This window comes from Nostoc sp. (genome assembly GCF_036919675.1).
GTDB lineage: Bacteria > Cyanobacteriota > Cyanobacteriia > Cyanobacteriales > Nostocaceae > Nostoc.
The window spans coordinates 1-43126 of record NZ_JBALCP010000044.1 but is presented as its reverse complement, the minus strand read 5'-3'; the positions used below and the strand labels follow the sequence as shown (position 1 = coordinate 43126).

28 protein-coding genes and 2 pseudogenes are annotated in these 43126 nt (G+C 40.8%); 13 read left to right on the top strand and 17 right to left on the bottom strand.

Translation table 11 applies throughout. The features are described 5' to 3' along the window. Positions 1-350, bottom strand: a pseudogene (locus V7K49_RS08750) (tyrosine-type recombinase/integrase); the annotation flags it as partial. 258 nt (positions 351-608) lie between these two features. On the opposite strand from V7K49_RS08750, the gene V7K49_RS08745 reads away from it, so the two are divergent. Continuing rightward, entirely contained in the window at positions 609-1082 is a 474-nt protein-coding gene (locus V7K49_RS08745) for a hypothetical protein (protein ID WP_335205243.1), read from the top strand. Positions 1083-1278: 196 nt separating this feature from the next. On the opposite strand, the gene V7K49_RS08740 is transcribed toward V7K49_RS08745, so the two are convergent. After that, a complete protein-coding gene (locus V7K49_RS08740; RefSeq protein ID WP_335205242.1) occupies positions 1279-2484 on the bottom strand; it encodes an AIPR family protein in 1206 nt (401 codons plus the stop codon). 85 nt (positions 2485-2569) lie between these two features. On the opposite strand from V7K49_RS08740, the gene V7K49_RS08735 reads away from it, so the two are divergent. Next, entirely contained in the window at positions 2570-2695 is a 126-nt protein-coding gene (locus V7K49_RS08735; protein WP_335205241.1) for a hypothetical protein, read from the top strand. Here V7K49_RS08735 and V7K49_RS08730 read toward each other — a convergent pair. The 3 genes from V7K49_RS08730 to V7K49_RS08720 are packed head-to-tail and all read right to left on the bottom strand — an operon-like array spanning position 2692 to position 12774. Further along, the gene (locus V7K49_RS08730; RefSeq protein ID WP_335205240.1) at positions 2692-9066 is read right to left on the bottom strand and encodes a DEAD/DEAH box helicase; all 6375 of its coding nucleotides are present in this window, start codon (positions 9064-9066) and stop codon (positions 2692-2694) included. The two genes, V7K49_RS08735 and V7K49_RS08730, sit on opposite strands and share 4 nt — an antisense overlap. After that, the gene (locus tag V7K49_RS08725; RefSeq protein ID WP_335205239.1) at positions 9063-9986 is read right to left on the bottom strand and encodes a hypothetical protein; all 924 of its coding nucleotides are present in this window, start codon (positions 9984-9986) and stop codon (positions 9063-9065) included. Before V7K49_RS08725 ends, V7K49_RS08730 begins: the two co-directional genes overlap by 4 nt. Before the next feature lie 4 nt (positions 9987-9990). Beyond that, a complete protein-coding gene (locus tag V7K49_RS08720; RefSeq protein WP_335205238.1) occupies positions 9991-12774 on the bottom strand; it encodes a hypothetical protein in 2784 nt (927 codons plus the stop codon). Between the two features lie 8 nt (positions 12775-12782). Between V7K49_RS08720 and V7K49_RS08715 the strand changes: the two genes are divergently transcribed. Continuing rightward, positions 12783-13007 (top strand): hypothetical protein, encoded by a 225-nt coding sequence (locus tag V7K49_RS08715; protein ID WP_335205237.1) that lies wholly within the window; start codon positions 12783-12785, stop codon positions 13005-13007. Here V7K49_RS08715 and V7K49_RS08710 read toward each other — a convergent pair. The 8 genes from V7K49_RS08710 to V7K49_RS08675 form a co-directional block, all read right to left on the bottom strand. Further along, a complete protein-coding gene (locus V7K49_RS08710; RefSeq protein WP_335205236.1) occupies positions 13004-13960 on the bottom strand; it encodes a S1/P1 nuclease in 957 nt (318 codons plus the stop codon). The two genes, V7K49_RS08715 and V7K49_RS08710, sit on opposite strands and share 4 nt — an antisense overlap. A 322-nt stretch (positions 13961-14282) precedes the next feature. After that, entirely contained in the window at positions 14283-15071 is a 789-nt protein-coding gene (locus V7K49_RS08705; protein WP_335205235.1) for a hypothetical protein, read from the bottom strand. A 199-nt stretch (positions 15072-15270) separates the two neighbouring features. Next, positions 15271-17529, bottom strand: a complete 2259-nt coding sequence (locus tag V7K49_RS08700) for a ThiF family adenylyltransferase (RefSeq protein ID WP_335205234.1) — start codon at positions 17527-17529, stop codon at positions 15271-15273. After that, complete coding sequence (locus tag V7K49_RS08695; RefSeq protein WP_335205233.1) at positions 17530-18663, bottom strand: hypothetical protein; 1134 nt, start codon at positions 18661-18663, stop codon at positions 17530-17532. 121 nt (positions 18664-18784) lie between these two features. After that, a complete protein-coding gene (locus V7K49_RS08690; protein WP_335205232.1) occupies positions 18785-19198 on the bottom strand; it encodes a hypothetical protein in 414 nt (137 codons plus the stop codon). A gap of 62 nt (positions 19199-19260) precedes the next feature. Then, a complete protein-coding gene (locus V7K49_RS08685; protein ID WP_335205231.1) occupies positions 19261-20253 on the bottom strand; it encodes a DNA cytosine methyltransferase in 993 nt (330 codons plus the stop codon). A gap of 55 nt (positions 20254-20308) precedes the next feature. Next, positions 20309-21538: a hypothetical protein gene (locus V7K49_RS08680; RefSeq protein ID WP_335205230.1), complete on the bottom strand. Its 1230-nt coding sequence runs from the start codon at positions 21536-21538 to the stop codon at positions 20309-20311. Between the two features lie 62 nt (positions 21539-21600). Continuing rightward, positions 21601-22191, bottom strand: coding sequence for a hypothetical protein (locus V7K49_RS08675; RefSeq protein ID WP_335205229.1), 591 nt, complete (start codon positions 22189-22191; stop codon positions 21601-21603). Between the two features lie 305 nt (positions 22192-22496). On the opposite strand from V7K49_RS08675, the gene V7K49_RS08670 reads away from it, so the two are divergent. From V7K49_RS08670 to V7K49_RS08660, 3 genes are read left to right on the top strand one after another with little or no spacing between them, the layout of a single operon-like run. After that, the gene (locus V7K49_RS08670; RefSeq protein ID WP_335205228.1) at positions 22497-23492 is read left to right on the top strand and encodes a hypothetical protein; all 996 of its coding nucleotides are present in this window, start codon (positions 22497-22499) and stop codon (positions 23490-23492) included. 20 nt (positions 23493-23512) lie between these two features. Beyond that, positions 23513-24313, top strand: coding sequence for a hypothetical protein (locus tag V7K49_RS08665; protein ID WP_335205227.1), 801 nt, complete (start codon positions 23513-23515; stop codon positions 24311-24313). Positions 24314-24327: 14 nt separating this feature from the next. Beyond that, complete coding sequence (locus tag V7K49_RS08660) at positions 24328-25179, top strand: hypothetical protein (RefSeq protein WP_335205226.1); 852 nt, start codon at positions 24328-24330, stop codon at positions 25177-25179. A 217-nt stretch (positions 25180-25396) separates the two neighbouring features. On the opposite strand, the gene V7K49_RS08655 is transcribed toward V7K49_RS08660, so the two are convergent. Further along, positions 25397-26848 carry a hypothetical protein gene (locus V7K49_RS08655; protein ID WP_335205225.1) on the bottom strand — a complete coding sequence of 484 codons (1452 nt, stop codon included), beginning with the start codon at positions 26846-26848 and terminating at the stop codon, positions 25397-25399. Continuing rightward, on the bottom strand, positions 26845-29160 hold the full coding sequence (locus V7K49_RS08650; protein ID WP_335205224.1) for an argonaute/piwi family protein: 2316 nt from the start codon (positions 29158-29160) through the stop codon (positions 26845-26847). Before V7K49_RS08650 ends, V7K49_RS08655 begins: the two co-directional genes overlap by 4 nt. Before the next feature lie 626 nt (positions 29161-29786). Between V7K49_RS08650 and drmD the strand changes: the two genes are divergently transcribed. The 5 genes from drmD to V7K49_RS08625 all read left to right on the top strand — a co-directional run bounded on the left by drmD (position 29787) and on the right by V7K49_RS08625 (position 38377). Beyond that, the gene (drmD, locus tag V7K49_RS08645) at positions 29787-32957 is read left to right on the top strand and encodes a DISARM system SNF2-like helicase DrmD (RefSeq protein ID WP_335205223.1); all 3171 of its coding nucleotides are present in this window, start codon (positions 29787-29789) and stop codon (positions 32955-32957) included. A gap of 41 nt (positions 32958-32998) precedes the next feature. Continuing rightward, positions 32999-33481 (top strand): hypothetical protein, encoded by a 483-nt coding sequence (locus tag V7K49_RS08640; protein ID WP_335205222.1) that lies wholly within the window; start codon positions 32999-33001, stop codon positions 33479-33481. A 77-nt stretch (positions 33482-33558) separates the two neighbouring features. Further along, positions 33559-34098 (top strand): hypothetical protein, encoded by a 540-nt coding sequence (locus V7K49_RS08635; protein ID WP_335205221.1) that lies wholly within the window; start codon positions 33559-33561, stop codon positions 34096-34098. Positions 34099-34165: 67 nt separating this feature from the next. Beyond that, a complete protein-coding gene (locus V7K49_RS08630; RefSeq protein ID WP_335205220.1) occupies positions 34166-34603 on the top strand; it encodes a hypothetical protein in 438 nt (145 codons plus the stop codon). A 57-nt stretch (positions 34604-34660) separates the two neighbouring features. Then, a complete protein-coding gene (locus V7K49_RS08625; protein WP_335205219.1) occupies positions 34661-38377 on the top strand; it encodes an Eco57I restriction-modification methylase domain-containing protein in 3717 nt (1238 codons plus the stop codon). A 90-nt stretch (positions 38378-38467) separates the two neighbouring features. Here V7K49_RS08625 and V7K49_RS08620 read toward each other — a convergent pair whose 3' ends face one another. Further along, complete coding sequence (locus tag V7K49_RS08620; RefSeq protein WP_335205218.1) at positions 38468-38746, bottom strand: DUF4351 domain-containing protein; 279 nt, start codon at positions 38744-38746, stop codon at positions 38468-38470. Between the two features lie 177 nt (positions 38747-38923). Then, positions 38924-39748, bottom strand: coding sequence for an Rpn family recombination-promoting nuclease/putative transposase (locus tag V7K49_RS08615; protein WP_335205217.1), 825 nt, complete (start codon positions 39746-39748; stop codon positions 38924-38926). A gap of 285 nt (positions 39749-40033) precedes the next feature. On the opposite strand from V7K49_RS08615, the gene V7K49_RS08610 reads away from it, so the two are divergent. Continuing rightward, positions 40034-42148, top strand: coding sequence for a UvrD-helicase domain-containing protein (locus V7K49_RS08610; protein ID WP_335205216.1), 2115 nt, complete (start codon positions 40034-40036; stop codon positions 42146-42148). A gap of 164 nt (positions 42149-42312) precedes the next feature. Further along, positions 42313-43126: pseudogene (locus tag V7K49_RS08605) on the top strand (DISARM system helicase DrmA); the annotation flags it as partial.

The window sequence follows — 43126 nt, the reverse complement described above, 5'->3', positions numbered from 1 at the left end:
TTTTTACTAAGCCCATAAGTATTTTTCTGTCCCCGTACTGGCTTTTCATCTTTCAGCCAAGCAAGATTTGCGTGTAGATGGAATAACGTTACCATTCTCAAATCAGATATCCCAAACCGCGACTGCATATAATCAACAAGCTCATAACCAATTTGCCGATATGCCCGTCGCGTTTGGTCGCTTTTAATAGTGACAGAATGTACCCATAGCTCAATTAGCTGCTCCGTCGAATTAATTCTCTGGCGGTTGGGAAAATAATAATCCACAAGCGCAACCCGGGCTTCATCAAGCGGTAGAGTCACCATTTCCACTGCAAGTGATTCCACGCTTAATACAGGTAAATTTTCCATAATGAAATTCTATAAACTCCACTGATGATTATGATGCCGAGAACTATAATTCCCGGTATCTTTATGATAGTTGTTTCCCAGACACGATCAAATTACCCATCTAGAATCATCTATATCGTATATACGCGGATATCCCGTATGCGATGATGGTAGTGGGAGATAAAGAGGTAGGGGGAGTAAGTAAATATTAGAACTCAAAGCAAATGGTTAAAGAACTGGTTAGAAATCACTTCTCCACAACAAAAGCGCGAGGGATTGGTGGAATATCCGCAGATAAATATAAAACTTCTGTCAGAAGAAGACCGGGAGTTGGTGAAGCAGGCCAAGCAGCGTGCTGAGGATTTGCGCTTAACTTTTAAAGAGTTTGTGCTCTCTTGTATTAGAAATGCACTCTCTGAAGAGAGTCCTGATAGTGCAACTGCTGCCGAAATTGAAGCTTTGAAAGCTCAAATCGCCGCGTTGTCAGAGAAGGTGAGTATCCCTTCTGCGACCAAAACGGAAGTGCATACCCTCCAGGAAAGGGTAAATCAATTGCGGGTGGGGATTTCAAATGAAATTAAGAAGGATAGGGAGCAACTTGCTTCTTTGACGTTGGCGCTCTCCCGGCTTGAAAGCCAAATTGAACAGTTGGTGCCTTCCTTAAATCTTCAAGTGGATGGCGAGGTAAATTCAAACAGTGATGGCGATTGGCTTTTTGGGGAAGACTCCGGTGCTGAACTACCGTTAACTTAAGCATGGGAATTGAAGAATGGGGACGGCGTAAAGCCTGCGGCATAGCTACGCTTAACGCGCAGCGTCTCGTAGAGAATAAATTCGCCTGCGCCTTTCTTCCATGCTTTCAAGCACCGGGTGTCCCCGCCGCAGAACACTTGGTGTAGTTCACCTGACTTGAAATCTGCTGGCTGTAATTATTTATTTAGTGGAGATTTTAGCCTTGTGTGAGCGTTAATTCTTCACGCTTGGCGGAATTGACAATTTTCACCAAATGCTGATTGAGATAACTTTGGGCCGAAATGTACAGACTTTCCCAAATTTCTGAGTTGCGACAAATTTTAGTCCCCACTGTATTTCCTGCTGTTTTCTCCGATATCAAGTATTTACGGTAATAGTTAACCCACAGGTGTTGGAGAAAGTTTTCGGCGAATTCGTCAAACATGATAATCCAGTTATAGTCTTGGTCTAGGAATACCCGATAGGATGCAATTATGGGTAGTGCGAGGTCAGTTGGCGCACCAAACCCAAACGAGTACTTGCTGTCGGGGAGAAGGGTACTTTTGCGTGTATCGATTGATGCTAAATCGTTGACACCCTTTCTTCTGGGGTTGCTGATATGTTCTTGGATGATTTCGTACAGTCTTTGCTCTATCCACAGAGCTTTGGGAAGTAGAGGCAATAAAAGAGTTAATCTTTCTCTCTCAGTGTCTGTGATTTGACTAGGGGTGTTCGTACCTGTAGGGTGCTTGCTTCGTTTATTGCCGTCGGGATTGTATCTATTTCTGTCGAGGCAGTTTAGAAGCTTGAACAAGTGGTTAACATTACACTGAGCATTTCTAGGAGCGCCGCTTTGGTTTTGGTAATAGGCTATTCTAAATTTTCTATCTTCTGCTCTTTCTAACTGGGCTAAATACTGCTTGATAAATTTGTAATCTCCCCTGGCGTTCACTTTGGAGCGAGAATCTACTGGCGATGTGGTATTTGAAGCGAGGGCTATATCTTTAGCCTCCTCTTCCTGGAGGCCAATGTGGATGGTAACTTTGACTCTGGCTTGGGTTAGGTCATATTTGTAATTTTTAGCACTTTCAAAAGCTAAAACTGTGTGACCTCCATTGATAATGCCATCGCTACCCCCCTCGTTAGCTTCTAAAACTTCTAGTTCCAGTTCGGTTTTGTTTTTGCTAGGCTTAACTTTATTGGCTGACAGAACGATTCCACTGTGACGAGAGAAGAATTTTACAGGTTCGGTCGTCACAGAGTCAAAGATTTGTCGGTATGTCGCACTTTTGCGGTTAGGTTCTCGGATGTTGGGTTCTAGGGGTAGGTCTGTCGGGAAGCCGTCCACATGGGCGGTGGCGATGATGCAATTGGGGTTTGCATGGAAATAGTTGTCTACTTTAATAATCCAGTTTTTCGGCATGGGTGGTTTCTGCATCTTAGCGATACATTCTCAATTATTCTTCTGGTGAGAAGAAGCGAACGCTTAAAGATTATATTTTTAATTGATGTCTAAAGTTGTTGCAGTTGACTGGCAACGTCTAAACAACTTGCGGCAGTTACTACTCGAACCCGAAGTAGAGGTTGATGGCGAAGGAAATTCCGACACATTCTTCACCATCCTCAAATTTTAAATGGTTTTCTCAACTACTACATAAGTAGTAAATTTAACACGATATTTTCCGCGCTCTCTTGCTAAAAAGGTCATCCCGATGTCAAAAATCACTTGATAATGCAGTCCGTCTTGTCGGTAGATTTCCAGAACGCGACCGTGAGGAATAAGGTGACTCCATTGTTTGAAATCAACTGAGCGTTTAACTCGAACCAACAAATTATTTTCATTCGGTTGGAGTTGAACAAATATTTTTTTAAGCTCTTTCTCTATGGTAAAAGCGTTCTTAGCATTCTTAACATCCTTATCTTCAGTTGTGAGAATTTCGACATGAGATTGAGTATCAAATCTACCCCATTTTAATAATTCAACTAAAATGGAAGCCCCTTCTTCCCTCAGATAGCGATCGCGGTAGATAATCTTCGTCACCTCGCTTCCAGATAAAGCAGCCTCTAATCTCAGTTTATTTCTAAGTTCTGACATGCTGAAGTCGCCGCGCCATTCCTTCTCAGAAGGGTTTAAGAAGATTACGGTAGTGTTTATATCTTCTAACTCAGATGCTTGAACAAGTCTTGCTTCCTGGCGTAATTTTTCTAACCGACTAAAAACTGTTTTAACACCTTCTAGGCTTCGGGTTTGAAACCATGTTGGTGGTTCATTATTTGAGAATTGCTGCAATGACAGTACAATACGATTACTTTGGTTGCTATTGAAACAGAGAGTTGGGACATCCTGATGTAAATTTTCAGGAAAATGTTCAGCACAAGTCTGATAAAGTTTTACTAAACCTTGGTCTATCAACTGTTGTAAGCGTTTTCGCCAAACCTTAAGGTGATTTCGTTGGTCTAAAGAAGCATCTGAAAGTGCATTGGGGTCTGGCAAATGGTTTACTATTAATTCAACTGGTTTATTAATCGCTCTCATAGAGTAAACTGCATCTGTAAGCAGATTTAACCAAGGCAAATTTGAACCTTTATTTAAACCAAACTCATCAGTTAGTTTGGGCAAATAAATTAAAGTATCTGGTGCAGCTGCTCGGCAAATTGCTGGTAAGATATCTGCGATGAGAGACAAACTTATTCTGTTAGAGTTGGGAGCAAATTTTTGTAATTCTTCATCTGGACTCACTTGCTCAACTATCGGTCTAAGAAAATCTGCCACTAAATGACGGTTAAATTGGTTGTGAAATGGCTGATTTGAGTAAGTTTGCAAACAGTCATAACAACTAGTTGCACAGTTGCATGATGAAACTATTTTTAATGCTGTCTTTAAAACTTCATCAAAGCGTTCGGCAACGCGACGGCTGTATCCTGCCCCTCCAGGCACATTGTCATAAATAATAATGTTAGCGCGTTTGTCCGAACGAGGCGTAAACAGCCCATCTAATTCTGTACGCGGTACGTCAATTACTTGGGCTGCTGCTGCTAACAATGCATAGGTGAGAGAACGCCAAAATTCTAAACCTCGGTTGCGATTTTTTGTATTGGTAAAAATTTCGCCGTCATCTTCGCGTTCTCCGTCTTCGCCGAACAGGGGTGTGGGTTCAGTTTTGGAGTCAAAGACAATTTTTAGTAAATCGCTACAAAATTCATGTCCCAAATGCATCAATGTATAGCGGCCAGAACATGGTTTTCCTGTTCTGGGATGAGTATGAGAAATTTGCGATGATTGTTGGCTAGTTGCAGAGTTTTTATTGGCTCCTTTTTTACCTCGGCTTTTTTTCGGTTCTCCTTTGGGTAATAAATCGCTCAAATCGCGTCCACAGGTAGTACAAATTGCAAATCCTTTTCTATCAAACCCTTTGTCTTTACCATAGGAACCTTGATTAGCTAAAAAGAAATTTCCACCTTTGCTAACAGTAAGAGTATACAAACCCAATTGTGGTGGTAAGGTTTCTGATAAATCCCCATCATTTATTAAGAAAATCTGAGATACTGGTTGACGCTGCGGTTTGATATAGGGGGTGACTTCTGGAAGCTTTTCCCAATCAGTTGTAAATGCTTTGGGAACCTTGTAAAGTTTCATTTTTTTAGCAGCAGGTGAAGATGGCTCATCGCCACAGACGGGACAGGATTCTACTAGTTCATCTCCCGTATTAGCATCTAAAAAATGATTACAATTTTGACAAACCCAATAAAATTTTTGTTCTAATTCTGTTGGTTTGAGAATGCCAACACTTTTGTACATTCGGTCATCTACTATTATTTCTTGGTCTGGAGCATATTCACCAAGAGCAAGTCGGCGATCGCGTTCTAGTCGATGTTTTCCTTGTGCCGAATTATACTCATTGCTTTCCCCGGTCAAAAGGCGAACTACGTCAATAGGAAAACCATAAATTGGTAGGATACTGGCTTGCGCTAGTTCGTTGTGTAGGCGACGAGAGCCAATTTTATCAAGTTCGCGCTTTGTCCCAGCAATAAGTCTGGCTATTTTCTCTAAATTTTTTGTTTCAGATGGGTCGGTAATGCGGTTTCGTAGTTCAAGCATATCTTCCGCTAAACTATTCCAATCTTGAAGTTGCTGCTCTTGAAAATCTTCAATCCCATCTTTAAAGCCTTTCAGAACTATAGCTGCTTGACTTTCAAAGCTACCTAACCGAGTTAGCCACTGCACAGCTAGCTGTGCTGCTTCATCGCTATTTAGCCATTGTTGTAACTTACAAATCTTGGCTTCAGCAGCAGGAGTGAAATTTTCAGAGGAAGCAGGATTTTCTAGTGGTAAATCCAAAAACTCTGCTATTTTTATTTCTTCTGCACTGAGATTCCAGTTTTCTCGTAAAAATGCAGCTAGTAACTCAGCATGAATGTGACGCTGCTGTATTTGGAAGTTAGCAGAATCAAGCTTGGGAATTTGATTGCTACCAGCAATTAACTCTTTTGGTTGCTCAAAATAAAAGCGGTCGTGGGGACGGCGTTGACCGTACATTAAAGTAATAGCTACACCATCTGTGCGTCGTCCAGCGCGTCCGGCTCGTTGCTGGTAGTTGCTAACATGGGGAGGAAAATTGCGAAGAACCACCGCTTGCAACTCACCAATATCTACACCCATTTCTAAGGTTGTCGAACAACTGAGCATATTGATGCGACCTTGGCGAAAACGGTTTTCCCGTTTTTCTAGTTCAGCAACACCTAGCTGTGCTGTATGTTCTTGCGATCGCAGTGGCAAGGGTAAGCGTTGTTTAATTAAATACTGCTGGTAATGTTCGGCAGAGGTTTGTTCAATTTTTTCAGGTGTGTAAGACTCAAGAGTACCACCACATTTATAAGCCGAACATCTTTGAACGCTAAGTTTTCCAAGAGTGATTTTTGATAAACTTGGAACATGAAAAATCTGCTGGCAGCAATTACATTTATACCAATCTAGCCGCGTTTCAAAAATATTTAACAGTCCCCAGTTGAGTTGAAATCCTTTTTTAGCTGAAACAAGTAAGCCAAAGTCTTGAAGTTGCCGGAAAAGCCATATAAAATCTTCTTTACTAGGAAGTTCCTCTTCGCCAAATATTTGTAAGAAGTACCAACCCAAACGATTTGGTGGTTTTCTCACCTTTCCTTGTTTCCAAGGCATAAAAGAGGGAGAGTCTTTATATTTTTTCGTTTCATCATCTGACTTTTCTAAAAATAGGTAATTTTTAGACTTACCCTGAGCATCTATCATTTCAGGACGGCGACCATCGCCTCCGGTTTCTTGAAAGTAGCTGGATGAGCCTTCAATGCTAACAATTCCTGTGCGACGGATGATGTCAGTAATAACTGTCAACAAAATCTGCGCCTCATCATTGCTGATTTCAAATTTACCAGCAACTGACTCTATTAAATGGTTCTCCAACTCTATATGACAAGTTAACAATGCAAATGCTTCTAAGGTTAAACGACGGTTAAAATAAAGAGCAAATTCCTTAACTAATATTTCCTTAGCTCGTTTCTGAGCTAAATCTTCCGCATCTATTTTATTTTTTCTATCTTTAGGTTCCTCTTCTGGATCGTTAGGACGGTAGCTTTTATAATTTACATCAGATTTTCGGTCAGGGTGAGGAATATAAAATTCTAAAAATTCTGCTTTCAGTTGGTTAATTAATTGATTAACAGATGTAATACCTTCAGCATTTTTTATCTGATTAAATGCTTGCCAAAGCATCTGTCGGTATAGCATTTCGGTATGAGTACGTTGATAGTCAGAGGCAAAAAAGGCTGCATCTTGACGACCATCTGAAAAGGTAAGTATTTTCCGCTTTGAAGAGTTTTTATCAGTCTTTTCTGTTTCTGGTAGTAGTTCAAAGAGACTATCAAGCATCGCCTCTAATGGGCCATCTGTATAAGTCACAAATCGATTAATTGCTAGAGTAGTGCGCCCAGTTCCAGCACCACAAGCAGCACATCTGCTTAAATAACAACCGCCTTCATCTCCGTCATTTTTTTTGCGATGCCATGCTAAAAGAAATTCATTTTCTGGTGTTACTTTGTTTGTAAACGCTTCATCTGAAAGTTTACCAATCCAGCCATGCTTCTGAAGTTCAAATTTAAAAGTTTTTAGTATTGTTGATTCTTGTTCCTCTTCATCTTCACCCATTTCCTCTTCTTCTGTTACACTGTCTAAATTGCCAGAAGTCAAAGTGTAAATCTTGGTATTCTCCTTTAATGCTTGAATTGATCTGGGTAGAGATTCTAGTTCTCCCGAATCTTGACGTTGAGTAAATACATAACCCTGACCGCATTGAGAACAACTACCCAATTCTAATACAGGGGAACCACAGCATTCACAGGTTTTTTTCTCATTCAAATAAAGTTGCCCATACCGTACTTCACGGTCTGAATAAATTGGGTCGTGCGCTGCTCCCGAACATTTGGGATTAATACAGGCATAAAGTCCCTCTAAACTGCGAAATAAAAGATGCAATCTCACAGGAAGTAAAGGTAAATCATCTGGATTTGCACGAGCGAGAGTACCTATTTGCAGCAAATGAGCTAGTGCAACTTCTGCATCTGTATCATCAACGCTACCATCTAATTTAATTGGCAGATTTACACCCCATAATTCTGTAGAGCGAACTATTTCTTCCCAAGGTTTAGGTTCCCGACAAAGTATGTTAATCAGTCTATGTATTAAGGGATGTCCCTTAAGAGCAAACCAGAGGAATTTGTGGATATCGCTATCAGCTTGCGACTCAGCTAAATTTAGTTGTTGTTCGGGTACAATAGCGCTCAGTGGGTCAAACCAAGAACTAATTGGAGAACCTTGTTGTGGTAATTCAATAATACTTAAATATTGTATAATTTCTTCATTAGTAAGTGCAGCAGGTAGGGTATAAGGTTTGCCTAATCGGTCTTTGGCATTGAGACGCTGACCGCGAATTACTTGACTAAAAGTTTCACCAAAAAACTCTCCTGCAAATGCGATAACTTTATCATCAACCGAAGCATCTCCTAAGCTGGCACTGGTAGCAATGCAGCGAATTTTACCTTTTTGTTCCACACCTACGGAAGCTTTAAAACGCTCCAACAGCATGGAAACTTCACTACCCTTAGCACCATCATAGGTGTGAGCTTCATCTACTACTAACATTTTGAAAGTATTTACTGAAGCCTCAAAAATTTTTTCTCGCTCCTTGGGTCGAATCAACATATGCTCCAGCATGGAGTAGTTGGTAATTAAAATATGGGGTGGTGCTTCCCACATTTCTTCTCTTGAGAGTAATTGCACTTGGCTAGTTTTTTCAATAGCTTTATCAATTAATTCCTCATCTTTTATAGATTCTATTTCAGCCGAGGTAAATAATTGCCGCAGTTCTTCTGGATCGTAAGCTGCAAATTCTTCTCTTAATGACTCTATTGCTTTACCTCTGTCCTTTTCGGTGCGACTGGTGTAGAATCCAAATTTAGTTTTGGTTGTCGTCTTTTGGCGACATAATAATTGCCGCAGACGTTTAACTTGGTCATTTACCAGAGCGTTCATCGGGTATAAAATTAGCACCCGCACTCCAGCGATCGATAAATTATCTCCTTCTTTCAGCAGCATATCGAGCATGGGTGTCAGGAAACACTCAGTTTTTCCCGAACCTGTACCAGTCGCAACGACTATATTTTGCTGTTGTTCCACAACTGCGCGGATAGCTTTTTCTTGATGTTCGTACAACCGACGGCTACTAGGTATAAATAGTGTTGCCATATCAGGGTGTAAAACCCCTTGTTCGACCAAATCATTGATACTAAGACTTGATTTATACGGCTGGGAACCTTCGAGGTAAGGATGTTGCCAAAGGTTTCCAGGTTGCTCTAATAATTGCTTAAAACCGTAGCGGAGATGGGGGTCACATAGGGGGTAAGCTGTAAGTAAATAGCGAATAAAGTCTGCACGGGGTTGTTCAACTGCTGCGATTGGATCTAGATATTTAGTCATACTAATTTAGCTCCTAAACGTTTAAATGCTTCTTTTACAAGTGGCCAGTTTTTTGATTGAAAATTTCGAGTTCTGTATTCTTCTCCAGGCTCAGAAATATGCCATAACCACCGTGCATAGGTACTGGGAAGATAGACACCTTGCAAATTTAACTTTCCTGGAGGTTCATCCCAAATTATTTTTAAAGGACATCCCATTTGTTTGTCCTGGTAGAACATGGCTAAAATAGCTAAATCTGGCTCTAATTCATAAAAATTTTGGTCTTCAAACCAGAGATATTCACCTGTGGGTAAGTGCAATATATCTTCGTTTTTGATACTTTCGCGGCTCGGATTGCGCCAACGTTCTTTCTGCGCTTCATTACAGGGTACGTATCGCTGAATATAGCTTCCATTTTGCCAATTTTTGATAGAAAAAGGGTCTTCTGTCCAAGTTGAACGCAACTCCGATTTCAAAGGTTTTCTTGGGATTGGGAAATTTTCAATGCTATCTGAAATAGCTAGCAAACGAATACCAACTTGATGAAGACGGTTTTTAATCCTATGAAATTGATTACTTTTAGGTCGTAACACTAAAGGATTTGGAGGGTTTTGTTGACTTTCTAGGACTTGATGAGCCAGAGTCAAATAAGCGCGATCGCCCCGAAATAGCAAACTTGTTAAATCTTCTTTATTCTGGGCTAAAACCATCGGAGGAGCAATGCAGTAATGGTTTCGGGTTCCTGCTAATATTTCACCTTCTGCTTGCAATTCATTTAGAGTATTTTGAATTGTATCTGTTAGGTTTTCTTGAGATTCGTTGGGAGAAAGACTTGAAACTAGCAGCGAAATAATCTGATGCTTTGTTAAAGGCTGTGGGATTGTTCGATTATCGGAATTACGGTGATTACTGAGTAGTCGAGTAATTTTTTCGGCAAACATGATTTTATGATATTAATATTTTTTGAGCCTCGTTGGAGGTTAAAGGCTGAGTTTGTTGAATGTATTCTAGAGGTATATAGCTGTTAATATTATTTATATTCTTGTATTTCAATACTAGAATATCATTGTAAACAGGTTGTTTAGGAAGATGAATACTTAAATTTCCTTTCTGCCGATGATTCTTTTCAATGTTTATTTCTATTTGTTTAAAAACAAAATTACGTTTTTTAGGGTTTGTTAAACTTATTAATAACCAATTTTCTTGAATAGCTGCTACATGAACAGTATCCGCTCCTTTTGATATTGTTACTTTTTGCGTACTTGCCGGACTTTTCAACTTGACTTTTAGATTTTCAACAATAGCTTGGAGTTTCTCTGTAAGAGAATTAATCTGCAACCATTCTGGAAGATAGCAGGGTAAATTTTTCAGGCTATCAATAGCTGTTTGTAATAAATAGGGGTCATAGTCATATTTATTGGCAGATTTCACAAAATCACTAACAGATTCATTATCTAGAATGGTGTAGCAGTAATCTGCCAAATCTTCATTTTCTAAAGTTTCATCCGGTAAATCATTTTGATTACTACCACACCACCAACCAAGGTTATGTCGTAGTTTACGTGAGCCTAATATCTGAATATTATAAATTCCAGGTTGCAATTTTAACGGAACATTAATTTTATCTTCATTTGACGAAACTGGGAAAATTTTAATTTCTACTGGCGAATTTTCAGGTAAGAGTAAATTCCAGCATGAAAGAGAATAAAGTTCGTTAGGGAATAAACCAGATATTTGAACTGCTTGATTATCCCAAGTGCAGCTAATTACCAGGGAAGCAACTTCCATTTCTATTAAACGTTGTGTTTCCCCACCTATCCTCTGGAAATCTAAAGCATACCAATTAGAATCAGGAGATAATAAATTATAGAAAGATGCCAAGTTTATGTATAAATTACCCAATAAATCTGCTTGACACTGAGAAGATACAGTTTCCTGCCTATCATATAAAGATAAACTGATAATTTCTAGAGGTAAAAGACCTTTTATTTTAATTTCTTCTGCCCAAAAAGTATCAGCATAACTACTATGAATAGGTAAGTTTTCTACCTGTCGTTGCGAACTGCTACTAATTAGTAAATTTTTAATCTCTGGCTTGCTAGCCATCTGATAGTTTGACTGAGTTTCAAACTTATATGACCAGCGATGAAATTGATTCCAAAAGCGGGCTTCATATTTCCCTGGTTCAATAATCCATTTATCGAGAGGAATTGCTTGCCATTTATCGCTTGGTTGTATTATTTCAGTTGTAGTAATAATTGTTGTTTGATGGGTGATATTTTCGATAGAAACATTTAAGAATATTTGTCCCTCAATAGGCGGATACCAGAACGTGGGAATTTCTAGATAAACAGATTTTTTACCCTTGAGCTTCAGTCCTCTTAAGCTTGGTTGTTCCTCAGAAGAAACTTTCCAGCTAATCGTTGGGAATGTATTAATCTCTTCATCGGAGAAAGCTATGAAGACAATTGATGATTCTTTCGTTGTCAGTGTCAGCTGTTTACCTTGCCAGCCTCTAATACTAGATGGTACACAAGTATCTACAATTTCAATACCATTACCAAAGTCTAGACAAATGCCTTTAGGAGTAAAGAAAATAATTTCTTTGGCTCCCATAATGCTAGGATTAGCAGAGTCTAAATTTAAGTGTTCGCCTGTCCCAGCATCGAATATTAGACAAGGCAGATTTCTGGCTACACCCTCAAGCTTCCACTCATTTAAGCAATTTTTTCGATGATCTAAGAGTTGCCATTCCCATAGTTCAGCCCCACTTTTGATATTTACAACTTGTTCGGGAATCATTAATCCTGGATTATTGGGAATAGTACCTTCCCAATGTGCTGCTGGAATTTGGCAGAAAGTACCACTTAAGCCTTCCCAACCTTTCTTCCAAAGGCTTTGTTCTGGCAGCACTAGCTGCATATTCAATGATTCAGTAACATCTAAAACCAGTGATAGAGGCTTTTGGCGACGACTAATTATTTTACGGCTATTACCAAAACGACGCTGTTTAGGAGTTAAAACCTGAATTAAACTGTTCCAGTCCCTCAAGAAAAAATTGTTTGGTAAGTAATAGTTTCTCAACAGCTTTTCGCGCTCATTGTCATCTTTCAGCGTTTCAGGTAATGTTCCTTGACGTTCAAGTTCAACAGCAATAATAGCAATACCTTTAAGTAACTGCCCGGATATTGGTTCAACTTCCTCGTTTTCTTTCTGCGGGCAACTAGATTTAAGAAAATGAATTAGAGTAGTCCATTGAGGATGCTTTTCTTGACAAAAATCAAACAGTTCTTCAGAAATATCTTCACATGAGCTATGGGCAATTTCCCACCATCCATATTCATTTGAGAATTCCTGAACTAAGTGGGCAAAATGATTGAGGTTTTGTTGAGGAATACCACTTTGCAGCCATAAGGTTGATACATAGGGATACCCTCCTTTAGCTTTGACAAGACCAAGTAGGTCAAACCCTTCACCAACGATCCGACGTAGTGTCTTCTCTAAACTTTGATTACACGAAAGTTTTAACCTTTGACAAAAACCATACCAAAATTTTTCTTCAACGCTTGAATAATAATATGCATACTCCGATAGAGCAAAAGTTAGAATTTTCAGCCAGTTCTGCTCAGGTTCATCGAATCTTTCATATAACTTATTATAAGTAACTCTACCTAGCTTGCTCCGCCTCAGGTCAGTACAAATCTCTGCAATCTCACGCTTGCTAGGCATATCTGTCTTTGAACCAAATTCGACTTCTGGCTTGGAAAACTAGTCTTCATCAGAATCCATCTCTTCATCTATCTCCTTTGTCACCCTTTCAGCCAAATAAGTTTGATTTCACGGGTATTGAAGAGCCAGCAACACCAAGCAACAATCAGATGCGATCGCGCTTAGGCAGCTTCCTTCATCACACTTCCAACAAATCGCCAGGGGTGTTTTCTAGCAGTTGGAATCAGCTTTAATGTTCTGCGAATAACTTATTAAGCAAATCAGCTAAACGATAGCCCGCTAGACTCATCCGACGTTCTGCAATTGATTTGCTACTCACAGCATAATTTACTGGTAAAAGCTTTCCCTCACTTTTGTCAATGCTACCAGACAGTCTTCCATTTAGATATGCTTGTTGCTTAGCTAGATTAAAACTTTCTACTTTTGCCCAATTATCAAATTGAGTTTCCCTTAATTCTGGCATTCTACGACGTTGATAAGAATTTCTTAGCCTTATTGCAGTGTTACGAACTGTTTGAAAGTTTTCCGAGCCAAGAACTAGATCATCCCAAAACTTGTGTAAACTTATTGTTTGGCTGTCTTGATTGACTAGAATGTAGAAAAGGTTTCCACCACTGTCACCTTCAGGATATTGACTAGTTATTAATTTAGTAGTATGCAATGGTTGATGCACATCTCCTACTAGATGAAATAGCCAGCATATTGCAACTGCTTTTTGACTATTACTGGTATTATTTTGAACAATACTAATATTTTTTTTAAAAGCATAAAGAATATTTTCTTCGCCTGCTTCCTCAGTTGGAATTGAATTTGAAGAACTGCCAGGGTCGTAAGGAAAGTTGATGTAGTGCCACGTTTGATGATTAAATTTTTGATTATCACGAGCATCATCAGGCCATCGTGCAGCCCACATAAATAAATACAAATTTTCATTTTGAGAAGGAATACTAGATTTTTTTAGAGAATTCCACTGCTGTTCAAACTTAGAAAATTCAGGATGTTCTCTCAAAATGGCAACAATTCTATCAATCGTCTGCTGATTGCTTTGCTTGAGTTCACTGTAGGCGATCGCTCCTGAAACCATATGTCCAGCCTTATTCCAAGCATAAGCTGGTTGTTGGCACAGAAACATTGCCGATAACATCGTAACGAAAGATAATTTAAGTAAAAAATTTAACTTATGCATGGAGTTTTTTTATAAAAGTACAGATAGAGTATAATTTATAACCAGCAGCTTCTAAAAATTTGACTTGACGTTGCTAACAGTACAAGATTAACCAATTCTCACTTTCACGATTTACGCATCAAGTCGAATAATTAAGGGGAAAGTACATAATTTTTAAACATTTTAATACAGTAAAATCACAGTGTTGTTTGAGTTTTAAGTAGGTAGGCGTAATTAAACATAAGATCAAACCTCACCCTCAATCCCTATTTTTAGTAAAGAGAGGGAAGTTGGAGGCAGGGTGAGGTTTGATATTTAATTTGACCCACTTACTTAGGAGAGATTAGGGTAGATTCTCACAAGATTCAAATAGTCTAGCAGCGTATACATCAGCTGCACTCTTTACCCAATTAGAATTTATCCATAAAAGCCAAGCAATAAGTAAAATTATATCTATTGCTAGGTAAGTGAGTGTAGTAGAAGGGCTATTGGATAAATGGAAGCTTTTCTGTATTAAGATTTGTTTATCTGTTTGAAATTCTACAAAAATACTAAATAATCCCATACTAAAGGCGCACTGAACTCCAAGCAAAAGCGCACCCAAGGATGAAGTAATTATTCCAATGATTTTTATTCCTAATAAATTTCGTCGAAAACCATAATTGCAGTTTTCTTCATATAACAAGGAAAACTTGCTGTGATCGCGTGTCTTAGCTATCAAAAACCGAACACAGGTATCATAAACTTGATCTGCTAGTTCCGGCTCTGCTAATTCTTCACTTTGGCTTGGCAAAGTTTGCCCTGTTAAATTATGCAGTTTGCTATGCAAACGAGCTAACTCTACTTTGTTTTGAACATTGCGATGTCGTAGCAAACATGTTGTAGGCTTACCACCCCAAGTATTATACAATTCCTCTTCTTTAGCTTTGCCCATATCACGGGCAAATTGTGCTAATAACCTTAGCACCCCAAACCAAGTTAGCAAACTAATTACTCCTCCCCAAGACCAAACTTGATCTGGAAATACTGCAAGAGCAACTAATGCAATTGGTAATCCCGCAAGCAATGCAGGCGTTAACCGAGCTTTGCGATTATAATCATCAAAATTTTTTTCTATAAAATCTAATACCATGTATTTGTTCCTACGTTATTTTACTCTTGAAACCCAAATATTTTGCTCCACAAACCTAATTTCTTAAAGTAACTTGCTTAATCTTTATTAAAATTATGAGGCATTAACACTGTTGCTATTTGACTCGACAGGTTCCTAGAAAAAGCAATATTCAATTAATTAGGATATAGGAGAAACTAGCATATTTAGTTTGAATGGTTCAGCAATTATACTCCTTTCCTATTGACCAAGTTTCTTGGTTGTCACCAACAATGAGCATGAGCGCTGGAAGTCCTTCATGTTTGAGTATCTCAACAAGATAGACTAAAAGTTTGATGTCGTCACTGCTTGGCTTTGTCGAAATTTCTGGTGGGTGCGAATGCCATTCACCAATATAAGACACAATATTGGCTGTCCTTGTCTGTGCAGAGTTAATTTGTTCTTCTAATTTTTGAACTCCGCGTGTAAATCCACTTGGATCGGCTATGCTGTCTGTGGGAGCAGGAAGGACATCGACAACAAAAATTGTTTGTAACTTTTGATCCACGTAGCCAAGCAGAACACCACCAGTCTCGTTTGGGAGATTAGCTGACCGAAACTGCCTAACCTTCTCCCGTAAATTAACGTTCCAAATTATTTTCCAGTAATCAACTGAAATAGCTAAAGGTGCTGCAACAGATACTTTGTCGGCACTGATAACTCCTAGTTGTGGCTCAACGTGCCATACCAGAATTACAGCATCAGATTGCCCCTGTCTAAGCCTGATTTGTCTTGCGAGGGTTGCAGCGTGAACCTGAAGTAAATCTGTCGGTATTACTTTCGATACATCACGACATCCTGCACCAACCCAGAGGTGTCCTTGATGCCCATTAAGATGTTGCTCACCCCAAGTATTATTCAATATTGCTCCGTAATATTGGGCTTCTAGTACATCTACTCGGATATCGCGTTGTGAATCTTCAAGAAGTAAGACAGATCCATATCCGGAAGGAGTTAGGAAAACTGATGCAGCTCGTTTGAGTTGAGCGATCGCCAATTCGCGCGGTACTGCAAGTGTCGTTGTTGCATCGACCACTATGTCTGCTGTCTCAACAGATGTTTTCAACTGAACATTTGACCAGTTAGTTACATTGTCAACAATGGCGAAAGCCTTTGCATAGCCATGAAAATAGATTTCTTCCACCATCTGTTTTACGGCATTTGCTTTGAACTGACCAACCTGAAAATGTTTAGTAGTGTGTCGGGCTAAATTGTGTGGTTTGATGTAATCAGGGTCAACAAATGTCCATGTTCCCCATGCCTCGCGATACCATATATCGGCAAGAACACTACCTAATGCCCCAACACCTGCAAGCACACCAGAGAATTCAGCAGTATCTGTAGTAATGCCCGAAGCTTGTCGTGCAGATGCAATAGTTAAAGAGAATGTAACTTCGAGCGGGCCAACATCAATAGAGCGCCAAGCGTCAGACGAACTTGCAATCTCAACTAATGAAGGTATTTTGTAATATTTACCATCCCTGCCATCAGTTAATACGCCACATGCTTCACCCAATTGCCCAAGATTAACATTGATGTAAAAGGCTTTATACTCGCTCCGCTCTACATTAGTGCTGTCATTTCGTTGAATGGGTATTTGAAGGATGAGGAGTGTCTGACTGTCAGCTATTTTAGAAACTCCTTCCCAGCCCACGATGCGCTCGATCTCCGCACAAAGTAGATTAAACAGAGTTGCTCCCCGTGCTGCAAATTGTCCGTCAAGAGTTCCTAAATCATATGGAAAGTGTTCAACAGCACCGTGAGTTACTGGCTGAAGGGCAAGAACTATGCATGTTAACCCTAGTTGGACATTTTTTTCTTGAGAGGTCTGCAAAAAGTATCCCAAAAGAACTCTATCTTCTACTCGTTTTACGGTTAGAAAAAGGTCATTTTGTTGGATTTTTTCATCAAAATCCGGTGGCAAAATAATTTCAAAAGGGCTGCGGAAGTAAAACTGTTCAACGGGCTGGTCTTCATGGTGCAGTGTACCTTTCGCAGTTTCAGCAAGCCACCAAAGTACTCGATTTAAATGGCTTTGAGGAGTCCAGGAACGCTCAATTACTTGCCACGGTTCAAAATACAGACACAGTGAAGCAGGTTCACCCTTATTTACATAATTCTGGTGCGGCGTTGCAGGAAAATTTTGTCGTAATGCTCGCACTTCAAGCATTTTGGTCTCTTCAGAATAGAAGATTAACCCAATTCGCTCTTGATAGAGGATACCAATTTCATTTCTAGTTGGAACACTATCATTAGTGCAATCAACAACGAGCATTTCCGCAATTCGTTGTTCTTCTCGAACAATGCATCTTAGCTCTATAAGCTCAAAGAATTTGTGTGTAAGGCAAGCCCTGAATATGCTGCGTGAGATCGGGATTGTCAAAGCAGCTTCAGTGAGTTGGGCAATAGGCTCACCAAAATCGATGTATTCATCTGACATCTAACCTGCCCTCGGTGCTGGAGAAGATACAATGATATTAACTCCATAGCTTGTAGAAGGATTCAAATTTACTCCTCCACTAGTAATTTGGAACTCCAAAGGTTGGGGTTTTTGAAGGTTTGGCTCCTCCATAGTCACTATAAATCTTCGTCCACCAATCCGATCCAAATACCTTTTGTAGCAATTTTTGGCCTGAATATGAGGTGGTTGTTTCTGTTCATAGGCTTCTCTATTATTGTTTATCGGTTTACTTGAACTGACCAGATAAGCTTCTCGCTGGCCATACAGAAGAAGTTCTTTCACTAAAGGAACAGGAATTGTCTCCGTATCTCCTTTTTCTGAATTAAGCGCATGATGGCTACAATGATGAGGAATGTTGAACAGATTCCATTTCAGTCGATCTTCGTTGTTATGCCATTTAGTGGTGCGTACAATGTCTTCTAGTACGTCGCAGGTTGAGTCTCCTACAGCCAGATAGTTAGTTTGGACACCTGCAACTTCAAAGCGAACTTGGAAAATAAGTGATGCATCATTGCGTAAGTCGTCACCCTCATCAACGTGTTTAATAAATGGGGAATGGCAAAAGAACTCAACTCCGTCACTCGCAAGTGAAAAACCGGGAACCGTTTGCCCAGCATCGGTGATAAGGTGCCGACGCGACTCAAGTGTCAGCCCTTTTTCCGCAAGCCAACTTTTGAGCATTTCTGGCTTAGAAAAAACACGGATACCCTTGCCTTCGAGAAGGCGATGTTGTGCCTCTCGTCGCCAAATGACAAATTCTGCTCCCCGTTGCCCAATTGTGTTGGTATCGAGTAATATAGCTGCTGGAACCCATAACTCATTTATTTTGATTCGTCCGTTGCCTTGGTATTTGGCAGCGTGCCGTAATTCAAAGAATTCAGTACTGTTTGAAATGTGATCATTATCCCCGTGGGTGAGAGCCAAGACATCGTAATAATCTAGCTTTGCATTTGCTAGTTCAATTGTTAGATGATTTTTGAGGTTAATAGCGGGTTCATCCTCGTACTCGCCAATTTTTAGGTGACGGTAATCAAACAATAGGCGTTTACCATTGCTCAGAATGATTTGGCTTGTGTCGCCATTTTGTACTGGGTAAAAGATGACTTTGTGCATTGGCTGAATTAATGAGATTGAGTTTTAATTTGCAAGTTCAAAACTTATTAGTACTTCTGGTGTACTGTTTTTATTGAACAGCAGCAGTTTTGAACAACATTTACCCGCACTACACAGGCTGTTACTCTGTCCATTTCCAGAAGTAGTAAGTGTATTGCAACCCCTTATTTGTTACCTCATAGTCTCGTCGAGCAAGGTGAAGGTCATAGAGACGTTTGAGGCGATTGCTCGCTGAGTTGACAGCTAATTTGAGCAGTTCTGAAAGTTTAGGTGCAGTCAAACTGCCATGTATTGAGAGCAAATTGAGCGTTTCTCGTAAACTTAACTCTAGTTGCCCAACACACTCCCACTGTCCGTTGGGTTCAATTGCGAGAAAAGCTAGCTTGAGATGTCGAAACTCAATAGCTGCTCCTAAGTTGGCAATTGTATCCGGTGTCAATCCTTGAAGTAGAAGAGTGCTACTAGGACACTGCCCTTGACTCATATCTTCCTGTAGTCGAATAATCGTTTCATCTAAAAACGAAACGTCTATCAATTGATTCTCAGGAAAAGATAAAAGGATGGCACTACCTTCTGGTTGTTGTTGAACATAATGCTTTAGCCGCTCAAAAGCTCGCTGAAATTAAACCAATCGGGGTAACTGTGCAAACGAGCAGCTTCTCTTACAGATATAACTCGTGGCTGTTCTGGATGGAGAGGACGTAATGCAGTGCGGTTGCCACTCCCCGCTCTTAACGTCACGCAGAATCCATCCCATTGCAGCTTTTTTGATTTGGATTTAGCTTCCCTTGCACCTGGAGGAGTGTTGATGAATTGCTGAATTACTTCTGGTGCGTGTGTTGTCGCTGCGAATCCCGTTCCAATGTTGGTTACTATACCAAGATTTGGGAATATTTTCTCAAGATACTTGGCATATTCTCCCTTCACCCAATCTGGATGCCATTCTTGAGTGTTTTGCTTGGGGAGTAGGGGGACTGGCAACAAGTCCGCGATCGCATCTCTAACTGTATGTTGAGGTTGATGCTCCGGCGGTATAATTTCTCCAAACTTAGATGCAACAAAAAACACCCTTTTTCTAGCTTGCGGAACTCCATAATCTGAAGCAGTGAGGTTCCACTTTGAGAGAAAATAATGTTCTTCTAGCACTGCTTGGAGGTTAGCAGTAATGCTGCCAAACTTCTGATTCTCAATCCCCGGCACATTCTCCATGATTGCCGCAAGGGGATTGAGTTCCAACACCAGCCGAACAAACTCCCCTACCAACCCGTTTCTCTCATCTTTAACATTTTGCAGTCCGGCAACGCTAAATCCTTGGCATGGTGGCCCACCAAAAACTGCATGAATTTCCCCGTCCCAATCTCCATACTTCGCCTGAATACAGGCGCGTATTTCTTCCCCCGTCACCTCCCGAATGTCTTTGCACAAGACTGTGGCATGAGGGAAATTATGTTGGTATGTTGCTAGGGCGATGGGATTGTTATCAATGGCGATCGCGATTTCAAATCCTGCTGCATTAAATCCCAAATCAAATCCACCCACCCCGGAGAATAGGCTAACAGCTATTTTTTTGTTTGCTGCTGTTGAGTTCATTGAGATTCAAAGTATTAATTAATGTTAACTTATTGCACTTGGCTTTAAACACATATCAATTAGAATCGGAGTTCTGCCTAACTTTCAAGTCTGCCAACCATCTGTCTAACCGACTATTACTAATTGTTTCTTCTATTAGTGGGTAATCTGTAGTGAAGACTTTATATACTCCTCCTGACTCCATCTCATAAAAGTTGACAATCAACCCTTCACTCTTGGCATTACTAAGCTTTTTGATTGCCTCTGGAAGCATCTGCCATATAGATTTCCTTTCCGCATCCGAGAGGAGTTTCCAAGCTTGTTCTTTAGCTTGTTGATATTGCCATAGCCCCCGGCGCACTGAGGAATAATCTGAAGCTTTCCGCAATATATCTGCCAGGATTTCTGCATCAGTTGCCGGGACTTCATTTGTACCGAACATCCCAACCAATGTACTTTCTACTGCCTCAATCTCATCTTCTTCAAAGTCAATGTCCGACTCTTGAGGTTCTTCCAAATATTCTTCGCAGTCATATTCTTCTGTATCCCTTTGCCACAAGGTTTCAAGTTCTCGCTGCATTACCTCAAGATTTGTTGGGTTGACGACACTTTCATCGTTGGCAGGAATCAATTCTTCTATGGTGTCAGTGGATTGTTCACAAGGGATTAGCTCTCCAAAGGAGCCGATTTCATTCTTGGCTATCTCAGCTTGATGCTTGGAATATAAGTCAGCGATCGCCATTCTGACAATTCGCTGCGGTGACAATCCTAACTCTTCTATTAATTTATCTGTAAGCACCCCTGTTTGGTGGTCATCCTCCATGATTTTACCGAAGGTATAGTATCTACTTCCATCTTGTGTTGCTCGCCAGTTGCCATCTTTTTTTTCTTGATTCGTGCTTCTGAGAAATAATCTTCTTGTCTCAATCAGTTCTAACACTAATTCACAAGTCAATCCACCAATAGGAATATCTCTCAATTCATCAATTAAGATTTTGTAGTTCACAGAACATAATCGAAGTAGTAGCGATATTGGTAAAACTGCTAAGTGTTCCGGGCAACTGATAAATGCTTGAAAATTCTCGGCAATTCGGAGCGATCGCCTTTCCTCACCACTGCCTTTGTCCCAGCCGTACTCTTGTAACAGTGCGCGATATTCTTTTTTGGTGTAAGTCTGCTTGTACTCATAGAGTAGGAAAGCCGTATGGAGGTATTCTAGAGTACTTTGCTCTATGTGAGTGGTAGGATTGGAGTCTACCTGATGCTGCTCGACGTATAAATTATTTGCAAAAGTTGTTGTAGTCATAATATTGTATGCGCGGTCTTAATCTCTAAGACCAAGTTTCCTAATTCGACTAGTTAAATAAGTCACGCTGCTTTCTGCAAGTTTTTTGATGACGATTTGGAGATAGCAGCCAAGGCGTAGCCCAAGGTGTGCTTATGAATTTTGGGCATTTTGTGAAACGACATATCCTGACCCCAATCTTGGACTGACTTGGTGCCAATATGTAATACTTGCGTGAGAGTTTTGACACAAGTTGCGCGAAAATTGGCGTGAGAGACAGTTTGTAGTACTTGTTGTTCGCTTAACCCTTCAAGGAGTATTTTTTCTAGAAACGTTTGAGCATCTACGAACGGTGCGTTGTATTCTCCTCTCAAGATGCTCTTTAGCTGCTTTGGCACGATTTCGGCAGTATGAATGTAAGCAAGTGAAACTTTGGAGTAGTTGGGTATCCCATCAAAATTGAGATCACTTCCCCACTTGCGAACTGTTGGTCTTTGTACACCTAAGACTGCACATAGTACAGTGATACATTTTTTGCGGTATTGTGAGTCGGTTTCTTCTTCGAGCAGTTCTCTGGGACTAAGTTCGGCGATATCAAAACAGTGGCGTAGAAATTGCCTTGGTTCTAGTCCTTGTTTTGGTAGTACTTCTAGTATTTTGTAGTTCTTTTGCATCTTTGTTAGCTCTTGCACGATTTTTACCGAGTTAGCTCGATTTATCTCAAGCCCTTCTTTTGTGCTTTTTAGGTAAAGTTTACCGATTTGCGGAGTTAGTGATGCATTAACTTAATATTATTTAACATTTAGTAATGCATTAAAGAAAGATAGTGCATCACTAAAATTACAAGGTTTATTGATAGTGAGGTGTTTATTTGTTCTAGCGATATAGGTTTTGATATAAAACTTAAGGTTTGTAACTAAAACCCCTGTTGTTTCTATAAACTGAAGAGAAATCTCGATAAACCAAGTTCAAAAAACGTGTGTCAAATCAGCGCGAACGCTTTTCTGGAGGGGATACTGACCGAGTATCTTTTACCCTTGCGCCCGGTGTGCGGCAAAAGGTAGATGATTTACTGCCGATATTGGGTGGCACTTTGGCGAAAGCTTTAAGGCGTTTAGTTGATTTGGGTTTAGATTTAGTTGACCTAGCTCAAAAAAGTGGTAAGCCGGTTCCTCAACCGGGTAGTTTGGAGCAGATGTTTTCTGGTTATACCTCTTTGGGTATAGAACTGATATTTGCGTGCGAATCCTTGGGTTTATCAGTACCAGAAGTGGGCCAGGTAGGGGTTTGGTTTGTAGATAATCTCTCCCTTGGCTTGGGTGATATTGAGGGTATCAAGAAAGACAATGATTTTCAGGCATCACGTATATTTCGCTTAAGTCGAGAAATTCAAAAGTTTTTTCAGCAGCAGCTTAATGTCTTATCGGAAGACGAGTATGCTGCATTTCTGAAAAATTTGCATAGGGAAGCTGTTATTGGACAAGAGTTTGTAGCTGCTTGTCGGACGCTGGGTTGGCAACTGCCAGAGACAGAAAAACTACAGGAGTGGTTGCAGGATTTGGTGGAGCGATCGCGCAGCCTCTCCGCAGGAGAATCGCCTTTGGCGGCTCCTCAAGGAGCATCGCGCAGCGTCTCCGCAGTAGAATTGCAATTATCAAACGAGTTATTAGAAGAATGCGATCGACTGGGGATAGAGCCGCCAAAACCTGGTGAGGTTGTAGCGTGGCTACAAAATACCCGCCCTGCGGTATTTGAGCAGTCAATGCACGAACATAGATTACCTTTTACGGATGATGGTTTGCCTTTAGGGGGGTCGCAACCTTTTTTGGAGCATTTACTTACACTAAATGCACCGCCAACTGAAGATGAGGAGTATGACATTGCTCATAGGTTTGGTGTAGATCCAGCCCATCTTAAGGATTTGATATCCCGCATGAGGTTTGACAAGAACGGACAGACCAATAATTGTCATTAATTTGCTGAGGGCATAAATGCATGGATGCCATTGAAGATTCTTCTGCGTTATGGGCTTTACTATGCAAGCCTGGATGGGAAATTAAACCCAACCCAGTAAAGCATCTACTCAAAATTAAAGCTCCTGACTACCAGGAAGCGTTAATGCTTTATACCAATACCAACTATCGAAAATTTCTAGCAATGTGGGCGGCATCCCTCGATTGTACCTGTGCTTTGATAGGAATTCAGGGGATGCGTGGGTCTGCATTCAAAATTCTTGCAGCAACGCCAGCATCGCAGCAGAAGTTATATGAAGACTTGATTTTTGCAAGCTTACGAAAGTCAATTAGTTGTGACTCCGAAAGACTAGTTGATCGGGAATTTGAGAACGATATCAGCAAGTATTCAGGGTTTTACATTGCCGAAACTTGTTTACACCCTGAGCTTAGACCAATTGTTGATGAAATATTCTCAAACCCAGACAAGAAACTTGCTTTAACGCGAATGTCTGACAATTTGCAATTAATCGTGTCCGCATCAGCAGCACGGGCGATGAGTTCTGACTCACAAGATGTGGTGCGTCGCCGAACGACTGATTTTTGGCACGCTAGAGACTACGAATGTTTTTTGCGGATGTTCAAGCAAGATGGGGGAGCGGGGTTTGAAATTACTTACCAAGCAACAACCAATCTCCCAAAAATTAATCCTTTGGCACCGTGGGCGCGGTTTACTACAAGCTATAGGTTTTTTGAAATTGATGTTGGCGATCGCACAGAAGTATACCGTTTAGGCGAAGGTAAAGATATCACCCTAATCAGTCGTCCCAAGGTTGTCTCATAATATAACGAGGTTTTATGGCAGTAAGATTCCTAGAAAACAAGGGCAGTGGCAATATCTTAGAAATTAGTCGAGCTAGACTTTTGGAGCTTACCCCCAATGTTTATCCCCTTACCTGGGAAGCGATTCTTTCAGGTAAGGGTGATAGTGCAGCTATCTTGGGTGCAGGTTTTGCCGAACGTGAAGTTTTTTTTGGTTTTGAAGGAGTTGACTTAACGCGCTATCAACTTCCGACAATCGACTGTTATGACATTGCTACTAATCCGCCAGAAAAGTTTTTAGCTTTACGTAGTCAATACCCAAACCTACAGTTAAATTATTTTTGCGATCGCAATCTAGCAGAACTAGAACTGACAAAACTTTACACTCCAAATAGCCTGCGGCTAGTTTCAGTTCATGGAGTATTAGATTACTTACAACCAAATGCGGTTACAAAAACATTACTTGATATCGTGAAGATGCAGCCAGAGGCAATATCGATACGGCTATTTTTAATGGGCAACCCGTGGTCGCGGAATTTTGCGAGTATAGAGCAACTGGTGATGGAATTAAATTCAATAGAAATTACTACAAGTGGCTTAGTCGAGCCGATTGATTTTGATATATTTTGTCGTACAGGTGTTGTGCAATTAAATATTTTAGACCATGATAAAATTGAACATAATTTGTTACCAAGTTACGGCGCATCTCATGTAATGCCTGATAAATTAGTTGGTTATTTAAATAGTCAAGGATATCAGCTTGTTGCAACTGATGTGTACTCACTTTCAAGTCAAGATTTACAAGAGGATAAGTCGCAAAATCACAATATTAATAAAGATGTATTTTTAGATAATCCACATGGAATCTTGTTATTTTTTAAACAATAGAATACTCATTTGAATCGAGCTAATCAACGAAGGTGAATTCTTCCACAAGGACAGGTTATGAAATAATGCTGGTAATTAATATTGGCGACTGAGGTTAAATAATTGATTCTCGTGATCCGCGATTCTCCTTACGGAGACACTACGTGAACGCGCGACAAAGGAGCAACTTGATCAAATGCTCGAAACCTGGGAGTGTTTGTTAAATTAGCAGTAGACATCACTCAATTTCAGCTTCCTGCCAACCTTTAATCGCTCCTACAATAAAAGCACCTACAGGGTTATCAATGGCTTTCTCGAACGCTTGAAGACCACCTTCTTTAACTGCGTTTACAACCCGTTGTTTCCAAATTTGGTCACTTTCTATACGCTCAATAACTTTTGTTGCTACTACCATCTGCCCTGTTGTGGTGTTGGTGGGGTAAGTCTGCTCTAGCTGTTGCAGAAGCTGCTGTATCTCTGCGGCTGCTTCTGCAAGAGTCTGCTTCTGCTCCGAAGGATAGTTGTTTATAGTGCCACCGAGTTGATTTGCCTCAACGTTCTCACTATAGCCAACACCAATTGATGCCCCACTTTGGTTGATATTTATTTTGCGCTCTGACATAGTTTCTACATAATTTTGATTGCTGCTCATGGTAACATTACCTCCTGTAATCATAATTTTTTGATTATTAATTATCTGATTACCAAGTTTCTGCCTCATTGCATCTATCACCTTAGCCACTACAGCATCAGTATCTGAACGAAGTTGCGATAGAGAGTCCAAGATTTCTTGGACATCGTACTCATCAGTAATTTCCATTCCGTAATGTGGAGAGTGAAGCTGTCCAGCAACAAGATGGAAGCGATCGCAAAGAAACCTAATTAATTTCACTGGTTGTTTTATGCTGTTACCAACTTGAAAGTAATGCTCCCAGCTTGCCAGAAACACCTGGTTAACAGTTTTTTGCAGAGAAAGATATAGTACAGCAGCATGAGAAGTGTCATGCGCCGAGACAGATGCTGTTATACAACTAGAAAGTAAAGCCTTATCTATTTCACTCTCAAGCACTCTGAAACCAAGCATTTGAGCCAAAGGTGAATGAACAGTACATATCAACTTGACTAGGGCCAGTTCATCAATAGTCATTTCTTCTGGCAACGGTAGATTTTTCAGCTTCCAAGATACAGAAAGAATTTTTGCTGCATAAGTGCCGAGGATAAATGTCCATAATTCGCCATGAACTAATCTCTGTTCTCCCTCTGCTAATACATCCTGCAACCAACGCAAGTCTTCAGGGTGAACCTTTGGGCAAGAGCTTACACCAAGCGATATACCCAACAGTTCTACAGGTCGATAAAAAAACGAAGCTCGATCCGAAGGAAATGCCTCACGAGAGGCCAGTCGCGTCAAACCGTTTGCCCAAGCTGACAAAAAACTCTCACCAAAAACTCTGCCACAAGCAAGCTCATAACCCACAGCAGCAAGAACAGGAGCTTGATGTAGTCGTCTTGGTTCCAAACTGTTAATTGCTGCATCTGTTGCCACACTAAAAGGTGGTTTGCTATCAGCGCGATAAAAAATATAGCGTGCAAAGCCACTTTCTGGTGATTCCCAGTTATAGTTTGCCCCCAGATAATGTGTCAGAAAATCCAATTGATAACCGAAGCTTTTTGCTACTGCATCTGTCATAGAAACCACTTGCTTGCACGAAGTTTGATATTGAGCAATGCAGGTGACCAATCTCGAATATTGCGAAGGCGGGCAAGTAGTTCGGCAATTAGTTCAGAGTAATAGATAGTCACTGGTTTGCTAGCTGGAAGCAAGGAGCGCCACGATAATGATGTAAACTTTAGCACTTGTTCGGAAAGATACGTCAAGTCCCGATAAGTGGACTGTGGGTGTAGGTGAATTAATAAAGGGGTTGGTAAAGGCGATCGCGCCATTTTTAATAGTACTGGACCGTTAGTACACAAAAGTCGCGTATATCTTCCAAGTTGCACAATTATGCCTCGCTGTGGTGCTAATTGTCCTTTTTTAACACCATCTTTGAGAGAAATACCCTGTTGCGACTTATCTAACAGGGTAAACGGGTGTTCGTGAGAAACTGTTAGGAAAGCAAATTCAATGTTTTGTTCTTCTCCAACCTCTGCAACGCACTGTGCCACAATATCTGCAATATCAAGGTTACTGAAAGGTCTAGCAGCATGAAATACAAGGCGAACAGTATCTCCTGGTTGCCAACCGTTGCGTCGCTTAATGTCCTGTAAGATTGATACAGTAGATGTTTTCAAAATACTTGGATATTCAGAATAAGAACACTCTTGGGAAAGATTGCCCAAGAGGTAGTTTCCATCACCTCTAAAAACTGTTGTGATACCTACAAACCTTTGTCGGTCAAAGAAGCGACTCCCAGAAAGTTCACAAGTTCCTATGCCGATGACAAGTTCATCGCTAATCGTCAGGTCATGATCTACTGTCCAAGGCAACCCGTTCATTTTGGCGTAGAGAGCAACACTGAGATTTTGCAGCGTGTATTGCAGTGAATAACGTGATTGCCCTAGAGTAGATGCCCGAATGCCTTGCACAGGGATTCCAGCCATTAGTAACAGAGCTTTGGACTGAAGATATGGATTTTCTGGGTCTGGAAGCCTTGCATGTTCGTCTAAGACAATAACAATAGCTGCATCTGGCATGGTTTTTTCTAAAACCTGCGCCACAGCTTCTCTATAAGCGACTGCTGGCGGTTTCTGTTTACTATTGAGCCAGGGAATTTGCCGTAGAGTCAACTTAGGATTAACAAGACCAAAAATTTTGGCAAATCCACCTGAGTATTTGGAGTTTTCCTCCCAATATTCAATCCCATCTTGAAATACTTTTTTCTTGATACTAATTCCGTCTCGAAATGCGTTTAAAAAATTTTCCACTGCACCCTGAACGGTATCTGGAAAAAGAACCAATATTTCTGGGGATTTTTTTGAGAAAATCTCACGACTAAAAGGCCCATATTTCTCAATTCCTTTCCAAGCGTATAGGTTTCGTTTTGTTCGGGCCGCATCAAAGCAGTACTCTACTGGTGAAGTAGAAATCACCGTTTGGTAACTATCATCATTCACTGCTTCAATACGATCTCTAATATACCCAAGTAAATTAGGTGCAAGCTGCATAGGAGATTTTTTTGCTAGAAAAGTCTCCATGCGAATCAAAATATTGTCTAGTGCAGGGCCAGTTAAAAAATTAGCTTCCTGAATCAATCTTTCTGATTCAAAAGCATCATACTTATCTCCCAGCAATGTTTTGAGGCAACGGACAAAAGACGCTTTGGAGCCTTCTAGCCATACTTCATCTTCATTGATAGAAGTAATTCCATCGAATGATTCTAATAAGTTGACCGTTTTTTCATAGATGTGGCTGATTTTTCCAACCAAACGGCGTTGTCCTGGTTGAGGTTGGCGACGAACAACATATAGATCCTGAAGATTAACTCCTGCATTTTGTAGATCGCTCAGAGATGCAAGGATTTCCCAACGAGTTTCTAACCGTAGAAACAGACCAATAAATGTCTCCTCGTGTCGCAGTTCAACTAACTTTGCTTCGAGTGCAAATTTGGGTTTAATTTTGAAGGAAGAAATCAGTGATGGTAAGTCTTTGATCTTAGTAGCAATAGAACTGACTAACTCTTCTTTTTGAGAAAGGAATGTGAAGGGTTTAAATCGAAAAGCTGAATATTGGGCAAATATCTTTGGCAAGACACTATCAATGCGAGCTGCTAGAAGTTGCAGGTGTTCTTCAGTTTTCAATTCAACAGGTTTACCAAAGGTTTGTTCTTGTTGAGGCACTTTAGGGATTCCGTAGACTTTGCCAGAGCGCCAATGAAGAAACCAGTCCGACTGGAGTTTTTCTCGTAATTCTCGTAGCCCTCTATTATCTGGCATGTCTTGAACATAGGCGGTGAACGTATTAGCGGAAAGTTCTACCTTAAACCCGTTGAAGCAAATGGACATATGTAGCACTTACTTTATATCTGTGAAAATTTTGATGCAGTTTGTACCTCAGTCCCCTTGGTTATCTGAACTAAGGCAAGTACATTAGTACTGGTTGATTATTCTATATTTAGCGTATTTATTTACACTTTTTGGAAGAATACGCGATTCTCTAGATTTTTTTTATGTTCTAAGTTTTACTTTGTGGCTGGATAAGCGATCGCAGCGAAAGCTTCGCCTACAGGTATCTACAGATCAGCAAAGGTCTGGTTTATTGGCCTCTGCTAAAAGCGAGAAACAGCACAGTTTAGCAACCTGCCCTCCTGACGTACACAGCGATGTCTACGATGGTCACTGAGCTTGTCGTTGGCGCAGCCTCTCGTAGAGAAGTGCGGGCTGCGCCTACGCAAACTACAAAAATTCCAATGAAATAAAAAATTTAGCATACATTTTACAGTTTGAGTTACTGAGTGTGTTTTCACGACAGATGCTTTGCACCACTATCTTGAGAACACATCACTGATAATTTTGACTGTATAGGAAAAGAGAAGTAACAATAATAACAACACAAACCTGTTTTTGATAATTCCCCATTCCCTATTCCCTATTCCCTATTCCCAATCCCCAATTCCCCAATTCCCCAAATCATGGCTATAGTCAGAGCTATCCCAGAACAAGGTCAACTGGTTAACGTTCGCTCCCGGCAATTCGTTGTCATGGATGTGCGTAATACGACTTTACCCACCAACCCAATGCTGAGTGCAGTGGAAAAAAGCCAGCATTTGGTCAGTCTATCCTCTGTTGAAGATGATGGTTTGGGTGAAGAACTACAAGTAATTTGGGAATTAGAGCCTGGGGCATTAGTTTATGAAAAGATGGAGTTGCCCAAACCCACAGGTTTTGACGCACCTGCGAGGTTAGATGCATTTCTCGATGCTGTGCGTTGGGGAGCAGCATCAACAGCTGATATTCGCACTTTACAATCCCCCTTTCGCAGTGGCATCGATATTGAAGATTATCAGCTTGATCCAGTAGTACGAGCAATTCAAATGCCTCGCGTTAATTTGCTGATTGCAGATGATGTCGGATTAGGTAAAACCATTGAAGCGGGGTTAGTTGCCCAAGAATTAATTATCCGTCATCGCTGCCGGCGCATCTTGATAGTTTGTCCATCTTCACTGCAAATTCAGTGGCGAGACCAAATGCGCGATAAGTTTGGTTTAGATTTCCGCGTTGTGGACAGTACCTTAATGAAGGAACTACGACGGAAGCGGGGAATCCACGTCAACCCTTGGCAGCATTTCCCCCGGTTGATTACCTCAATAGATTTTCTCAAACGCGATCGCCCTCTTCGTCTTCTGCGAGAAATGTTACCAGGTGAAGGGGAACCGATGTATCCCCGGCGGTTTGATTTAATGATTGTGGATGAAGCGCACAATGTTGCTCCCTCTGGCGGTGGAAACTATGCTGTTGATTCTTTGAGGACTGCGGCTATTCGGCTTTTAGTACCGCATTTTGAACATAAACTATTCTTGACGGCGACACCACACAACGGCTACCCCGAAAGTTTTACAGCCCTGTTGGAATTACTTGATAGCCAACGGTTTGCACGAGGGGTATCACCCGATCGCAAGCAGTTACAAGTAATCATGGTTCGCCGTCTCAAATCGGAGATGAAAGGTTGGGACGGTTCTGACTTATTTCCACAGCGCCAGTTAGAGGCTATACCTGTAGACTATCCCGCAGCAGAACGACAAGCACACACCAACCTCAAAAGATATACTGAATTGCGCTGCAAAGGGGTGGCAGATAATACAGAAAAATATGCTACTGAATTTGTCCTCAAGTTGTTAAAAAAACGGTTGTTTTCGTCTCCCCAAGCGTTTGCAACTACTTTGGCACAGCATGAAGAATCGCTAAAAAATGCCCGTCGCCGCACTTATAGCAGTTTATCTCGACCCACGGAAGGTATTTTGCGCCGCCAATTGGCACAAATTGAAGAAGATTTTGCAGATGATGAAGTTTATGAAGAATCGACAGATGAGGCAATTACTAATACAACTAGGTTATTTAGAGAACTGAGTGCGGAAGAACAGGCTTTACTGCGGCAGATGCGGGAATGGGCAGAGACGACATCGAGAGTGTCTGATGCCAAAGCCAAAGAACTACTTAACTGGATTCATACCCACATTAAACCCGATGGCAAATGGTCAAATGAAAGGGTAATAATTTTTACAGAGTATCGAGCTACGCAGAAGTGGTTACATAACTTGTTAGCAGTGGAAGGGTTGGTACAGGGCGATTCCCCTGCGGGGACGCGATGCGATCACTTAATGACACTTTACGGCGGGATGAAGTCAGAAGATCGAGAACAGGTAAAAGCAGCGTTTCAAGCATCTCCTGATATTTCCCCAGTGCGAATTTTGTTAGCGACGGATGCGGCGAGTGAAGGTTTAGATTTGCAGAATTTTTGTTCGCGCCTTATCCACTATGAAATTCCCTGGAACCCGAACCGGATGGAACAGCGTAACGGTAGAATTGACCGTCATGGGCAAAAAGCTAAAGAAGTGAGAATTTACCACTTTGTCGGCAAAGATTATCAACATAATACAACTGGGCTACGTCCCGGTGAGTTAGAAGGCGATTTAGAATTTCTCATGCGGGCGGCGTTGAAAATTAACAACATCCGCGAAGATTTAGGTAAGGTGGGGCCAGTGATTGCGGCGCAGGTGGAAGAAGCGATGATGGGGTATCGCAGCGTTTTGGATACTTCAGTCGCAGAGAGGGAGTCTGAAGTTGTGCGGCGAATGTTGAAATTTGAGCGCCAGGTACGGGAGCAAATTGAAAAGCTGCGAGAACAGTTGAATGAGACGCGCCAGCATTTGAGATTGACACCGGATAATATTGAGGCTGTGGTCAAAATTGGTTTGGAATTAGCCCAACAACCACTTTTGATAGCAGGGAAAGTTGAGGGGATTGCTGGAAAGGTGTTTTACCTACCACCATTCAAAAGCAGTTGGGCGGTTTGCAGTGAAGGTTTAGCCCATCCCCACACCAAAGAAATTCGTCCAATTGTTTTTGACCCGGAATTGGCGCATGGTAGAGATGATGTAGTGTTAGCCCACTTGAATCATCGTTTGGTGCAGATGTGTTTGCGCTTGTTACGTGCTGAAGTCTGGTCAAAGGAAGGTAGAAAAGCTTTGCATCGGGTGACGGCGCGTTTGGTTCCCAATTCGGTTTTAGATACACCTGCGGTTATAGCTTACGGTCGATTGGTGATTTTAGGAAGCGACCAGCAACGGTTACATGAGGAAGTAATAATGGCGGGTGGGTTGCTGAAAGAAGGAAAATTTAGCCGCTTGGGTGTGATGAAAATTCAAGAAGCTGTTTCAGTAGCTTTACCAGAATTAGCACCGGAAAATGTTACAGAGAAATTAGCCCAATTATGGGATAGTCACGCATCAGCTTTGATGCAAGCTTTGGAGGCACGGCTTCAAGACCGTAGTAAAAGTTTACAACGAGACTTAGGCGATCGCGCTCAAAAAGAAGCGGCTGATATTACAGCAGTTTTAACGGAATTGCGTCAAAGCATTCTCAACGAACTGGATGAACCTGAGTTTAAGCAGTTGGAATTGTTTAATACCGCAGAGAAGGAACAGTTCGAGCGCAATGTCAACAGTCTTAAGGTGAGAGTAGAGCAAATTCCCGCAGAAATTGAGCGCGAAGTGGCTGCAATTCAAGCTAGGTTTGCAAATCCGACACCACGACTGTTTCCCTTAGCGGTTACTTATTTGATTCCCCAAAAGCTAGCACGGTGAGTATAACTGTAAATATAATTACAAAGTTAACTTGCGAAAATATGGTTAAAACACATTCGTTTGCAATTCTTGCACCTGTTCCAGAAATGCATTTGCTTTCAGCGATGGAGATAATAGCTAACTTAGAGCATGAATTATGTGATGAAACGGTTAAAACAGCTTTCGGAAGTATGGATTTTGAGCTATTTCGTAAAGTTGATGAGTTGCGGGGAGATAGAAGTGTGGAAGTATTAATTTATGCTTCTCATTCAGATGCAGATCAACCTTTAGACTCAGAAGCATCTTGGCATGGTTTGTACATTGGTCATGTCAATTCTTGCAATGGCAGATATCCAGGTAAAGCTAAATTTCGTCCGCCATCTACTGCTACTGATAAGCCGACTTGGGCTAGTTTTTGGGAAGTGCAAGATTTGAAACCACTAACTTCTCCTAGAAAAATTGGCTCTTTGAAAGGTTTAGGTAAAAAGTCTTATTATAATTCTCGCTTTATTCCTGAAGGGCCATTGTTAATTGAATGTCCCTGAGATTTTTTTAACTAGATAAATATTTATTAATAGCTCATCTCAAGTTACCAACACATAATTTTAAAAAGAATAAAAACATGAGCAAAAATGGACTTATTGTTTTAGTACCTTACAAGACAGGACAAGAATTTTACTCCGAATATGATTATGAAAATGGAGACGATGAAGAAAATGAAGATTTTTTAGAAACGAATGAAGACGATGAAGATGAGAATTTAGCTTATCTCCCTGTTTATGTTGAAACAGAAGATCAGGATTTAGCTTTAATGGCTGTTGCTTACGAAGTTTGTCAATACACATACGTAGCTTTCTCATCATCAATTGCAACAACACAAGAATGGGAAGATAGAGGTTATCCAGGAACTGTAGAAAAACCAGGAGTGGATTTACCTGCTACCGATGAAGCTTTTGAAATTCCTGAACCGGGAGATTGTTTTTGTTGCGCTAGTATGGAAGACTACGAAGTTATCACACCAGAAGAAATGATAAAAAGATTAAAAATATCAAAAGCAAATTATATTCTTGTGTATTTAGAAGATGATGATGACTTATGGGAAAGTTTCAATGATTGGTGTGTTAAGTTTTTGAATTATTCTATTTTCTTACCTAAACAATAAATCTCTATTAGCTAAATTTTAACTTTCAAAACATCAGCCCATTCCCCATTCCCCATTCCCAATTCCCATGTCTACAGCCCGTCACCACGCCGAATGGTTATCGCTAGTTGAAGCTTCTGGCCCCTTTCTCAGTCTACCTGTACTCCTCAAAGCATTTCCTAACGGTTTAGATGCCCACGATCCAGAACACTTAAAGCTGTTACGATTAGCATACGAAGAATGGCAAGATAATCAATTAGGGGCAAAACCTGACTCAGCAATTCATCGGGCGTGGGTAGATTTTGTGCTGCGGCAGACTTTAGAATTGCCGGATGAAGTTTTATTAACAGGTCAGCGCATTCCCACGGGGCTGGCTGCAACTATTGCTGAACAGGGTGAAACTTTGCGTCCCGACTGGGTGGTAGTTGAACCCTCACCCCCTTCCCCTCTCCCTTGGGGAGAGGGGTGTCCGTCAGGACGGGGTGAGGGTAAACCTCGCTTATTAGTACAGATTGTATCCCCTTAGCAGAATTTAGAAAAACCCCTCAAAGACCGCCGTTGGAAAGCAAGTCCAGCGACGCGGATGATGGAGTTGCTGCACGCTTGTAATGTGCGGTTGGGATTGGTGACGAATGGAGAACATTGGCTGCTGGTAAACGCCCCACGCGGGGAAACGACTGGTTTTATTTCCTGGTATGGGGCGCTGTGGCTAGAAGAACACATCACACTGCGGGCATTTCGGAGTTTGCTGGGTGTACAGCGCTTTTTTGGGGTAGATGACTCGGAAAGCTTGGAGGCGTTGCTGCAAGCAAGTGTTACCGACCAACAAGAAGTTACCGACCAACTTGGCTATCAAGTCCGCAAGGCGGTGGAGGTGTTGGTAGAAGCGTTAGACCACATCGACCAAGATAGAAACCGCACTCTCCTTCAAGGTATTTCTGAAACAGACCTTTACGCAGCTGCGTTGACGGTGATGATGCGGCTGGTGTTTTTGTTTTCGGCGGAGGAACGGGGTTTGTTACTACTGGGCGATCCCCTTTACGACCAGTGTTATGCTGTTTCCACTCTGCGGGAACACTTGCAGCAACGGGCTGATAAAGAAGGTGAGGAGGTATTAGAACGGCGTTATGATGCTTGGTGTCGGCTGTTGGCGACATTTCGGGCAGTTTATGGCGGTGTTCAGCACGATGTTTTGCAGCTTCCCGCCTATGGTGGTAGTTTATTTGATCCTGACAGGTTCCCATTTTTAGAAGGTCGAATGTCGGGGACACTCTGGGAAGAAACTCCCGCCGACCCGATTCCAGTGAATAACCGCATTGTGCTGCACCTATTGGAAGCTTTACAAATATTACAAATTAAGGTGGCTGGTACTGTAGAACCACGTAGGCTATCCTTCCGGGCGTTGGATATTGAACAAATTGGTCATGTTTATGAAGGTTTACTCGACCATACAGCAGTCAGGGCAAGTTCGCCTGTTTTGGGGTTGATGGGAACACGGTATCAGGAACCGGAAGTTTCTTTGGAAAGGTTGGAAGGGATAGAGAATGGGGAATTGGTTAAATTTCTGAAAGCGGAAACGGGGCGATCGCAGTCGGCTTTGCAGAAGGGGTTACAGCAGGAGTTGATACCCTATGAAGAACAACGTTTGTTGACGGCGTGTAATAACGATCGCCAATTATTTAATCGGGTGTTGCCTTTTGCTGGGTTAGTAAGATTAGATACTTTAGGTTATCCAGTAGTGATTCCCACGGGAAGCGTCTATGTAACGCAGGGAAGCGATCGCCGGGAGACGGGAACGCACTACACGCCGCGCAGTTTGACGGAAGAAATTGTGCAGTACACCTTGGAACCGTTGGTGTATGAGGGTGTGGCTGAGGGGAAGCCGAAAGAACAGTGGAAACTCAAGTCAGCAGCAGAGTTATTGAAGTTGAAAATCTGCGATATGGCGATGGGTTCGGGTGCGTTTTTGGTGCAGACTTGTCGCTATTTGGGGGAACGGTTGGTTGAGGCGTGGGAAAATGCGGAAAAGGCGAATCCGGGTCAGGTGGTAACAGCACCGGAGGGAACTTTATCTAAGTCGCGTCCAGAGGAGTGTGTAATTCCCAAGGATGCGGATGAACGGTTGACGGTGGCGCGGCGGATTATTGCGGACAGGTGTTTGTATGGGGTAGATAAAAATCCCTTGGCGGTGGAGATGGCGAAGTTATCCCTGTGGTTGATAACGCTGCAAAAGAACCGTCCGTTTACCTTTGTGGATCATGCCCTAAAGTGTGGGGATTCGCTGATTGGGGTGAGTTTGGAACAGTTGCGTTATTGGAATTTAGATACGAGTAAATATAAAGATAAATCGGAACAATTAGATATTTTAACTGATGTAATTCGGCGAGAAATTCAGCAAGTAATTGAGTTACGGCTGCAAATCGAATCAAAGCCTGTTTTAACTACTCAAGACCAAAAAGAGAAGCAATGGCTGTTACATGAAGCTAATTCCAGAATTAATGATTTAGTTTCTGGTTGTAATTTATTAATCTCTAGTTATTTAGTTAATTTATCTATTGATGAACAGGAAAAATTAAGGCAAAGATTATTAATTGCTTTCCAACGACGAGAAGACGTTTTGTCAGAAGATAGAGCCATTTGTCCTGATTTAAAAAAGTTGCACCCTTTTCACTGGGAGTTGGAATTTCCTGAAGTATTTGTAGTGAGCGATTCCTCGCTTAATAATGATAATAGGAGTAAGAAAAAAACTAAATTGCTTACGACGAACGAAAATAAAAAATTAGGATTTGATGCGATTGTTGGAAATCCACCTTTTATGGGTGGAAAAAAAATTACGGGTGCTTTCGGTACAGCTTATCGAGATTTTTTAGTTAAATGGATTGCAAATAATAGACGTGGTAATGCTGATATTTGCGCCTATTTTTTCTTGAGAGCAAAACAATTATTAGATGATGATGGGAATTTTGGCTTAGTGGCTACTAACACAATTGCTGAAGGTGATACTCGTGAAGTAGCACTTGATCAGCTAATAACCAGTAGTGTCGTTTACAAGGCTGTACGTAGTTTAAAATGGCAGGGCAATGCCACAGTAAGAGTTGCTAATGTTTGGCTACATAAAGGTAAATGGAGTGGACTATATTTTTTAGATGGTCAGCTTGTTTCTGGAATTACACCTTTTCTTACTATACCAGGTGTAGCTGTAGGAAAACCTGAACGTTTAGCAGTAAATAAGAGTAAAGCTTTTATTGGTTCTTATGTATTAGGTATGGGTTTTATATTAACTTCTGAAGAAGCTAATATACTAATTGATAAAAATCCAATAAATGCGGACGTTATATTTCCATATTTAAATGGAGAAGATTTAAATTCTAGCCCTGAACAATCACCACGCCGTTGGATAATTAATTTTTTTGATTGGCCTTTAGATGCTGAACATGATGATCCACAAAACCCAAAAGGTATTCCCTATGCCTCTGACTATCCTGAATGTTTAGCTATTATTAGAGAAAAAGTTAAACCAGAGCGAGAAAACCTTGGAAAAAAATCAGACTCTTCTGCTAAAGGTTATGCAAGATTTTGGTGGCTTTATGCAAGAAAAGCATTAGAACTTTATGCTGCAATTTTAGGAATGAAACGTGTCATAGCACTTTCATTGATAAATAATCATTTAAGTTTTGCTTTTGTACCCATACAATGGGTATTTGCTCATAAGTTAGCTATTTTCCCATTAGAAAATTATGCAAGTTTTGCTATTCTTCAATCTAATGCTCATTATGTTTGGAGTTGGAATTATTCTTCAACGAATCTCTCACTTCTAAACTACTCTCCCTCAGATGTATTTGAAACCTTCCCCTTCCCCACATCAACTGCAAATCTAGAAGAAATAGGCGATCGCTACTACAACCATCGCCAAAATATCATGCAAACACGCCAAGAAGGATTAACCAAAACCTACAACCGCTTCCACAACCCCGACGAAACCGCCGCCGATATTCAACAATTGCGCGAATTGCACATAGAAATGGATAATGCTGTAGCTGCTGCTTACGGTTGGCAAGATTTAGAATTATCTCATGGTTTCCACCAAACCAAACAAGGCTTACGCTTCACCATCAGCGAAATTGCACGGCGAGAAGTGCTAGATAGATTATTAGAATTAAATCACCAACGCTATGCTGAAGAGGTAGCACAGGGTTTACATGATAAAGGCAAGAAAAAAGGTAAATCTGGAAGTAAGAAAAAGGCGCAAGCGGAATCTAAAAATCAAGATAATGATAATGGGCAGTTGAGTTTATTTTAGGTTCAGAATATGGAATATGAACCCTCACCCTAGCGTCTTCTCCCTTGGGTAGAAGGGGAACTAGAATTTTGCAGGGTGGGTTATAAGTTTTCACCAATTAAATACCTTTTTTACAAACCGATTTTTCCAATCCTTTTCATGTTCATATTCATCTAACCAAACCTCTAAATCAATTGCGTCTGTGAATTCCATAAAAGCTATTGCAAATCCTTCTAACTGTTGCAGATTCAATCCGCGAATGCGTTCGGATATTCCAGGTTTTTCTTCCTCAAGTTCATCAAGAGTACCAAAGCGACTACGAACTAAACAATTAAACAAATGATACGCACCTGGATATAAAATATTTTCATCATTGACTGACTCTTGCATAAAATTCTCACTCAATAATTGATCGGATATTAATATAGTACATTTTTACTATAAAATAAATAGCCTATTGTTGTAAAAATATTAAGTAATTTAGATTTACTTTAATTTATATGAATACGGATTATAGAAAAAGCCGGATTTTTTAACTCCGACTTTATAGTTTATCAACTCCTGAAATTAATTTCTTTCTTGTTCGTCTAACCAAGCTACTAAATTAGATACTTCTGAAAAGTCTAGTAATGCTTCTGCTAAATCATCTAGCTTTTCAACAGATAGCACTCTAATTCTATCAATCAATGATGAATCTATTTCGCCAAACCGTCTATTAAGCTGGCGTATAATTGTACGTTCTTCACCTTGCTTATCTCCTTTCTGCAAAATATCCTGATAAATTACAGATTCTTGCATAATTTCCTCTCCTAAAAATTGCTGAATTAAATCCTTCTCAAACTTCAAACCTGCTAATATTTCTGTGTAAGCGGCGATATTCTGCCGAGTTTCCCTATCTGAGATTCTAGCAACACTCTGGGCAACCTGCGATAATAACCTTTGGGGTGAATCTGTCTGTGTTAAAGGTGCTAACGGTAATAATGCAGGATTATCCAGAAAAAACGCCGAATCTTGTTCCCACATTCTCACAACACGATAGCGGTGATGTGTCATTTCATTTACATATTCTTCAGTAAAAGCGATTTCGTTACTTGTCTCTTGTAAGAAAATCACTACTTGCGTTATTGGAACATCATACTGTCGCACTAACCTGACAAAGTAATCCAACATTCGTAAAGGAATAGGAGTTTCAGATTTTGCTCTTGTTTGAAATTCCAAATGCAAAATACGATTCTCTGTTTGTAAAAAAGTGACAGAATCTGCTCGAATTGGTTCGATGCTTAATTCAGTTTTTAATACTTTTATTTTTTGTGGTTCATCAGGTAGCAGCCATCGGGCAAAATCCGTTGGATATTTCTCTGCTAATATTTTACAAACATTATCAAAAGACACTAATTACACCCAAATTTAATCCAATATAATTTTATAATTTTCTAGCTTATAAATAAAACTTTTATAATAATAAATTACTATAGTTATCAACCAAATATTACATTTTAAAAATGAGTAAAAGTTTAACTTGCTGGCATTTATTTAAATCATTTGCATAAAGCAGATAAAAGCTTTTTTTATCCCATTACCCATTACCAATTTCCCATTCCTCATTGAAGATTGAGTATAATTTTGAATAACACTTAAACAAACCTAGTTATATCTACGTATAGATACTCATCTACCATGATCTTCGAGATTATCCATAAACCCACCTTCACCAATCAACTCTTAGCTATCCCTAAAGAGTATGTGGTGCAAATATTGGAGAAAATCGAAGTATTGCGGGATGATCCCAAACCTCACGGTAATTTAAAGAAGAAATTACACGGCTATAAGGGTGATGTCTATCGCTTGCGTTCAGGCGACTATCGCATAATTTATACTTTTGGCGATCAATGGGTAATCTTGCTGGGTGTAGATGCTCGTAAAGATGTATACAAAGGCGATAAGCTAGTTGCAGAAACAACCGATATTGATATCAGCACTCTGCCAGATGTAGAAGCATTCCTGGCTGTAAAACCAACTTATACCTCAAGCTTGGTTTTGCCTGATACCTCCAACACAGAAAGCCCACTACCCGTAGAAATCACCGAAGATTTGCTTCATAGGTTGCGACTACCGGAAGAATATTGGACTACATTAATCGCGTGTCGGACATTAGATGATTTAATGGCAGTCAACTTACCAAGTAAATGGTGCGATCGCATTTTTGATTGTATCGCTGAACCCAATTTTGACCAAGTTCTGAACCAACCCAGCTTTGTTACGGGTAGCACTGATGATTTATTGCGCTTCACTGAAGGTGAGTTGCTGGGATTTTTACTCAAACTCAATCCTGAACAAGAAAAGTTCGTCAGTTGGGCAATCAACGCTTCTGGCCCTACACTGCTAAAAGGTGGCCCCGGTACGGGAAAAAGTACCGTTGCACTTTACCGTGTTCGTGCATTGGTAGAAATCCTCCAAGCCAACGGAATCGAAAAACCTAAAATCCTATTTACAACCTATACAAATGCACTGGTTGCGTTTTCTCAACAACTTTTAGCAAGTCTCTTGGGCAAAGATATACAGTATGTTAATGTCAAAACTGCCGATGCAATAATTGCGTCAGTCATTTCCCAAAGTACTGGAAAACCCAATATTGCTTCTGGTGATGTCCTACGAAAAACCATCAAACAGGCGCTAAAGAACGCAATTGATTCTCTAGAAGGCAACCTACTACAACGTCAAGCCCAAGAACAAACGTTAAAACGTCTGAGTATTGATTATCTCATTGATGAAATTGCTACAGTTATCGAAGCACGCGAAATCAAAACTCTCGAAGCTTATCAAGTAACACCACGAAGCGGTAGGGCAATTTCCCTTAACAAAACGCAACGTCAAGCAATCTGGCACTTGCGTCAACAATTTTACCAACTGCTAGAAAAACAAGAACTCGAAACTTGGCAGCAAGTTCGTACCCGTGCCTTGGAAACGTTACGGGAGATGGATAACCCGCCGATTTATGATGCAGTGGTAATTGACGAAGCCCAAGATTTAGACCCCAATACTTTACGTATTTTGACTCAAGTCTGCCGTCACCCTAACCGCCTGTTTATTACCGCCGATGCCAATCAATCCATATATGGTAGTAGCTTTCGATGGAGTGACGTTAGCCAAGACTTGAAATTTGTCGGACGCACAGGAGTACTGCGTGTTAATCACCGTACCACCCGCGAAATTAACGAAGCTGCAATATCTTACTTGGCAAATTCGATTTTAGATGATGAGGGAATGGGGAATAGGGAATTGGGAATCGGAGAAGCTTCCCATTCCCCAACTAGAGACTATATCCACAATGGCCCACCACCGGCTGTCCGTGCCGTAAATAATCCAGGGGATGAAGCAGAACTACTGGTAAGATTTTGCAAAAGTGCTGCCCGTGAATTTCGGTTGGGTATTAACGCTTGTGCCGTAATTGTGCCGACAGAAAGTGCTGGGACAAAAATAGCTGGTCAACTTTCATACTTAGGTTTAGAAGCGCATTTCATGTCTAGCAAAGACTTGGACTTAAATAAACAAGGTGTTAAAGTTATTACGCTTAAAGCTGCGAAAGGGTTAGAATTTCCCATTGTAGCGATCGCAGGATTTTTGGATGCAACCTATCCAACAATTCCCAAAGGTACACCGGAGGATGAAATTACAGAAATTTTAGCACGCGATCGCCGTACTTTGTTTGTTGGTATGACTCGTGCCATGCGAGCATTGTTGATTATTGTTCCTGCAACTAATTCTTCTGCTTTATTGGATGGAAAATTTTGATTCTCAATTGTGGAATCTGGGTAATAGGGAATAAGAAAGAAAAATGGCATTGCTGAATTGCGAAATTTGCCCTCATCCCCAACCCTTCTCCCCCAAGGAGAAGGGAGTAAGAAAGAAGTTTACACGCATAATTTAGGCTAACTATATATACTTTTATCAGCAATATGGAAATTATTCAGCTTCCTTCTGTACTTCCAGGTGAATTAGATTTATTAAATATCAATAAACAACTGCGGGAACATAATATTCAGCTTGATTGGAGTGCGGTTGTATCTGCACCAGAGTCTCAGCTTGTGGTTTTGCTAGATGGAATCGATCAAGTAGAAGATGCCGATTGGTTAATAAATGGCGATATTGCAGAGAAGATTGCCACTGATATCATCAATTTCTTTAACAAGCAGAAGCCTAAATCTAAAAAATCGCGTTCTCAGAAAAAGCCGCTAGAAACTAAAGTAACTCCTCAACTTTGGGAACAGAGGAAACTATTAGAAACGCAATTTATACCTTCAACAAACGAAGGTCAATTATTAGAAGAGAAATTTATACTTGCGACTGATCCGATTGTTGAGGAAAAGCTAGAAGTAAAAGCAGATGAAACTAGCAAAATTCTGGAATCGCAGTTACCCACACCTTACGCAATCCGTGATGAATTAGAAAAGGCAGTATTGGCAGATTTACGTGGGCCTGCGGGTGGTGAGGAAGAAGAAGTAGATGAGGATAGTGTAAGCGATCGCTATCTTGTAGGGTTACTCGCACCGCAACAACGCCGCATCAGTGCTGAAACTGTAAATAAATCGGTTGTGGCTGACGAAGTGCAAGACGAATTATTTAGAGAAGTTGACTATCAACAACCAGAACTTCTTGATGAATTGGCTGTAGTTGGTAAGGGACTTCCAAGCAAAAAAATCACCAAATATAAGAATGATAATCATTGTGAGGTGGGGGAAGGAGAAACAGCCGACGGCTGCTTCTCCTTCC

Excerpts from the sequence above, each read along its gene's own strand:
- V7K49_RS08740 (WP_335205242.1), bottom strand. The coding sequence starts at position 2,484 with ATGCCGAAAAACTGGATTATTAAAGTAGACAACTATTTCCATGCAAAC.
- V7K49_RS08735 (WP_335205241.1), top strand. The coding sequence starts at position 2,570 with ATGTCTAAAGTTGTTGCAGTTGACTGGCAACGTCTAAACAACTTGCGG.
- V7K49_RS08730 (WP_335205240.1), bottom strand. The coding sequence starts at position 9,066 with ATGACTAAATATCTAGATCCAATCGCAGCAGTTGAACAACCCCGTGCA.
- V7K49_RS08725 (WP_335205239.1), bottom strand. The coding sequence starts at position 9,986 with ATGTTTGCCGAAAAAATTACTCGACTACTCAGTAATCACCGTAATTCC.
- V7K49_RS08720 (WP_335205238.1), bottom strand. The coding sequence starts at position 12,774 with ATGCCTAGCAAGCGTGAGATTGCAGAGATTTGTACTGACCTGAGGCGG.
- V7K49_RS08710 (WP_335205236.1), bottom strand. The coding sequence starts at position 13,960 with ATGCATAAGTTAAATTTTTTACTTAAATTATCTTTCGTTACGATGTTA.
- V7K49_RS08705 (WP_335205235.1), bottom strand. The coding sequence starts at position 15,071 with ATGGTATTAGATTTTATAGAAAAAAATTTTGATGATTATAATCGCAAA.
- V7K49_RS08700 (WP_335205234.1), bottom strand. The coding sequence starts at position 17,529 with ATGTCAGATGAATACATCGATTTTGGTGAGCCTATTGCCCAACTCACT.
- V7K49_RS08695 (WP_335205233.1), bottom strand. The coding sequence starts at position 18,663 with ATGCACAAAGTCATCTTTTACCCAGTACAAAATGGCGACACAAGCCAA.
- V7K49_RS08685 (WP_335205231.1), bottom strand. The coding sequence starts at position 20,253 with ATGAACTCAACAGCAGCAAACAAAAAAATAGCTGTTAGCCTATTCTCC.
- V7K49_RS08680 (WP_335205230.1), bottom strand. The coding sequence starts at position 21,538 with ATGACTACAACAACTTTTGCAAATAATTTATACGTCGAGCAGCATCAG.
- V7K49_RS08675 (WP_335205229.1), bottom strand. The coding sequence starts at position 22,191 with ATGCAAAAGAACTACAAAATACTAGAAGTACTACCAAAACAAGGACTA.
- V7K49_RS08665 (WP_335205227.1), top strand. The coding sequence starts at position 23,513 with ATGGATGCCATTGAAGATTCTTCTGCGTTATGGGCTTTACTATGCAAG.
- V7K49_RS08660 (WP_335205226.1), top strand. The coding sequence starts at position 24,328 with ATGGCAGTAAGATTCCTAGAAAACAAGGGCAGTGGCAATATCTTAGAA.
- V7K49_RS08655 (WP_335205225.1), bottom strand. The coding sequence starts at position 26,848 with ATGACAGATGCAGTAGCAAAAAGCTTCGGTTATCAATTGGATTTTCTG.
- V7K49_RS08650 (WP_335205224.1), bottom strand. The coding sequence starts at position 29,160 with ATGTCCATTTGCTTCAACGGGTTTAAGGTAGAACTTTCCGCTAATACG.
- drmD (WP_335205223.1), top strand. The coding sequence starts at position 29,787 with ATGGCTATAGTCAGAGCTATCCCAGAACAAGGTCAACTGGTTAACGTT.
- V7K49_RS08640 (WP_335205222.1), top strand. The coding sequence starts at position 32,999 with ATGGTTAAAACACATTCGTTTGCAATTCTTGCACCTGTTCCAGAAATG.
- V7K49_RS08635 (WP_335205221.1), top strand. The coding sequence starts at position 33,559 with ATGAGCAAAAATGGACTTATTGTTTTAGTACCTTACAAGACAGGACAA.
- V7K49_RS08630 (WP_335205220.1), top strand. The coding sequence starts at position 34,166 with ATGTCTACAGCCCGTCACCACGCCGAATGGTTATCGCTAGTTGAAGCT.
- V7K49_RS08625 (WP_335205219.1), top strand. The coding sequence starts at position 34,661 with ATGATGGAGTTGCTGCACGCTTGTAATGTGCGGTTGGGATTGGTGACG.
- V7K49_RS08620 (WP_335205218.1), bottom strand. The coding sequence starts at position 38,746 with ATGCAAGAGTCAGTCAATGATGAAAATATTTTATATCCAGGTGCGTAT.
- V7K49_RS08610 (WP_335205216.1), top strand. The coding sequence starts at position 40,034 with ATGATCTTCGAGATTATCCATAAACCCACCTTCACCAATCAACTCTTA.